The organism is Paenibacillus xylanexedens (genome assembly GCF_017874615.1).
Taxonomy (GTDB): Bacteria; Bacillota; Bacilli; order Paenibacillales; family Paenibacillaceae; genus Paenibacillus; species Paenibacillus xylanexedens.
Window position 1 is genome coordinate 112846 of sequence record NZ_JAGIKV010000014.1, and the last position, 57671, is coordinate 170516.

At 48.8% G+C, this 57671-nt stretch carries 16 protein-coding genes and 1 pseudogene (2 of these 17 only partly in view); 3 read left to right on the forward strand and 14 right to left on the reverse strand.

The window, feature by feature from the left end; translation table 11 throughout:
• The 10 genes and pseudogenes from J2Z28_RS18860 to J2Z28_RS18960 all read right to left on the reverse strand — a co-directional run.
• Positions 1 to 1113 (reverse strand): annotated as a pseudogene (locus J2Z28_RS18860) (SDR family NAD(P)-dependent oxidoreductase) (its annotated part extends 3915 nt beyond the left edge of the window); the annotation flags it as partial.
• Complete coding sequence (locus J2Z28_RS18865) at positions 1034 to 12064, reverse strand: SDR family NAD(P)-dependent oxidoreductase (protein ID WP_211083666.1); 11031 nt, start codon at positions 12062 to 12064, stop codon at positions 1034 to 1036. The pseudogene J2Z28_RS18860 and the gene J2Z28_RS18865, both read right to left, overlap by 80 nt.
• 111 nt (positions 12065 to 12175) lie before the next feature.
• Positions 12176 to 29857 (reverse strand): SDR family NAD(P)-dependent oxidoreductase, encoded by a 17682-nt coding sequence (locus J2Z28_RS31295; RefSeq protein ID WP_244988395.1) that lies wholly within the window; start codon positions 29855 to 29857, stop codon positions 12176 to 12178.
• Between the two features lie 41 nt (positions 29858 to 29898).
• Positions 29899 to 35802, reverse strand: a complete 5904-nt coding sequence (locus J2Z28_RS18930) for a type I polyketide synthase (protein WP_211083668.1) — start codon at positions 35800 to 35802, stop codon at positions 29899 to 29901.
• A 35-nt stretch (positions 35803 to 35837) separates the two neighbouring features.
• Positions 35838 to 41105 (reverse strand): SDR family NAD(P)-dependent oxidoreductase, encoded by a 5268-nt coding sequence (locus J2Z28_RS18935; RefSeq protein WP_211083670.1) that lies wholly within the window; start codon positions 41103 to 41105, stop codon positions 35838 to 35840.
• 47 nt (positions 41106 to 41152) lie between these two features.
• The gene (locus tag J2Z28_RS18940; RefSeq protein WP_211083672.1) at positions 41153 to 42394 is read right to left on the reverse strand and encodes an FAD-dependent oxidoreductase; all 1242 of its coding nucleotides are present in this window, start codon (positions 42392 to 42394) and stop codon (positions 41153 to 41155) included.
• Between the two features lie 54 nt (positions 42395 to 42448).
• The gene (gene fabD / locus J2Z28_RS18945) at positions 42449 to 45730 is read right to left on the reverse strand and encodes an ACP S-malonyltransferase (protein ID WP_211083721.1); all 3282 of its coding nucleotides are present in this window, start codon (positions 45728 to 45730) and stop codon (positions 42449 to 42451) included.
• Between the two features lie 613 nt (positions 45731 to 46343).
• Positions 46344 to 47231: an RCC1 domain-containing protein gene (locus tag J2Z28_RS18950; protein WP_211083674.1), complete on the reverse strand. Its 888-nt coding sequence runs from the start codon at positions 47229 to 47231 to the stop codon at positions 46344 to 46346.
• 192 nt (positions 47232 to 47423) lie between these two features.
• A complete protein-coding gene (locus J2Z28_RS18955; RefSeq protein WP_211083676.1) occupies positions 47424 to 49355 on the reverse strand; it encodes a fructose-1,6-bisphosphatase in 1932 nt (643 codons plus the stop codon).
• Between the two features lie 241 nt (positions 49356 to 49596).
• On the reverse strand, positions 49597 to 50508 hold the full coding sequence (locus tag J2Z28_RS18960; RefSeq protein ID WP_211083678.1) for a LysR family transcriptional regulator: 912 nt from the start codon (positions 50506 to 50508) through the stop codon (positions 49597 to 49599).
• A 144-nt stretch (positions 50509 to 50652) separates the two neighbouring features.
• Here J2Z28_RS18960 and J2Z28_RS18965 point away from each other — a divergent pair, with 144 nt between their 5' ends.
• The gene (locus tag J2Z28_RS18965; protein WP_211083680.1) at positions 50653 to 51672 is read left to right on the forward strand and encodes an alpha/beta fold hydrolase; all 1020 of its coding nucleotides are present in this window, start codon (positions 50653 to 50655) and stop codon (positions 51670 to 51672) included.
• Between the two features lie 321 nt (positions 51673 to 51993).
• Here the strand turns inward: J2Z28_RS18965 and J2Z28_RS18970 are convergent, their stop codons facing one another.
• The 4 genes from J2Z28_RS18970 to J2Z28_RS18985 form a co-directional block, all read right to left on the reverse strand.
• On the reverse strand, positions 51994 to 53034 hold the full coding sequence (locus J2Z28_RS18970; protein ID WP_211083682.1) for an NADH:flavin oxidoreductase: 1041 nt from the start codon (positions 53032 to 53034) through the stop codon (positions 51994 to 51996).
• Between the two features lie 204 nt (positions 53035 to 53238).
• A complete protein-coding gene (locus J2Z28_RS18975; protein WP_211083684.1) occupies positions 53239 to 53814 on the reverse strand; it encodes a TetR/AcrR family transcriptional regulator in 576 nt (191 codons plus the stop codon).
• Between the two features lie 96 nt (positions 53815 to 53910).
• Entirely contained in the window at positions 53911 to 54474 is a 564-nt protein-coding gene (locus J2Z28_RS18980; RefSeq protein ID WP_211083686.1) for a GNAT family N-acetyltransferase, read from the reverse strand.
• A gap of 167 nt (positions 54475 to 54641) precedes the next feature.
• Positions 54642 to 55307 carry a GntR family transcriptional regulator gene (locus J2Z28_RS18985; RefSeq protein ID WP_211083689.1) on the reverse strand — a complete coding sequence of 222 codons (666 nt, stop codon included), beginning with the start codon at positions 55305 to 55307 and terminating at the stop codon, positions 54642 to 54644.
• Positions 55308 to 55486: 179 nt separating this feature from the next.
• On the opposite strand from J2Z28_RS18985, the gene J2Z28_RS18990 reads away from it, so the two are divergent.
• Both J2Z28_RS18990 and J2Z28_RS18995 read left to right on the forward strand, forming a co-directional pair.
• A complete protein-coding gene (locus J2Z28_RS18990; RefSeq protein WP_211083691.1) occupies positions 55487 to 56020 on the forward strand; it encodes a YbhB/YbcL family Raf kinase inhibitor-like protein in 534 nt (177 codons plus the stop codon).
• Positions 56021 to 56459: 439 nt separating this feature from the next.
• Positions 56460 to 57671, forward strand: partial view of an MFS transporter gene (locus tag J2Z28_RS18995; protein WP_211083693.1) — the 5' portion only. Its footprint extends 192 nt past the window's final position; 1212 of the gene's 1404 nt are visible here — the first part of the coding sequence; it begins with the start codon at positions 56460 to 56462; its stop codon lies off the right edge, out of view.

Here is a 57671-nt window from a genome sequence, read left to right on the forward strand (position 1 = left end):
CGAAATCGTGGATCGGATCTGGTCTTGGGAGCCCGCAGACATCATAGTTGTCTTTGACCATTCAGAGATACCGGATATTACCAATTCAGAAGTTGGTTTGTCGTTGCGTCCAGTTGTCATCGGGTTTGTCAGTCCGGTAATGGATGCGGCATGGCGAACTCTTTTTGCCTTCAAATGTACAAATTCCGCGAGCAATCTGCCCTCCCGATCCGTAACAACAATGCTGCGGGAGATGATATCCCCACCGGAAAGATCGCTTGGTGTTTGTTCAGTAAACGTGCGAATCTCAGCTGGAAAACGGTCGTATATAACAAATCGTTCAATCATGAACGGAATGTATGGCGGAACTTCTGCATCCAGACTGCCGACACTCCCCAGGCGGAAGGACGACCCGGCAAAGGTCGCCCCGTCCAACAGGGCCACATGAGCGTGGAACTTGTCCAGATACTGCTCGGCCAGGTTGCTCAGCCGGATATCCATCCACTCCATTTGGTCTTGTCTGTAGACATCTCCGTGGTTTTTCATAAAGGAAAAATGCTGTATATCCGCCTGTCGGGCGAGCTGATAGATCTGATCCATATCCCACGTCTGAAGCCCGTCTGTGTCTTTGGAAGGTAACAGGTGTGTAGGCTTTAAAGCTTGTACAGGTTGTACAGCTCCCTTCCCGTTGAGCAAATACAGCTTGCATTCCATATTCAGCACATCAGATGAAGGCGGCTCACCGTCTTTAGGTACTTTGCGGCTATGGATGGTGACCTGACCCTCATCCATCTTCATGGACAACGTCAGCATGATATCCACATCAAAATCGGTCGAAGTGACAATCGGCTGTATAAACACGATATCCCGAAGTTCAATGGAGGTTGTACGCAGATGGCTGCCGCTCAGTCGGTACACCATATCCAGCAGCACCACACCTGGAAGGGTGCAGACGCCGTGAACACGATGATCTCTCACGAAATAGTCGCTGTGGCGCAATCGCTGTAAAAATGATTCGGTTGCAGGCAATGTCATGATCCGCGTCACTCCCTTCTCATAGCTTGATGAAATCAAAAAAGCTCGATTGCTCCGAATGTTCCGGTAGCTGTTGCATCGACGATCCAGCTGAAACATTGGACGATGCCTCCACCGATTCCGTTGTTTTGACGGGTGGCCAGCAATACTTGCGTTGAAAAGGTGAATCAGGGAAACGAAGCGGCAGGCTCACCATGCGTTCGGCAGGAATACCTTCATTACTGACAATAACGTGTGCGTTGTTGCCTCCAAGTCCGAATGCACTAATGCCTGCCCGCAGTATGTCGCTTGGACCACTTCCCCACGGCTGGTGCTGCTGTAAGATATAAAAAGGAGATTCCCCGAACTGGAATCGCGGATTGGGCTGGTCGCAGTGAATCGTCGGCGGAAGCTCGCGGTGAGCAAGCGAGAGCAACACCTTGATCAGGCTGGCAATGCCCGATGCGCTCAGCAGATGCCCGATATTACTTTTGACACTGCCTACGCCGCAAAACTGGCGCTGATTTGTATATTTTGCAAAAACACCTGTCAAAGCCTTAAGTTCGATGGGATCACCGATTAGTGTCCCTGTTCCATGTGTCTCGATATAGCTGATGGTGGAAGGATGAATGCCTGCATTTAAGATCGCTTTTTCCAGCAATTCCTGCTGGGCTTCCGGGTTAGGTGTGGTAATGCCCATCGTTTGACCATCGTTATTGATGGAGGTGCCATCGATGACCCCATAGATGGCGTCCTGATCAGCGATAGCTGATGACAGCGGTTTAAGTAATACAACGCCGCAGCCTTCACCAAGCCCGATGCCGTTTGCGTCCGCACTGAACGTTTTGCAACGAGAATCAGGAGATAATACGCTGGCAGCTCCAAGCATCTCGTAGGGCGCATCATCAAGCAGAATGTCCACACCGCCCGCAAAAGCGAGATCGCATTCCCCATCCAGCAGACTTCGTACAGCAAGATGAACTGCGGTAAGTGAACTGGAACAAGCGGTATCCACCACCATGTTGGGGCCTTTCAGATTATAAAAATGGGACAGATGTGCAGCGATAAAGTTTTGGCCGATGCCAACGATTGTATCTTTGGTGCTGCCGCCCAGCTTGGACGAAAAGTTGCTCGCTCTAGAGCCAACAAATACGCCGGTCTGCGAATTCCATAAACGTTCCCGGCTGTATCCTGCGTCTGCGGCGGCCTCCACGCTCACTTCCAGCAGTTGGCGCTGGAGCGGATCGAGCTGTTCTGCCAGCGTATCTGTCATTCGGAAAAATGCAGGATCAAACTGCTCAATGTCCCGAATGAACGCCCCAATGCGCTTGCTTGAAGCGGAAGTCCCATTGGTGCTACTGCCTGTCAACCTCAAGCGTTCCGCCGAGATCTCGGTCATGCTATCTTTACCCTTTTGCAGATTGGACCAGAATTGCACCGGATTCTCGGCATCAGGAAAATGACAGGCGACGCCAACAATTGCAATTTTATCCCGCTTCTTGGTTTGTTCCAGCTCCGCTGGTTTTTCATATGCTTCATCCACAGGATCATTCAGTTCATTCAGTCCGGTGCGACCCTCCATATCTGGTTCAGCATGTTGCACAGAATTGGAAGTCATTGAACGAACATCGGAAGGTTTTCCAGTCAAATTTTCCGCCAACTTAGAGTTGGGTTCCATCAACAGGTCAGTCAAAGATTCAGGATAGATTTGAACCAGATGTTTTGCTAATTGGCGCAGTGTTGGGTGTTCAAGCAGCAGCGAAGGGTCTGTTGCAACATGCTGAAGCTCTCGGTCCATGACCGTCAGAACCTGGACAAGCAGGATCGAATCCATTCCGTAGTGCTGAAAAGGGGTATCTTCATCCAGCCGGGATTCATCCAATCTCAGTTCTTTTGCCATCAAAGCCTTAAGCCACCTCAGTGTCCTGTTCTGCAGCTCTTCCATGAAGCTTGGGGTCATCCGCTCCACCGGGCGTGGAATTAACGGAATGGATACCTGCTGTGCTTCACTTAACGATGCCTCTGCCCGATGCTCCGCTTGTTGCTCTCCCTTGTGTACAGTCTGCGATGCAACTACAGCCGGCAGAATAACAGGTCCCCTGTTTTGCCGAATAATCCGATCCAGCCATAACATTCCTTCCGCATCGGTGATGCTGAGAAGACGGCTTTGGCGATATGCTTCGCTAGTGACCGCACCAAAACCGGATTCCTGCCAGCTTGGCCACTGGATGCTGATGACCGGGAATGGAGAAATGGCACTTTCCCGGGATGCGGCTTCGGCAAAATAGTCCATATACGCGTTAGCCATCACATAATCGCTCTGCCCTGCTCCCAGTGAAGGCATCGCTGAGGACACGGAGGAAAACAGCACAAAGAAGCGCAGTGGCTCATGCCTGAACGCATGAAACAACGTATGCACCCCGCTTGTTTTTGGATCAAGCACCCGCTGCATGGCATCCGCCTGCTTGCGAATAAAAGCCGGATTGGCAGTATCCACGGTGCCAGCACAATGAATAACCCCTCCAATAGGACCCATTGAGCGCTTAACTCTGGCCAGTTCTGCCTGAATGGCGTTCTCGTTTGTAAGAGGGATATCTGTAACAAGCACCTCGGCCCCCAGTTGTTCGAGTTCCAACAAGGATCTGATTTTGGCGCCCGTCGCAGTGTCATGGCTTACATAGACCTCCCAGTCCTCCCGCTGTGGAATGGGTTCCCGTCCAGTCAACAACAGCCGCTTCACGTTGTGATGCTTCACAAAATGGCGGGCACATGCCATTCCAAGGCCGCGGGTACCCCCGGTAATCCACAACACTTGATTTGCTTCCAGGAAAGGTCGTTCAAGATCGATTGAAGATTGCGTAACATCTATGTTCATACCCGCCCCATAAGGAAGTTCACGCATATAGGAACGCCAGCGTTTACCATCACGGTAGCATATCTCCGGTTCCCGATCTGTTTGCCGGAACTCTGTTGTAATGCATTGAATCTTTGCCTCTTCCGATGCCGATGGATCAACATCCAGATGTCTGGATTGGATGTTTCGGTATTCGGATTGCAGCATGCGGAACAGACCCGCACGAGAGGCGTGGGCCAGATTCACTTTCGAATTGCGGAACGACTCCAAGCCACAAGTCACCAATAACAGTAGCATCCCCTCATGACCATGGACTTCAATGACGTCCTGCACAAGCTGCAACCATCCCGGCCGGATCTGTTCTTCGGAGGTATCATCAACAGTGGTCTGCCTCATGCATGCTGTCAGATCAATCAAACCTGTCAGTCCATGCTTCAATCGTTCCTCATCTTCGAGCCAATGGCGTCCCGGATCATCCAACTGTTCTTCATTCAAAACCACCGTATGTTTAAAATGTTCTGTCAATCTCGCAGCAAGGGCTGCTGAATCCCGATTGGCAAGAATCAGAACCATTCCAACAGGATCGCTTTCATCGGAGATGGGTGCAATGTCCGCAAGTTGCCAGTCTTTGTGATAAGCAGTCATTTGGCGCTCCGGTGCTGCTTTCTGAATTCCAGCAGATACAGCAGAATTGAGACCATCCACATGTTCACGGATAGCCGCTTCCTCAGGCAATTCAAACCAGCAGCGCTCGCGCTCAAACGGATAGACAGGCAGACTAATTCGACGAGGCTGTCCTGTGGAGTATAGAACGCTCCAGTCCGTTTTGATGCCTTTCACCCACAAATCCAGCACTTTGCCGTAAAGTCCTTCATTTAACCAACGGTTCACCACTTCGCCAAAATGCTCATCCATGGCAATTGCGGCCTGCACAGCCTGATAGGATTTGACATTTCCGAGGTACATCCCGTCTATTCCGTCTACTGTCTCGTTCGTGTTCTCATTTCCCAGGAAAAGTTGAAGACGTTCCTTCAACTCCTGAACGGATCGCACTACGAATCCGAGGCGCTCTTCCATCTCCTGTCTTCCGGTTTGAAGCGTAAATGCCAAGCGCTCCAGCAAACGTTCCGGTTCTTCCTCTGCTCCTCCGGTGAGATGTTTCTCATCCACAGCAGTGAGCAAACGTCTGGCTCGTTCCCTGAGAGCGGATGAGTTTCGTGCCGAGAGCACAATGATGACAGCTCCTTCTCTTGTTGCTTCGTTGAACGTTGCCCCCTCATGTGGATGGTAATGTGCTTCCTCAATAATTAGGTGGGCATTGGAACCACCCGCACCAAATGAAGACAAGCCCGCCCTGCGCGGAATTTGGACCTGCTTGCCGTTTTCCATCCGCTGCAACGGGTTCCACGCTTCAGCGTCCCGCTGTACACGAAATGGGGTCTGCGCAAAGTCGATATGTGGATTGGCCGGGTCTGAATGCAGAGAGGGCACCAGTTGCCCATGTTTCAGCTGAAGCAAAATTTTAGTCAGTCCGGCAATACCCGCCGCACTTTCGGCGTGGCCGATGTTGGACTTTACCGACCCGAGAGCGCAAAACTGCTGCTGGTCCGTGGATTCTGCAAACGCTTTGCTTAGGCCGGCAACCTCAATCGGATCTCCAAGCGATGTGCCTGTTCCGTGAGCCTCCACATAGGTAATGGTGTCGGCGGAGATGTCCGCCTCAGCAATGGCTCTCCCTATGACACATGACTGCGCTGCCGGATTGGGCACGGTATATCCATTCGTTTTTCCGCCGTGATTCAGTGCACTGCCTTTAATAACCCCGTAGATATGATCTCCGTCTTCGATTGCCTTGTTGAGCGGCTTGAGAATAACTGCTCCGACACCCTCGCCAGGAACATAGCCGTCCCCTTGTGCACCAAAGCTTTTGCATCGGCCTTCACTTGAAAGGAAGCCACCTTGGTTCAGTAAAATATACTTATTTGGATGAATCGATACGTTGACACCACCCGCCACCGCCACTTCGCATTCCTTCAATACAAGACTCTGACAGGCCAGATGAATCGCGGTCAAGGAAGAGGAACACATCGTATCAACAGCCATGCTTGGCCCATTGAAATTGCAATAATATGATATTCGGTTGGCGATGGACGCCGGATTGCCACTTAAAGCGATGGAGGAATCTCCCTTGGCCTGAGCCTGGGCGGCGTACAGCTGGTATTCCTCGTACATGACTCCAACGTACACGCCAACCCTGTTTCCCCAAGTATCTCCGGTTGCAGAAGCCAAACCCTCCGGTGTATACCCTGCATCCTCAATCGCTTCATACGCCGTTTCCAGGAACAGCCGCTCCTGCGGATCCATCATCTGTGCTTCTCTGGGCGAGATATGGAAAAACAAGGGATCAAAACGATCCACGCCCTGGAGGAAGCCTCCCCATTTGCTGCCAGGCTTCGGTGAATTAGGGTCCACATGGTGCATATGTAGCCTGTAATCCCAGCGATCCAACGGAATTTCAGTGACACTATCCCTGCCCTGCATCAAGTTTTCCCAAAATTGTTCGAGATCGTCCGCCTCGGGATAACGGCCAGACAGGCCAATAATGGCGATATCCTTGGCGAGTGAGCGCACATGAACATCTGCTGGCACCGAGGGGCGCTGAGCTGGACGCTGGAATACACGAAATGGAGGGTGTTGCAGGCCAGATCGGTCAGTCTTAGTCTTCTCCGAACGTTCCTTACGATCTTCATGTGGTAGCGCAGGAACCGAAATCAGGCGATTAGCGGTATCGCGGTGGGCTTTGATCAGATATCCTCTCAACTCTTTTAGGGTCTGATATTCAAAAAGCAGTGTTTTGGACAACGGCCCGAAAGTACCCTCGAGCTGATCCGTCAATTGGGTAATGCTGATCGAGTCTATACCATACTCTTCCAGTCGGGCGTGGCTTACAATTTGATCTGCGGGCACTTTGAGTACCGATGACAAGGCCTTTTTCAGAAAAGTATCCAATGCTTCCGCCAGTATATTATCTGCTGCTGTGGTCTGCGCGTGCTTCGTCAAACGATCCGTTGGCAGGCTGGTTTGACTTGTACGCGGTAATGATTCACTCTCGGGAGCTAACGGCGCTGACGGGAAAGCGTTCGGGTATCGCTGGTTCAGAAATGCCGAAGCCGATTGCAGCGTTGGATATTCCACAAATAAAACATGACTCAGATCCAGCCCACATTGCTCGTTCAACCTTTGGGCCAAGAGCGTTAATTGAGGCTGGTCCAGCCCGCATTCAAGCCAATCCGCTTCGCGGCTAATCTCATCTGGTCCCACACCAAGCAGTTCCGCAGCCAATTTTTGCAGCACAGACATGGCATCTGCTTCTGATACGAATGGGGTATCCCGCGTTGCACGGTTCATATTCCAACGTGCCTCCAGGCTGGAAATCAGCTTCGGAATATCTCCTTGTACCCCAATGATTTCACATTCAGTTGACTGAAAACCTCTGTACAGCAGCGTAATACCTGCTTCAAGATCCAGTGGACGCATTCCCGTACTTTCCCATAACCCCTTCTCTTCAGCAGGGCTTAAATGCAGGCCGCCATCTTTCCATAACGGCCAGTGGATGGCCAGGGTCCTTCCTTGCCGTTTACCGGCATGCATTAACTGATGACGATACTGTGCATAGCTGCCCATATATCCGTTGGCCGCAGCGTAATCGCATTGGCCCGGATTTCCATATACACCCGACATGGAAGAGAACAGGATAAAAAAGTCCAGCTTCATCGCCCGGGTTGCTTCATCCAAATGAAAGGTGCCAGCAACTTTCGGAGCCAGCACCTTCTCCATTTCGGCTTTTGTTTTGTTCAAAATGTACTGATCTTCCGTTAAACCTGCGCTATGGATGATTCCATCCAGACGGCCGAAGCTATGCTGAATATAAGCAACAAGCTCCGATGTATCTTTTTCCCGGGATATATCCCCTTGGCGATAGATGATCGTGGTACCATTTGTTTTCAGGGGTTCCCACGCTTGCTCCTGATTCGCTGATATGTCCGATCTGCCTGTCAAAATCAGCGTTGCGTTGACAACCTTAGAGGCAATCTCACGGGCAAAAATATGGCCCAGGCCACCTGCCCCTCCTGTAATAAGGTACACCCCGCCATTCTTCCAAGGCATGGCATCCGTCTCAGCAGGCAGATGGAGGGCTTTCCAGTGAAGCACTTGTCGTTGTGGGCCTTGGTAGCCGATACATACATCCTCAGACTCCCGGTTGGCCTTTATGAGTTCGGCAGCACGCTTGGCGTTACGCGGTTCTCGAGGCCGGCTCTTCGATTCTGAATATCTCTCTTCCATATCTTCAATGAACTGAACATGAATCCGGGGATTTTCCAGTGCCGCGGTTCGCAGCAATCCTGTTAATCCGCTATACAGCTGAAAATGATCTTCACGTCTGTATAACAGCTGAATAAGCACATTCTCAGCAGTGGATGAACTGCTCACCAGTTGTTGAAGTACGTGGAGTACTTGGGTAGAAGCAGACGCAAAACGTTTGGGGCTTGCACCAACATTGTTAATGTCAGCAACCTTTTCAGATCCAAGCGCTACGATCTCGGTTGGTATTTGCTCTCGCTTCAGTCTTTCATTTATTTCCTCCGCCAGTTCGGCCCAAGGTTCAGCCAGCATTACGATATGCCTGTCATAAGGGTGGTTCCACTCATTCTGGACAGCGGCAGTTTCTTCCCAACGAGGTACCAACATGGCCGTTGCCCGCGCATGCGGCTCATCCCCCGGGACTATACCGTTGTTCAAGGCTCTGCAACTAAGTCCCTGAATAAGAACACATGGAACCCCTGTACTGGAGAACAAATCAATATCCAGCTTAGGCATGGCATCCGAGGCGGATGAAGGAGAATCAGAGCTGTAACGCACATGAGCCCACATTTCTTCAGTGCAGGGGCCCAGAACCTGAATTTCATCCATGGCATAGGGAATGGGCAGCGTAGAATTTGCGTTTTCCAGCTCTTTGCCTTCTTTTCCCTCCTGGTCCTCCATCCATAGCCCGATCGCGGATTGCAAAGCCCCGTCCAGGATGGCCGGATGCAGTACATAGGATTGCATTTCATGTTTGAGAATAGAGGGCAGGCGAAGCTGTCCTAACACCTCGTTTTCTCCCACGTTTAACTCAACCAACAACCGATGGGCGAGCCCATAGTTGAGCCCACCTTGTTCGTAAATTCGGTAGCATTGATCCGCAGTTAATCGTTTGGTGTTACAGCGTGCCTTTATCTCGCCCGGATCAATCGCCATTTCTGCTACAAGCTCGGGTTCCAGTGAAACGATGCTGGCATAACCGCTGCTGTGCACCCTATTTTCGCCCGGTCCATCCGCAGACATCCCGCTGTACATTTCATATTGAATAGGCTGCTCCTCTAATGAAGCATGTAATCGAATATGCAGAGACACCGGAGTCTCCCTGACAACAAGAGGACGCATCCAAACATGGTTTTTCAAGAAAACTGCAACATTCTCTCCTTGCTGCTCGCCTAGAGCATCGCTGACTGCAGCATGCGCCATTTCAAGGTAGGCCGCACCGGGTAGAATCCGCTCTTGTCCGATCCGATGATCATTCAGGTAAAATTCTTGGCCGGTCAGAACCGTCACGTATTTTTGCTCTGACAAGTTGGACTTATTCTCATGAAGCAGTGGATGAATAAAAGGAATTTGACCGTAGTATCCGTTATGGGAAGACTTCCCCTTCATCTGGAACTCCACAGAAGGTTCACTAGGTATCCAATACCGTTCTTTGGCAAATGGATACGTAGGCAGACTGATCTTGCAGTGCCTGAATCCGTTATGGAGCAAGTTCCAGTCCACATTCAGGCCTTTCACCCAAAACTCCAGCAATTTTCCGAACTTGCGTTTGGTAATCCAGTTCATCAGGGTATGGCTCATGTCTGCATCGGTTGACAGTATGGATAGCGGCTGTTGTGCATCACCTGCATATCCCACATACATGTCGTCCATATCCTGATCTCCCGAACAGTAGCATTCCAGTTTCGAGCTCAGTTCCTGTAGCGAATCTGTCACGATGCCAAGGCGCATGTTCATCATCTCACGTCCGGTTTGCAGCGTATAAGCGATGTTCGCCAATTGTTCCTCTTGATATCGATTCGATCGCAGAGCCGTCAGCATACGTTCACACAATTCACGAAGCTGCTCTTCATTCCGGGCTGACAAAACGATAAGCACCTGCTGTTTAGCTGGTTTATCCTGCTCAGCCAGCAACATATCTGACTGCTCGGGACAATACTCCTGCACAATGATATGGGCATTGGAACCCCCGGCACCAAATGAGGAAATTCCCGCAATCCGTGGGACTTCCCGTATAGAGTCTCCTGAATCAATCGTTTTTCTGTCCCAGTCACTTAATTGCCTCTGCACTGCAAAAGGCGTCTTGTCGAACTGAATGTGTGGACTAGGCGGGTCCGCATGAATGGAAGGAACCAGCTGCCGATGCTGCATCTGCAAAAGGACCTTGGTCAGGCCTGCAATGCCTGCTGCACTTTCGCAATGACCAATATTCGATTTGGCTGAGCCAATGGCACATTTGTTGTCCGCTGCTTTACCTTTCCTAAATGCCTGGGTTAACCCTGTAATTTCGATGGGATCTCCCAGCGAGGTGCCTGTCCCGTGAGCTTCAATATAGCTGATGTCCGCAATGTCGATTCCTGCCTCCGCGACAGCTGTTTCAATAACCTCCGCTTGTCTGGCAGGATTGGGAACCGTATAACCGTTTGTTTTGCCGCCGTGGTTAACGGCAGTTCCTTTAATGACGCCATAGATATGATCACCGTCGGCTATGGCACGGTTTAAAGGTTTAAGCATTACAGCCCCTACACCTTCTCCGGGGACATAACCATCACCGCCTTCACCGAAGCTTTCGCAGCGACCTTTCGAAGAGAGGAATTGCCCCTGTGTTAACATCACATATTTATTGGGGTGAACAGATACATTGACACCTCCGGCGATTGCGGTTAGGCATTCTTTTTTACTCAGACTCTGGCAGGCCAGATGAATAGCCGTGAGTGACGAGGAACACATGGTATCTATCACCATGCTGGGCCCATGAAAATTACAAAAGTACGAGACACGATTGGCAATGGAAGCCGGATTACCGTTTAATGCAAATGGCTCTTTACCCGCAATCCTGGCTTCAGCGCCATACAGCTGATACTCCTGATACATGACTCCTGCGAACACACCGACATTCCCCATCTGATCCGGGGGTGCATCTGGACCTGCGGCCTGTTCGCGGGTATATCCCGCATCCTGAAGCGTCTCGTAAACACATTCAAGAAACAGTCGCTCCTGTGGGTCAATTCGTTCAGCTTCCTTCGGAGAAATCTGAAAAAAGAGTGGATCAAAACGATCCACTCCATCCAAAAATCCACCCCATTTTCCAGAATGTTTTCCTTTGCTGCCATTCATCTCGGTATGAATCCGGTAATCCCAGCGATCTTCCGGTATTTCGGTGATGCAGTCCTTCCCGTGTTTCAGGTTCTCCCAGAACTGCTCCAGATTACTAGACTTCGGATATCGTCCAGACATGCCAATGATGGCAATGTCCAGCGATTTGCTATGGTCATGCTCTTTGCTGATCGATTCTCCGCCTGCGCTGGTCGCATCTGGAATTTTCCTCCGCGAGCCAGCAGACGGCTGCCGCTTATTGAATGAATTCGGGCTTTCAGACTTCCGTATTGTGCTGGACTCAAGCTCTGAAGTACGGAATTGTACGTCTGAATTGCTTTTCGCCCGCAACCCTGTGAGCTGTTCCAGTCGTTCCCGGTGATGGCTCATGAAATACCCGGCAAGCTCCGCTATATTTTGGTATTCATAGAACAATGTCTTGGACAGCGGACCAAATTGCTGTTCCAATTGATCCGTCAATTTCATCACCATCACGGAATCAATGCCATAGTTCTCCAGAGGCGCATGTGCATCGATCTGTCGTTCCGGCAGCATAAGGCTGGAGGACAATATTTTTTTGACATAACGAATGGCTTTTTCGCTGGTGTCGTCCTCTTTCTCTTCATGAGGCGTCTCACTCAAGCTTGACTCCTGTTTGCCAGATTCGGACAACAGCCTTTGCAGCTGCTCCGCTGCCTGCTGATCGCTGAGCTTTCCTTGCTGAATCTTTCGATACAATGTGGACAGTTGGTCTTCCAAAGCGATCACCTCCTTAAAAGAAAAACGTCAATCGATAGAATTGTTGAAAAAATCAAGCGCATTTCGCGTAAGTCTTAAAAACCGGCTTAGAAGCAAGCAAAGCAAGTACAACTACTTGAGATGCATTAATTGATCAAGGGTACATTCACCGCTGCGAATTTTCTCTACAAGGTGGAGGTAATTCTCGTCATCGGAACGGCTGTATGCTTCATCCGTATTCATAATCGGTGCAGTCCCGGAAATACCCATGAAGCTTCGCATTTGATCAGCCTCCCCTTGAATGACGACTACAGGTGACCTTCTCTCTTGCAGTGTCTGCTGGAGAGATCGCATCGCATTTGCACGCTCCAGTGGAACCGTTCCTGATATTCGCTCCATGTTCTGTCTCGCATGATCATTCATATGCATACCGCCCTCTTCCCACAAGGGCCAATTAATGGCGAGTGTAAACCCGTGACGTTCTCCCTGCTGAACACGTTCATTGCGGTATTCGGAATATTTGTCCATAAACGCATTCGCTGCCGCATAATCGGCTTGACCCACATTGCCATGTACCCCGGCAAGCGAGGAAAATAATACAAAAAAGTCCAGCTTGAAATACTGGCTTGCTTCATCTAAATGAACCGTTCCAGCGACTTTTGGAGCCAGAACCTCCTGAATGTCATCAAGCTCCTTTCGGATCATATAGCTGTCGCGAATTAAGCCTGCATTATGAATAATTCCATGCAATCCGCCTTGATTTCGGCTGATTTCCAGCATCAGTTCATCTACAGCTTCCTTCTTCGAGACATCCGAACGCCGATAGATGACCTCTGCCCCCATCTGTTCCAGCAACGCCATCCGCTGGCGATCTGATTCATCCGGTTCCGAGCGCCCTGTAAGGATAAGCACGGGATGTTCCGCTTGCTCGGCGATATGCTCTGCTATGATAGATCCGATTGCTCCCAGACCACCCGTAATCAGATACACGCCTCGATCTTTCCATGGTAGCTCGACCAAGGATGAATGTGAAGAACCGACCTCTTTCCACAATGATGTATATCTTTTATCGTTCTGATAGCGGATATGTGTGTCGCCAGCGCTTTGACTGCTTTCCGTTAGGATCTGCACAACTCGTTCGGTACTCTGAAGATCATCTGCTTCAATGATTTGAATGATGATTTTCGGATTTTCCAATTCAGCCGTTTTCAGCAAGGCGGATAATCCTCCGAATAATTTGTACTGTGCCCGCTTGGAAACCAGCAGTTGTATGAGTACAGCACCTTCCGGTCTAGCTTTGAGCAACTGTTGCACATAACGATAGGCCTTCTTAACAGCAAACAAGTATTGCTCACCCATCAAGTCGGAATAACCAACCCGATCCGCTGGGTCTGGACCAAGGGACACATACTGTACATTCGGAAGTTTGGCAGCCATGATGTGTTCCTGCTCTGTCCAAGGGCCAGATAACATGACAATATGACGACTGTATACCACCTCAGGCACAACTACCGCTTCCTGCTCCTTCCACTCTTTTGCAAACATCAGTGTTTGTGATTCGGTTGGAGATGATGTTTTCCCCATATGAATCTCTCCCTTCAATGGTTTGCTGGTGAAGCCCTCGAATTGCACACATACATTTCCATCTTCATCACACAAGTCGATGTCCAGCTTTTGCAGCGAATAAGATGGTTTATGCCCCTTACTGTAACGAATATAAGTCCACATGTGGGCTGTGCAAGGACGGTGGAAAACGACTCGCTCCAGTGCAAAAGGAAGCAACGGACTTGCACTTGTTTGCAGTCTGTAATCATCAGGCATCGAATGTGCAAGCAGCAATCCAATGGCGGACTGCAAAGCAGCATCTGCCATGGACGGATGCAGGACAAAGTCACGAACGGAGTCCTTCACCCGGGCAGGCAGAGCAAGCTTAGCCAGCACCGCGTTTTCTCCCGTGTAAACTGTCTCGATCCCTCGCATGGCTGTGCCATAGTGCAGTCCCATCTGTTCAAATGCCTGATAGCATTCATCCGCTGTCCACGGCTTGATGCATCTATTTCGTATTTCTTCCAGATTCAGCCTTAATTCTTGAGATTCATTTTTCAGCAAAGCCAAACCCTGACTGTGCAGCAACTCTGCTGACGCATCTTGGGTGTATACTTCATAATGAATGTCTCCCTGCTCTTCCGTATACAAACGCACATGAACGTCTGTAGCCTGAGCTGCAATTACCACGGGTCTGCCCCAGATGATATTTTCCAGCACAATCACTTCAGGCACGGAATCAGCATGTTCTACAGAGCGTTTCACAGCCTCGCGAGCCATTTCCAAATAGGCCACTCCCGGAAGTACCCGGTAGGTTCCGACCTGATGGTCTGACAGGAAAAATTCATCCCCGCTAAACCGTGAGGTGAAGCGCTGCTCCGATAACAGGGACGTATTATGGTGAAGCATCGGATGAAGCACAATGGTATTGCGGGAATCTGCCTCGGTGGTATTAGCGACAGACAGCGGCATTCCTTCGGCTTCAGGAAGCCAATATTTTTCCCGCTCAAACGGATAGGTGGGCAGACTCATTTTGCCTGGTGTCATCGCACCATACATTTGCTTCCAGTCCAGTTTCGCGCCATTCACCCATAATTCGAGCAATCGATTCACGTTAACTTGTATCATGGCCAGTCTGACATCCTCAGAAGCAGGTTTGTTCGCTTCTTGCTCGGTGTCTAAAGGAGTATACGAGGTTCGATTAACCCGTCCTCTGTATATCCCGGGAATGACTTGTTTTAACTTTCCGGTTTGAATGGTAACCAGTCTAGCGATTAGTTCACGTATCGTGCTTGCTGTAAAAGCCAAACGTTCCTCCATTGCCTCTCTGCCGGTTTGAAGTGTATAGGCCAGCTTGTCTAACACCTGATCATCCAATGTTCGGCGGCTAATATATAGTAGAAGTTTCTCCGCCAAAGCAACCAGCCTTTCTTCATTTCGGGCAGATAAAACGATCATTACCGGTTGCTCCGACTTACGTTCTGTCATGCCAGAAGAGCTTTCTGTCACCGGAAAAGAAGGGTGAGCAGGAGCAGGAATGTATTCTTCAACGATAACATGAGCATTTGCGCCCCCAGCGCCAAATGAGGATACACCAGCAATGCGCGGTATTTCCCGCATCTGTCCGTCCACCTCAACCATCGGTCTTGACCAATCACTCGCCTTCTGCTGTACGATAAACGGCGTGTTTTTGAAGTCAATTTCCCTGTTCAACTCTTCGGCATGCAGGCTGGGTGCAATCTGACCATGTTTCAACTGAAGAATAATCTTGGTAAGTCCGCCAATTCCGGCAGCCGATTCCATATGTCCAACGTTGCTTTTCAGTGAACCAATGGAACAGTATTCTTTATCCTTTGTATCCTGGTGGAACGCTCGGGCAAGTCCGGCCATTTCAATCGGATCTCCCAGGCTTGTCCCGGTTCCATGAGCCTCGATATAGCTGATCCAGCGGGCGTCAATGCCTGCCTTGTTGATCGTCTCCCGAATCAGGTCTCCCTGGGCTGCTGGATTGGGAACCATATACCCATTTGTCTTGCCGCCGTGGTTAATGTGGGTTCCGCGGATGACCGCATGGATCTGATCGCCATCTTCAACCGCTTTGGACAGTTGTTTCAGGATAACCACTCCGACGCCTTCCCCGGGTACAAAACCGTCCGCTTCCTGAGCAAAGCTTTTGCATTTACCGTCAGATGCAAGCATCTGCTGGGCACACAAGGCAACATAGCTTGAAGGATGCAGATACAGGTTTACCCCGCCTGCAATCGCTGCCTCACATTCGCCGCGGCGAATGCTTTCACATGCTTCATGGATAGCCGTGAGTGAAGAGGAGCACATTGTATCCACCGGCATGCTGGGACCATGGAGGTTCAGCAAATAGGAAACCCGGTTTGCAACCGAACTGAACGAGGTCTGCGGGAACCATTCACTGCCTTCATTCCATAGTGGCGGGCCGTAGAGGTTGAAGCCACTTTTGGTAATGCCCGCAAATACCCCCACTTTGCCATTGTACTGTCGATCCATCTGTTCCCTTGTATAGCCGGAGTCTTCAAGCGCTTCCCATACAGTTTGCAAAAAGAGCCTTTCCTGCGGGTCCATGTTTATGACCTCTCTGGGAGAGAGCTGGAAGAACAGCGGATCAAAATCGGCGTATCCTTCAATGAAGCCGCCCCATTTGCTGTAGCTTTTGCCTTTGCGCGCGGCTTCCTTGCGATCCGGTTCATAGAATCCTTCAAGTGACCAGCGTTCTTCCGGAATTTCCGTGATGCAGTCTTTGCCTGCAATCAGGTTGTCCCAGAATTGCTCCAGATTATCTGCCTGCGGATATTTGCCACTGATGCCAATAATGGCAATCGGTTCATTGGCAGCCAAGTTGAGAGATGCCGTGATAGGTACAGGCTTTACCGGATCTAAAACAGGCTCCTGCATCGTCATTTCCACTGCCGAAACAGTTGACTGAATAAGGGATTCGTGCGTTTGTTCTGGCACTTTTTCAGGCAGATTCGGTAAAACCGCCACCAATAGCTCCTGTCTGTGCTGTTTCATAAAATAATGAATTAATGATGCAAGTGTTTTGTGCTCAAAAAACAGCGTGGTGTTCACGCCGTCAAAATGCTTGCGCAACTGGTTCGTCAGTTGAACAATCAGGATTGAATCGATGCCGTAAGCCTCCATCAGTTCGGACTCATCGATATGTTCAGGTGACATCCGAATAACCTCACCGACCAGACGTTTGAAAAATGTCAGGCTGGCCTGCCACATCTGATCGGAATCCAGTTCTGACTCTGACAGTTGTTCTGTCTGCATTTTGTCCATGTTCATGACCGATGAGTTTTCAGAAGAAATAGGCTCATGATTGGATCTGGCCTCCGCAGGAGGTATGGCCATGGATATATATCCGTCGCTGAAGGCGGTGATGATCTGCTGCCCCAGACTCTCACCTGGTTCGGCTGGCAGCATTGCCTGTCCAAACCCAGTCTTTTGTAGCGTCTTCTGCCACTGCTGCTTGCCAAGAACAGGGGAGCCCCCGATACGGATATCATCATCTTCATACAGCCACCAGCCTTCCAGCAAACCAAATGTCAGGTGGCTAAACAGTGAACTGTGAGTCAATTCGTTCAGCAGAAGCAGGCCGTTTTGTTTTAACAGATAGTGTACGTGACCCATGGTGCGTCTGATGTTCCGGGTAGCATGAAGAACGTTGGCTGCGATGACCAGATCATAACTGCCCAGATCATAGGATTGTTCGGCAGGAGGTTTTTCGATATCCAGCATGGTGCAGTTCAGATAAGGGTGATTCTCCCCATAAGTCTTTTCTCCATGCAGCAGGAATGCTCTCGAGATGTCCGTGTATGCATACTCCGCAATAGAGGCGGCAAAGGGTTTTATCCGCTCAAGCACCTTTTCGGTCGTTCCTCCTGTCCCGGCACCGATTTCAAGAATACGCAAGCTGGCCTGTGGATTGGATTCAAGTCGCTCGGCGAGGTACGCTGCGGCGGTATCGGCCAGTATTTCGTTGAAATAGTCTGCTGCTGAATTATGCTTGTAAATGTTCTGCACCATATCCATCGCTCCGTCGGGGAACATGATATGGGTGGCAGCCAGCTCTCCTCTGACAATCTCCGGCAGGTTGCGTATCATCTGGTCGACTAACTTAACTTGAGGCGCAAAATCCGGGTCCAGCAGCCAGTGATTCATATGCTGCTCCCATGCCGACCACATCGAGTCAGTAGTAAGAGACTGTTGCGACAAGGTATACTGCTCTATCCGCTTTCTGCTTTCCTTCATCCAGCGATCATAGATGGCAACAGGACGGTTTGTCGAATCAGCTGAGATTATCTGCTGCAACTGAATCGACAGCAGTCCGGCCAGCATGGACTCGAATTCATCGTTAAAGGCGGCCCACTTTTGTTGAAGCGGCTTCACGTTGAGCTGTTGCCCAGAAATTCGATTCATGAGCTGATGGCGTCCCACTTGCTTTGCTTCAGGCGCAACCATAAACATACGATCAGACGCTGTGCCTTCCACTGCCCCTGGTTTGTCCGTCTGAATGAACGCCAGTTGATGCTTGCCTCCTGCCATCAGCAGTTCCAGCGCCCGCATGGCATCCTCAGGATGTATGGAGCCAATTCCCGACTGATTCAGTCTTTGCTTGAAAGCAGCAGGCACCTGACTGGCGATGCCGGTCTCAGCCCAGTAACCCCAATTCATCACTTTTACAGGGAATTTCCAGGCTTGTGCTGCAGCACTCATGCCATCGATAAAGGCACATCCGGCGGCATATCCGGCTTGTCCAGCTGGTGTGGTGAACGAGCTCATGGAGGAGAAAAACAGCATGAAATTCAGAGGTTCCTGTCCAAAAATGTTCATCATGTTCACACTGGCATCCAGCTTGGATGACAATACATTGCGGAAATAATCTGGAGTCATCTGAGACAGACTTTGATCCATCAGGCCTACTGCAGCATGGACAACCCCGTGAATGGCTGGCGCCAATGATCTGATCTGGCGGTATGCCTCCTGCAAGCTGTGTTTGTCGGATGCATCCGCAGAAATATACAACGGTTCGGTTCCCAATTCGCCAAGGCGTCTGCACAGCTCTCCGATCCGTGCATCGACCGCTCTTCGGCCAATCCAGATAAGCCGCGCCTGATAGCGCCGAATCATATATTCACTCCATACTTCCCCAATGCCGCCCGCACCGCCAATAACGACGTAGACGCCATTTTTTCTGAATGCTTCATGCGTGTCACCTGTAGAGCAGACGTTCACCAGTACACTTTCATACCCTTTTCCATTCCGCCAGGCGCGCGTATTCCCATCCCATATCCCTGGAAAATGGCGTTCGGGATGCGCTCCGATGTCATGGACATCATCCACATCCAGATGGCAGACCCTCCAATCCGGCATTTCTTTGGCGAGGGAACCTGCCAGTCCGCTAATTCCGGCGTGCGCAGGATAGATCGTTTCTCCAGCCAATACGTTGCAGGCCTTCTCCGTTATGATGGTCAGATCGAGTCTGCGTGCGTCGTAGCCCAGATTTATCAAGACTTTAATGAGGAGAAATGTCTGAAACAATCCCTGGTTCTGCTCATTGATCACTTCCACAGCATGCTCCGGCCCTTGAACGATGCTTGAGGGCGGCACAATCCAGATCAGACGGCTGATTACGCCATGGCGCTTTAACTCAAGTTCTAGTTTTGTTTCTGGTGCATCCCCTTCAACCGCAACAGGTCGCAGGTCGGGATGCCATTGCTGAATAACGTCCTGCTGCCTCGACGTCCCGCCTACGATAATCCCCGAACCGCCGAAAGACATGGCCCTAGGTTGGGTTATATCGGGACTGGTTGATACTTCTCTCCAACTTGGCGCATAAGTCATCGCTCCTGAGAGCGGAATTGGTGTCAGTGTCTGCTTCTCCGGGGTGGCATAAGCTATTTTTTCATCCGGCAGTGGCTTTGCAAATGTATTGGAGTCTTCTTGAATAACGCCGGATGGTTCCCCAGGGTACGGTCTGTGCAAAATCGTCAGCCCTATGAATTGCAGGACTATTTTTCCCTGGTCGTCGCACAGATCGATCTGCACTTTGCTAGCCGTTCCAGAAGCATCCTGTTCCGGCAAAAGACGCACCCATGCCCAGACGGAATCCGGGCAGGCTCGATAGATTACAGCCTGATCCAAGGAAAAAGGGGTAACTCCGCCTTCCTTGAATTGCGGCAATCCGATGCATGCCTGTATAGCTGAATCCACCAGAGCTGGATGAAGACCATACTCCTCAGCCGTGGATGCAAGAGATGGCGGCAGTTTCAATTGTGCGATGACTTGCCCCTCTCCGATATGAAGACGCTGAATCCCCTGATGACCCGGTCCATAATACAGGCCGGACTGCTCAAAGAAACGGTAACATTCAGCAGCCGTCATCGTTTGTTTTCCGCATTGCAACAGCAAGGATTCCAGATCGATCGTTGGATAGGAAGCTGCTTGACGAGTGGACGTCGAAATCGTTCCTATATGATGTACATTTCGTTTGGATGGTTCTGATCTCACGGATCTCGAATTGTTTTCCCCGCTGGTTATTTCATAACGGATCTCCCCCGTATCCAGCGGAGTTAATCTCAATTCCGCCTGAAGCCTGCCCGGTGTGACTGAATGCAGTTCAATCCCCAGCAGCACAGTCCAGTAGATGTCGCGAAAAACAATAACCCTGTCCTGTCGGGATGAATCTGTCGGAATAACCTGTTCCACAGCTGCCCTGGCCATTTCGAGGCAGGCGGCTCCTGGCATGATTTTACGATTGTGAATGACATGATCGTTTAAGAAAAATTCCTGTCCGCTCCACTCTGAACTGAAACAAATCCCTTGCAGATCCGATGTGTTTCGCTGGAGAAGCGGGTGAAGATAAGATGTTAGTACAGGTTGTCCCGATTTACGCTCTCTCTGTTCAGGCACCCAATAACGTTCTGTGGCAAACGGATAAGTGGGCAGGCTGATTCGCTGGGGCGTCCTTCCCGTGTAACCTTCAGACCACGGAACCTCAAGACCCTTCACCCAAAGATCCAGCAGCTGTCCATACTTGCCTTTGCGGACCCAGCTTTTTACCGTTTCCTGCATATCTGCATCCTCTGCCAGTGCACCGATCGAGGCTCTGTGGGACTTTATTTTGCCTCGATACATGTTTTCGGTTTTCTCCGGATCATGAATATAAGCGTCCAGCCGGTCTTCTATTTCAGCAATGGAAGTTGCCACCAAAGCCAGTCGCTCTTCCATCGCCGCACGCCCTGTCTGAAGTGTGTACGCGAGCTGAGACAGATGACGATCCTCATATCGTCCCGATTGCAACGCCGCCAGCAATTGCCGAGCCTGTTCCTGAAGTCTTTTTTCGGTTTTGGCTGACAGTACGATGCATACCGAAGTAGATTTATTCATTGAGTCCCCGTGAGCTGAATGAAGGGTCCTATCGGAATTGGCTACCGATTCAGCCGGAATATACTCTTCAAGCAACACATGTGCGTTTACACCTCCGAATCCGAAGGAACTCACTCCTGCACGTCTTGGCAGCGTTTTTCCGGCAGAGTCATGGAGCGCTTCCCATGCTTTATTTTCATCGACGATGTAAAAAGGACTTCCTTCCAATTGAATGTAAGGGTTAGGTCTCTCATAATGAACTGTCTTCACAAGCGTTTTGTATTTCATTTGCAACAGTACCTTAATGACCCCGGCAATGCCCGCGGCAAGCTCCAGATGCCCAATGTTGGTTTTGATGGAGCCAAGACCGCAAGATGCTGAGGTTGTTATATTGGGTTCCGCAGTTGCAAGAGTCTCCTGAAACGCGATCTTCAAGCCGTTAATTTCAATAGGATCACCAAGTGGCGTTCCCGTTCCGTGAGCCTCAATGTATCCTATGGTAGATGGGTGTACACCAGCCTTTGAATATACGGATTTAATCAAGTCGGCCTGTGCTCGCGGATTCGGTGCAGTGAGTGATGCGGCCCGTCCACCGTGATTTTCATCCGTAGCACGAATCAGGCCATATATGTGATCACCTGCTTGCTCTGCGGCCCGTAACCCTTTCAAGAAAATCATGCCAACGCCTTCTCCGCGTACATATCCGTTAACCTCATCGGAGAACGTTTTACAACGTCCATCTGGACTCAGCATACCTGCTTTATTGAAACTGATATGATAGTCCGGGTCCAGAATGGTATTAACTCCACCCACTATAGCAGTATCACAGTCTCCATTTCGTATCGCCTGAACAGCCCTGTGAAGTGCCACCAGCGAACTGGAGCATGCCGTCTCCACAGGTTCACTTGGACCGTGTACATTCAGGAAAAAGCTCATTCGGTTAGGACCTACGGAAGCCACATGGCCTGTTGAAGTATATCCTTCGATTACGGTATCCGCCTGTGTTAACAGACGATGATACCCGCTGCTCGCAGTGCCAACAAAGATACCCATTTTTGAACCGGACAAGCTCGGCGGTGCATAGCCCGCATCTTCAATTGCTTTCCAGGCATACATCATCAAAAGCCGCTGCTGCGGGTCCATCAATTCCGCTTCACGTGGGGAAATGCCAAAGAAACCAGGATCAAATTCGGCGACACCCTCCATAAATCCGCCCCATTTGATATTGGTTTTGTTGTGAGCCTGATCGGGGTCTCCGTAATAGGCTCTCCAGTCCCACCGATCCGGTGGAATTTCCGAGATGCAATCCCGTCCCTGAAGCAGGTTATTCCATAAGGCATCAATGTCCTTCGCCATCGGAAAACGGCCGCTCATGCCAATAATAGCGATGGGTTCCGGCGCCTTATGATTTTGATGATCGGATTCAGGCAGGCTGGATTCTCTATGGCTTTCAGAGGATGTTATTGAACCTCCTATTTGTCCTTTCTGCTCAGAGGAATCTTTCGTTTCCTTTGGAAATGTATATGGGTTACGGATCGAAAACGAACCAGCCTGTTCCACTTGTCCGAGCAGATTAGAGGAGACACCTTCTATTTCCTTCTCCTGTGAGGAGTCATCGGCATGCAGTCCTTTGATGTCCATGTGCTTCTCAGGTAAAAGTGTATCCCACTGTTTCGGATAGGCTCCGACAAGATGTCCTGTTAAAGACCTTAAGGTGGAATGCTCAAAGAAAACAGTAGGTGTAAGTTTAAGCTTATAGTACTCATTAAGAATACCGGCGAAATCGGTAAACGAAATGGAATCGAATCCATATTCGCCAAATTCCACATCTGGAAAGATGTCGGTCCGGTTTACCTGCAACAACTCAGACATATGATCCGTTAAAGCGTCTTGGACTCTCGAAACGAGCAGTCGTTTTCGCTCATCCCCTGTTGGCCATGTTCGTTTTTGCGACTCGGGGACATCGCTTGGGACGGCAACAGACGTCATGGATTGTGAAGGAGCTGTTGACACGTTCGATATCGATGGCTGATCCACCGAACCTGCGGAATCAGGCATTACACCTGACAGGAATACGTCCGGTTCACCGTAAAAAGCCAGCACTTGGGATGAACCGCTGTTCATGGCCATATGCAGTAGTTTGATTCCGATAGAGGTGTCCATTGGATGCATTCCCCATTGGCGGCGAATTTTCTGTTCCGCTGCTGCCCCTGGTTGCATGCGCCCTTCTCTCCAGAGCGGCCAGTTGATAGCGAGCGTTGTCCCGTTACGCTGTCCGTTCCGAACCAGCCCATTTCGGTATGTGGCGTAGGCATCCATAAAAGCATTCGCACAGGCGTAATCCGCTTGACCCGGATTGCCTGTCACAGCAGCCAATGAAGAGAACAGGACAAAAAAATCGAGCGCCATGTGGGCGGTCGATTCATCGATCCATATCGTGCCGTCCACTTTGGGAGCCAAGACGGAGCGCAGTTCTTTTGAATCTTTGAGCCGTAAGGCACGATCTTGCACGACACCTGCCGCATGAATAATGCCGTTCAGCTCACCATAATCAGACTGAATTTCCTGTACCAGTCTCTGAACTGCTTCACGGGAAGTGATGTCCGCTTTCCTGTAAAGCACGTGATTTCCGTTCAATTGAAGCTGTTGAAGCTGGGCCTGCTGCTCGGCGTTTGGAATCGAGCGGCCGTTTAACAGAATCGTGGCATTCCTAATCTGACTGACAAGTGTACGTGTCAAGGCTAATCCGAGTCCGCCGATGCCTCCGGTTATCAGATATACCCCACCGTCTTTCCAGGACAATGAATTGCCAGCGGAGTGAGCAGACAGCTCATGCCAGACTCTTGTCTGCCTGATGCCGGAAGCCGGATAGCGGGCAATTACGTTTTCTGAATGCTGGCTCTCTGAAGCCAATGTATCAATCAGTTCTCCTGTTTGTATGGAGGAGTGCAGCTGAATGAGCTGGCATGTCAACAGTCGATGCTCTCTTGAAGCCGTCAATAACATCCCGGCAAGACCGTTGAGCAGACCGCCCTGCCCCTCTTCCTCGAAAGGAATAACGAGCTGAATAAGTGTACTTCCGGTTTCGGTGTTCACCATTTGCCTGATTTCTTCGAGCAGGTGTGCAGCTGATTCAGTAAAAAAGCTTGCAAGCGGGTGCAGCAATGCATTGTCTTGCTCAAATCGCTCTGCGGAAGCAAAGGTATCCGTTGCCAGTCGTACGCAGCGGGCGTGAGGAAACGATTCACGCAATGAAGATAGTTGCCCTGTAAAGTGATCCGAAATCAAGATCAGATGACTGTTGTACTTAGCGGCTGATTGGTCGGAAGAGATCTCAAGCGGCTTCCATTCCGGCGCCATTAGAATCGGCCTCACGTTTTCTTCCTTCTGTGAATCGAAATCTTTCTCCAGAATACGCGGCGTAAATCCGGTCATGCGAATACGTACCACTCCGTCCATGTCGCACAGATCTACATCCAGCTTGTGAATTTTGCTGTCCCGGCTGTTTCCTGAACTGTACGTGGCAACCGCCCACATCTCTGTTGTGCAGGGACCCAGAATATCCAACTGCTCCAGCGCAAACGGCAGCGCAGGCCTGCCGGAGGCAGCCTGATCCGTCACAATGCCGAGCAAATATCCTATGGTGACCTGAAGTGCTGAGTCCATCAAGCTGGGATGAAGAATATATTCTTCACCCGATAAGGTCTGGGATTGCGGGAGTGACAAGTGTGCTATGACACGATCCTGCCCAACATGTACGGACTGTATCCCGCGTAAGCCCGACCCAAGGACAATGCCCGTTTGAGCGGAGGAAGCGTAGAATGCTTCGGCATGAACCGGGCTGGGTGTGCAAGCCGCAAGTTCGGTTTGAATATCCCGCTCCATTTGGACAGGAAGTTTGCCGAGCATAACTTGGCCTTGACTGTATACCTGTTTATGTTGATCGCTTTCCTTTCCCTGCTCCTGAACAATTTCAAAGTGCATCGTTTCGTCTCCCTCTGTCTGCTCGACAGGACGAAAACGGATGGCAAAGGACGCTGATGTTTCATTCAGAATTAACGGAGCAGACCAGATCACGTTCCTCAAGCGAATCATCCTCGAATCCGAGAAATCACCCCATGCCGTATCTGCTGCAAAGCATACCCACTCCAAATGAGCTACACCCGGAAGCACCTTCATTCCGTTCACCAAGTGATCCTTGAAAAAGAATTCCTGACCGCTGAAAGTGGACGAATATTGCAATTGCTTTACGCTGGATGTGTTTTTGTGAACCATTGGATGCAGCACTGTTCCAAAAGCATGTTCGGCACTCAACGGCTTTTTAACCCGCTGAGTATCTTCACGTGCCGGCACCCAGTAGTCGTCCCCTGCAAAGGGGTAAGTCGGGAGCGGGATACGCTGTGCAGAGATTGGAAACAGCTTGTCGAAAGAAAGATCGTAGCCCTGTACATACATTTCGCAGAGGGCTGACAAATGCTCCAGATAAACAGAGGAATCCTCCGTTTCCCGGCACTGCCTTATACATTCGGCGGCGTATCGTTTCAACGAGGCGTTGCCGCGTTGTTCGTTTCGATTAACGAACCCGCTGGTTACTGAATTGCTCTCCCCTTTTGCAAGCCACCCACTCAACTGATCAGCTAGCTGTTCCCCGTTGCGGGCAATGCAGATCATCCGATGGGCCAAATGAGGTCTGCCTGTAAGTAAGGTATAACTCATGTGCAGACTTTCCACCGCAGAGTTTTCTTTTGCATAGGACACAAGCTGCTCAGCTTGCTGACGTAGTTGGTCCGCAGTACGCGCTGACAGTGCAATCAGATATCCGGGCCGCAGGTCGGAGCTGGCAGCCGGACGCGGGGGTGCCTCTTCAATGACCATATGGGCATTGGTTCCGCTGAATCCAAATGAACTGATCGCGGCCCTTCTCCTCTGGCCTTTTTCCGTGTCCCATGGTTTGGTCTCCGTATTGACATAAAAAGGGCTGTCGCCGAACGCAATGTTGGGATTGGCCTTTTCCATATGCAGTGAAGCTGGAATGCGTTTGTGACGCAAGGAAAGCAAAACCTTGATCAATCCGGCAATGCCCGCCGCGGTTGCCAGATGCCCGATATTGGTTTTGATGGAGCCCAGCGCACAGTATTGCTTCTGATCCGTATATGACGAAAATGCGTTAGTAAGCGCTTGGAACTCGATCGGGTCCCCGAGCCGGGTTCCGGTTCCATGCGCCTCTACCAGCTGAATGCTGGCCGGATCAATACCGAAGCGATCATAGACCTGTTTCTCCAAAGCGGTCTGTGATTTGGCACTTGGTGCGGTAATTCCGTTGGTTGTACCATCCTGATTGATGCCTGTTCCGCGAATTACGCCATGTATGTGATCTTCATCACGTACGGCATCACTGAGTCGTTTCAGCAGAACCGCTCCAGCTCCTTCTCCTGGCACAAAACCGTCTGCCCGTTCATCAAACGTATAACATCGCCCAGTGGTTGAGAGCATGCCGGCACGGTTGGCATCCATATAGAACTGGGGAGTCGATTGAATAAACACTCCGCCCGCAAGTGCCATTTCCGTTTCCCTCGCCCACAGCGACTGACACGCCAGATGAATTGCCACCAACGAGCTGGAGCAGGCGGTATCTACCGCAATGGCAGGACCTTTCAAATCGAGATAATAGGCAATCCTGGCCGGAATGATGGACCCAGCTTTCCCCCAGAACGACTGAGCCGGAGGCTGTTCACCCATCAGCTGTCCATAATCCATTTCCGTACAGCCAACGTATACGCCGCATTTACGGCCCCGCATTGAGTCGCCGGCATAACCGGCATCCTCGAACGTTCTCCAGGCTTCCTCCAGAAAAATCCGTTGCTGAGGGTCCATGTAGGCCGCCTCTTGCCCGGAAATGTTAAAAAAGAGCGGATCAAAGGCATGAATATTATCCAAAAAGCTGCCCTGGTCGCAAAAGGAAACATCCGCTCCATAATGCTTAGCAAGATTCCAGCGCTGCTCGCGTTGGATCAGGTCATCTCCCTTTTCGAGATGCGCCCACAATTCCGCTACGTCGCGTGAACCCGCAAATCGGCCGCTCATGCCAATGATCGCCACCGGCTCATACGTTGCCAGTTCTTCGCTTTTGTTTCCCAATCCGTCACTTTCAGTTCGGACTTGGGTGGTGACACCGGCAGAATCAGCTTGAAGAGCAGCAGCGGCAGGCAGATAGTGCATATATTCCGGCACGGTAATTACAATTTTTCCGATATTTTTTCGTTGATCCATGCAGCGGTAGGCTTCCTGCAATCTGTCCATCGGGAATGTCTGACCGATCAGGGGGCGGATGACCCCTTCTTCTACCCAATGCATCATCTCTTGCCTGTATTCCGCAAGCATTTCAGGCTGTTCCATGCCCAGCTTGCGCAGATCCAGACTGTAGAAGCTCTGGTTGTGATTGAGTCCCGACAGGTTGACCGCATGGGCGCTTTTGAGAGCTGTCATTGCGATCTCGATGTATCTTCCGTTCCGCGCAAGACAGTTTAATCCTTTTTGTAGTGCCTCACCAGGCAGGGTATTTAGAATGACGTGTACCCCTTCTCCGTTCGTGAGCCGTTGTACTTCCTGTTCAAAATCCGTAGTGGCATAGTTGATTACATAGCTGGCGCCCATTTCGCGCAAATAATCAAGCTTGTGCTGCATGCTGGCCGTAGCGAAAATTTCTGCACCAAAATGGCGGGCAAGCTGAATGGCTACAAGTCCGACACCTCCGGTTGCCGTTTGGATTAAAACCCGTTCGCCGGGTTGAATATTGGCTTTGCGGAAGGCGGCAATGACAGTCATGGCTACGACGGGCAGCGAGCAAGCTTCCTCATGAGTAAGCCGATCAGGTTTGGCAAACACTTGCTCTGCTTTACACGTAATGGCGGTGGCATGCGCTCCGAGAGAGGCATCTGCATAGAACACTACTTCATCGCCGGTTTTTACCGTTGTAACGGAGGAACCTGTTTCGACTACAATACCAGCTGCCTCAAAGCCTGGTGTAAAAGGATACGGCGGCATGGTCGGATACAGGCCCCGAATACAGAGCAAATCCCCAAAATTCAGGGAAAACGCTCTGACCGAAATACGCACTTCGTCAGGCAGCAACTCCTGCACAAGGGTCTGATGAAGCTGAAGATCGTTGATCTCCGAGGGACTGCCAATATGTGTCCGATAAAAATAAGAACCCGAGGTCTTGTCATTGATTCGGGTATTAGGTGCTTTCGCGTTGCTACTGTCCACAAAGGGAGCCGATGTATAATTGACAGATTCGGAAGGCAGCGATGTGCCCGGGAAAATGGTTGTTGCTGTATCTGATGCCATTGCAGTTGCCGGTTCTGGCTCCCAAGACTGACTCTGTAAGAGCAGCGATTCGATCGTTTTTCCGTATTCCTGCAAAATGTGTTCTGCCAGACGATCCACATTGTTATAGTCGAACAGCACGGTCGTTTGTAAGGTCAGTTTGCACTTCTGATTAAGCACGTTGACCAGATGGACGGCAATAATGGAATCGACGCCATAGTCCGAGAAGCTGCGATTGTTCTGGATTCTGGACTGCTCCATCTTGAGGTCCTCCGCGATGCTTTCACGGATCGCCTTTTTCACAAACTGTTCAGTCATCTCCGTGGTGATGATCCCATGATCCGGAGCGGGGTGCTGCTGTTCATAGAACGACCCGCTCTGGTGTACGATATCGGCAGGACGACTGGGTTGAAAGACGTTTTTAACAACAGGTGCAGAACAGTTAGCACGAATGACGATACCGTCACTTTTGGCGGCAATGATGTGCTGTCCATAGCGGTCTGCCTGTGCTGACGGGTAATGAACGGAATGATAGCCTTCCCGCTGAAGCATTTTTTTCCAGTTTGCGGCCGACAAGGCCGGACACCCCGGGATGCGGACATTTTCATCCGTGTATTGCCACCAACCCTCCAGCAGTCCAAAGGTCAGGTGATTTATTACGGTTTTGCGCGTAATCTCGTTTAACAGCAATTGTCCATCCTTTTTGAGTGATGCCTTGATCATGCGAAGTGTGTCTCGGATATCCGGGGTGGTATGCAGTACATTGCTCGCAATAATGAGATCGTACCTACCCGGTTCAATGCCTTGCTCGGCAAAAGGAATTTTCAAATCGGCAATTCTGTATGTCAAATAGGGTACCGAGGGGCCATACTGCTGCTCAGCATGCATGAGAAAGGCACGGGATATATCGGAATAACAGTATTCCTGTATTTTGTGTGCGACGGGTTTTAACTTTTCAAAAACGACTTCGCTTGTGCCTCCCGTACCGGCACCGATTTCCAGAATGTTTACTTTCCTGTGTCCTGTGATCTCGGACGTCAATTCATTGATTACGCTCAGCGCCTGTTCCGCAAGAGTTCCGTTGAAATAATCGGCAATGGCATGATGTTTATAAATACCTTCAACCATATGCATCGACGAGTCGGGAAACATCACCTCGGTAGCAGCCCTATGTCCTTTGAGAATGTCCGGAAGAGCACGAATCATCGAATCGGCCAATCTCGCATAAGCGCGCACATCGGGATGTGAGATCCAGTCAGGAAGTCTGCTCTCCCATTCCTCCCAGGATAACCGGGCCCAGGCCGCAATCTCTTCTGATTGGAGGCTTTCAACCGGACCAGGCAACTCCTGGGCATATTCTGCAAGCATCAGGCGACTTTCGATCAGCCATTTCTGATAGAATGGACGGACCGTTTTTTCAAACACAAAATGTTCGTCCATACATCCCGTATCGTGCAGCTGCCCCCATAATAACCGAATAAGAAGCCGTTCGATGCTGCTCATCTGCTCCTGAACCGAATCCATATGTTCTGTAATGATCATCTACTACACTCCCTTTGCATATCGGTCAATGTGCACTTGGTCTAACGATATACCGTTAACATTTGATTCTCATTTAGTACAAGCATTTCGGGTTTGCGGGTCATCTTGAGTATGACGGCTTGTTGCAAGGAACCTGACATCAGCCATTCCAGAATGGGATGGGCTTCCTCAGCTTCGATAGAACCAATGCCTTTCTGCTGCATGCTTTGCCTTACCTGCTCAGATACGACCGAACCAACGCTGCCCCAATATCCCCAGTTGACCACTTTGATCCGTCCAGGCCATTTCCTGTTCATCTGCGAAGCCAGGGCATCGGCATAACAGCAGGCAGCCACATAGTTGCCCTGACCTGGCAATTTCATAAAGGAGTTCAGCGAAGAGAAAAACAAGACAAAATCGGGTTGCTTCCGAAGTCGACTCATTAATGCATTCACTTGTTCACTAATTTGAACTTTGGCAGACAGCACGTTGTTGAAAATCTCCTCATCCATACGCGCCAGACTTCTGTCTGACAACACTAGTGCAGAGTGGATTATTCCATTGACCTGTCCAAACCGCTTAATGACAGACTCATAAGCCTGTTCCAGACGACCGGGAAGCGAAGCGTCTGCCTGGATATAAAGAGGCTCCGGCCCTAACTGACCCAACTGTTCGATTTTATGGCGAATCTCGGGACTCATCAGGCTTCTTCCTAGCCAGATCACTTGGGCGTTGTAAGTCGCAATCATATAACGTGTCCAGACTTCGCCAATTCCTCCGGCTCCGCCAATAACCAAATAGACCCCTCCCTGCCGATAAGCGGCTAGTGGAACGGAATCGTATTCTACAGGCACTAATTCCTGGCGATACCATTCCTGATCCCTCCACACATATGCATTTCCGTGGGGGTCCGGGGTCAAGTCTGCAATAGCATCCATTGGGAGAATTTCGCCGCCATTCAGATCGATGACGCGAATGGCCCAATGGGCATATTCCTTAGCAAGTGAACCCGTCAACCCATGAATAGCTGCCTGGTCCGGGTCGACGGTATCGTCGAAGGAGAGCGCCTGCGCATTCGTTGTAACGACCGTCAGGTGAAGACTTCTGGAGCCGTATCCCAGGTGCAGAAGGCTTTTGACAAATCTGAAGAAACGAGTAAGTTCGGGTACGAAGCTTTCTTGCTCTTCCCTGTTTGTTTCTGTCATGCGATTCTCGGACATACCGGGGCGACAATACCAGATCATATGATCGCAGTCTCCCTCGGCAGCAAGCATATCCACCATCTGTGCCACAGAAGCCTGTCTCGGAAAGGTAATCTGGCGAAAAGCATCCCCTCTCGGGCATCGAATGTTCATGTCGGCATTTTGGCAGAGAATCAGAAGTTTTTCCGCCGAAAACACCTCAGTACTGGGAACGCCTTCATTTGCTGATTGCTGCTCTAATGGAGCCCACACCGTTGTAAGAACGGCCAGTTTAGCATTATTTTCAGCTGTTGCCGCTGCCGCCGACATCGTCAGATCTTGTGTCCAGGGCTCCAGTGCATGCAGATTATTTAGATGATCCCCGAGCTGCTTAGTCAAGCCAGCTTCCTCTGAGGACCAATCCTGCTGGGATTGGGGCGTGGCAGCCCACTTCCGTAACGCCAAACCTTCAAACTTCGCGCAAAGCAATCCATCATCACTATAGAGCGCGAGATCATAACGAGGCATGGAATGCCCAGGCCTACTGCCCGCGGTATAACGGACTTCTACCCACATCACAGAAGAACATGGTCTGTAAATCTCTGCTTGTTGCAGTGCATAAGGCAGCCAGGGCTCAGGCGAAAGAGCTTCTTCCTGGCTCAACTGGCTCAAATCCATAGCAAGTGCCAGACAGGCCTGAAAAGCCGAATCTAGCATGGATGGGTGGAGTCCGTATTCCTCCAGACTTTCTGTACCCGACAATGGCATGGCTAGTCGTGCCATAACGCTGTGCTGACCCGTATACAAATGTGAGATGCAGCGATGAGTGCTTCCATAAAGCAGACCTATTCGAGAAAAAATTTGATAACCTCTCTCAGGTGGAACGATCTTGTTGCCATGACGCTTATGCCAATCAGCAGGTTGGAATACAGGCGTGTCCCCTGTGGAGCGGATTAGGGAAACGAATCCTTGACTGCATAATACGGATGGAGCCTCGGCCTTCGTATTGCTTGTAATTTCAAACCGGTACCCCTGTTGGTGTCGCTCGGCCTGCAATTCAAGATGTACAGACAACGGCTGATCCTCTACAGATGCGGGATGCAACCATACCAGATCATGCAGACGAATATGATCGTTTCCGTTGTGCTCTCTGTTATGTTCTTCGGGCGGCAGGGAATGACGTAGAGCTGCTGCAGCCATCTCCAGATGAGCCGCTCCGGGTAATATGCTCACCCCTCTTACTTGATGATCACGCAGAAATGATTCGTTTCCGGTAAAACGTGAGCTAAACCGCTGACTGCCCAAATAACTGGTGTTTTTATGCAGCAGCGGATGCAGCCATTCTGTCTGGCTTCGCGCTACGACGTTTGTGTTTTCAAAGCCTTCATTCCCTGATGAGGAGGAGGATAAAGAAGGTATCATGTGATGCTCTTCCGCAAAAGGATATCCCGGCAGGCTAATTCGCTGTGGTTTAGCCGTTCCATACCATTGCTGCCAATCCAACTTCATTCCGCGAACCCATTGCTCCAGAAGCCGAACTGTTTTTCGTTTGCGCATCCAGCTTGCTGCCAGTTCCTGCATATCGTCATCGTCTACAAGTCGATTGTCATTCCGTTCAATATCGATCTCTCCGGTGAATATCTGTTCATGTGCCGTTTCCCCGGTGAGATACGCCTGCAATTTGCTTACCATCTCCTTGATGGTATAAGCCGTGAAAGCACATCTGCATTCCATCTCTTCTCTTCCGGTTTGCAGTGTGTAGGCGATCCGGGCGAGATGTAAGTCCGTATAAGCGTTATCCTGAACGGCTTGCGCAAGCTGTCTCACCTTTATGCTGAGGCGATCTTTGGTTTTTGCCGATAGAACGATCATTACCGGTGCATTGGAATCCCCCGCCATCATCGATTTCTGGTCCATCTTGTTATCCGTCCTGTATTCCTCAAGGATGACATGAGCATTGGCACCGCCTGCCCCGAATGAGGAGATACCCGCAATCCGTGGATATTCGCGCATGCCTTCAGGTGTATCCAGTACGGGACGAATCCATGGAGTCATGTGCTGCTGAACGTGAAATGGGGTTTGACTGAACCGGATATTCGGGTTGCTGCTCTCTGCATGCAGTGAAGGCACCAGGCAACCGTGACGCATTTGCAGCAATATTTTGCTGACCCCGGCGATGCCAGCCGCACTCTCGGCATGGCCGATGTTCGACTTCACCGAGCCGATTGCACAAAATTGTCTATCCGCTGTATGTTTCTCAAATGCCCTGCGCAAGCCTTCGATTTCAATCGGATCACCCAGTGATGTACCGGTGCCATGTGCCTCAATATAACTGATAGTCCGGGCATCTACGCCAGAGCGTGAGATGGCTTCGCTGATCACCTTTGCCTGCTGGCCGGGATTGGGCACGGTGTACCCTTTTGTTCTACCCGCTACATTAATCATGCTTCCTTTAACGATGCCGTAAATAACATCCCCGTCGGCCTCCGCCAGATGAAGCGGTTTGAGCAGTAGTGCACCAACACCCTCCCCGTCCACAAAACCGTTGGCTCCCTCTCCAAAAGGACTGCACTCGTTGTCTGGAGTCAGCATGGTTTTTTCGGATAACCTGACATAATGAACCGGGTCAACGATCAGATTCACACCGCCTGCGATGGCTAGGTCACAGGTGCCGTTGCGCAGACTTTCCATTGCCAGGTGAATGGCCGTCAAGGAGGAAGAACATGCCGTATCCACGGCCAGACTTGGCCCCGTGAAATTAAACGTGTAGGATACCCGATTGGCTATGGACCAAAAGGAAGCTCCCGTAGGATAGTTGCCATTCATTACACCTGCGTATACACCGACTGTACCCGCATCGGCAAGAGCCTGAGGCGTATAACCCGCATCTTCGATGGCAACATAGACCGTTTGCAGGAACTGCCGCTCCTGAGGATCCATTTGTTCAGCCTCTTTAGGAGAAATGTGGAAGAACAACGGGTCAAAGTGATAGATACCACGAATAAATCCTCCCCACCTGCTGTAAGACGTTCCTTTTTGTCCTTTCTCCGAATGATAGTGGGTTCTCCAATCCCAACGTTGTGAAGGTATTTCAGTAATGCAATTTTTGCCCTGCATCAAATTATTCCAAAATTCTGCCATATCATCAGCCTGAGCGTAACGCCCGGCAAGTCCGATGATGGCTACTTCATCTGTTGCCTCGGATGGTCGTTGCTGCTTGTAACTTTCAGTTAGGTGAGTTGCAGCTTCTGCCGAAAATGCACCAATTTCCAGTTCAGGCTCTGTTATCGATTCCTCTTGCATCTCCGTTAACCCAAGCATCGAGATCAGTTCAAACTTGCGCTTTTCCACAAAATGATTGACCAGTGCGTCAAGGGTTGTATATTCAAAAAAGAGCACGCTGCTCACATGCTCCCCCATTTCCTTATTTAGCTGTTCGGTTAACTGAATGATGAGAATGGAATCCAGCCCATACATTTCTAGAGCTTCTGCGGGATCGATCTGCTCTGGTTCTACATCCAGAATGGCACCGATCATCTTTTGTAAATACATCCTGCATGCTTGTTTTAATTCCCTGTCATCTACAGCAGGGGCTTTCAGGCTTAACGCGTTTAAGGCTGGTTCTAGTTCTTGAACTGTAATAGTCTCTTGTGGCTTTGGAGGCTCTTCCTTTCCAGCCGCGGGCAGCATCTGATTCGCTGATGAAAAGGTGTGTTTCTGCCGGACTATTCCGTCACTCGCTGCGCTTATAATTTGCTGGCCCAGTCCTTCGGCGTTGGATGCGGGAAATTCTATGTCAAAGTAACCCTCCAGTTCGAGTGCCGCTTTCCACTGATCCGGATGCAGTAGCGGAGTGCCGGGAATACGCACCTGTTCGTCTTCGAACAGCCACCATCCAGCCAGTAAGCCAAACGTGACATGGTTAAACAAGGAATCCTCAATAATTTCGTTGATTAGCAGTTTACCATTCAAGGTCAACAACGCTTTGGCATTGCGCAAAGTATGGCGGATCTGACGTGTGGCGTGCAGTACATTGGTAGCCACGACCAGGTCATATCGTCCCGCTTCAACTCCCTGAGAATGCAAAGGTTCTTCAATATTGAGCAGGCTGTACGTAAGGTAGGGATAATACGGCCCATATTGTTTCCTTGCATGCTGAAGAAAAGATTTGGAGACGTCCGTGTAACAGTATTCCTGAATAAGTTCACGGTAGGGCTCGAACTTTTGAAACAGCATGGAGCTTGTTCCTCCAGTTCCGGCGCCGATTTCAAGAATGCGGATCTTGCGATTGCCATGCTCGGAGAACGCCCGGATCACCTGTGCGGCCTCAGCTGCAAGCAGTGCATTGAAATAATCTGCAATTGAATTTTGCTTGTATATTCCCTCCACTCTTGACATGGAGCCACCCGGAAACATGATCTCTGTTGCGGACTGTTTGCCTGTAACAATGTCGGGCAGCGCCCGGATCATCACGTCAGCGAGTTCCACCCTTGCTCTCATTTCTGGCTGCGTAATCCAGCGCTCCTTGTGCTCTTCCCAATCAGACCAGATGTTGCTTCGTTCGAATTCAACGAGTTGCGGGTTACGCTGAAGAATGCGAAGCGTGTGGTCCATCCATCGTTGGTATGCAGGAAGCACACCAGGATAAGAATTGCAGTGCGAAGCTCCTGCCATCGTTCCAACATCTCCAAGCTGTTCCATCTGAACAATCAACACATGCATCAGCTTCTGGTTTAATGAATTCCACAGCTTGTGCTGTAAGGATAACCGCTCGTTATCTTGCATGATTTCGCCCTCCTGTTGGATTACACGTTTCATGCCTAATATACTGTCATGAATTCTTGCTCGCTGATCGCGTATGGCTTTGCCTCACCAATGATTTTGACCAATCCCAGTTGAGGAAGTGAACTGGCCAGAAGCAGTTCCAGCGCAGCCATCGCTTCGGGAGGCTCTATCGAGCCAATGCCCTGTTTGGTCATCCGCTCACGATAAGCTGAATAAGCCACCGTTCCGGTGCTTCCCCAATACCCCCAATTCATGGTTTTAACAGGGTAACGAAGATAACGATGAAGCCACTGGGCGAATGAGTCCTTGAATGTACACCCTGCCGTATAATTGCTTTGTCCGGCAGGTGTGGCAAACGCATTGATGGAGGAGAAAAACAGCATAAAATCAAGCGATTCCTTCTCAAATACCTCGATCATTCCCGCGCATACGTTGACTTTTGCATATAATCCTTCATTGAATTGTGGCAAGTCCATTTTCATTACACTGCTGTCCCTGAGTGCAATGGCAGCATGAATTACACCATGAATGGTTCCATGGCGTTGTTTGATTAACCTGTAAGCCTCATGCAAAGCCTCAGGACTGCCTGCATCTGCTGATATATATTCTGGAGCCGGGCCTGTCAGAGCAAGCCTCTCCTGCTCTTTTATAATCTCGGGGTTGAGCGGTGTTCGTCCGATCCAAATGATCTGAGCGTTGTAGCGACTAATCATATACTCGCTCCATACTTTCCCCAATCCGCCAGCACCGCCTATAACGACATATACGCCGCCGTGACGATAAGCCGATTGCTGGATGGAAGGCAGCTTAACAGGCAGCAATTCGCAGCGATGCCACTGTTTGGCCCGAAAGACCGTCAGATTGCTCCAAGAGTTCTCAGGCACAATGGGCATGTCGCTCAGCGCTGGCAGACTTCGATCTGCAAAATCAAGATCAACTACCCGGAACGTCCAGTTTTTGTATTCTTTGGCCAAAGAACCGAGAAAGCCATGTATGCTTGCATGGAGCGGATGTACTTCATCCTGGGCATGAATGGCTATGGCACTAAAAGTAACTACGGTCCATTGGAGAGGGATTCTGTCATACCCTAGCTGCAATAGACTTTTGACCAAACTGAATACAATAATCACGCCTTCCTCCTGGCTCTGAGTGATCGCGCTGGCATTCTTCCCTTCTGCGTTGCCCAACCCCGAAACCCACACCAGATGGTCAAACTGTCCGCAGTTTTCCAGTTCTTGGGCCATTTGCTCCACAGTTTCGCCAGGCTTCAGCAATATCAGCGAAGCTCCCGGATATTGCTGTGTGACCTCATCAAGGTATCCGCTCATCTCTACTGTCTCTGCAACAATGAGGGCCGTTCTGAGACTCTCCAAAGAAATCCTGCTGTCTTTCTCCGATGGAAGCACATTCCACACCGGAGCCAGCAACTCTGTACCAGGTGGGAAATCTTCGTGCAAATCTCTGGTAATCGTTGCCCGCTCCGTATCCTGCATCACGTGCTGCTGCCTCTTCTCTCCCGGCATGCTGCGGCACATGTAATTCCGAATCCGGACACAGACGGTTCCTTCGGCATCTATTAGATCCATGTCCAGCTTCGCCACGTTCCCTCCGATTGGACAACCATCACTGAAACGCACATGCACCCACATCTCCGGTGTACACGGTAATAAACAATCCATTTCTTCCATATAAAAAGGAAGCTTCGTTCCCTTCTCTTGATCCTGAGGGGCCGCGTTATCGTCAAGCAATAACATCGCTGTCTGCAAGGCCCCATCCATCATGCTAGGATGTAACGCATAATCGCCCAATGTATGCTCTATATGGGAAGGGATGTTCAGATGTGCCAGAGCCTGACCCGAACTGATGTACATTCGCTTAATCGGCTGATGACCTGGTCCATACTCCAGCCCTTGTTCTCGCAAGCGGTCATAGATGGTCTCATGATCCAACAAACTCTCCTCTCGCATTGTCGCAATCAGAGACGAAATATCAAGACGATCAACAGGGGCCAACGAATTCAGGGCGACGCGGCCTGTGCCGCAGCTCAGACGATCTGGGGCTTCGCTGCCTACTTCACTGATTTCATATCGCAGGATTCCCCGTTCCGCGTCTTCGTAATGTAGTTGAACAGATACCTCAATCGGATGTTCATCTACGAAAATCGGACTTGTCCAGGCTGCATTCTTAATCTGGAACGCTGCAAAGGAGGAAGAGGGCGATTCGTTTACACTGTGCAAAGCCATGCGGGCCATCTCCAGATAAGCCACACCTGGAAGTACCCGTTGCCCCCGAACTCGATGATCGTTGAGAAAAAATTCATGCCCTGTAAAGTCTGAACGGAATCTTGTGTCCTGATTAGCCGAAAGATTGCGGTGAAGCATTGGATGAAGCCGATCATATTCTTTTTTGCTTTTCGTTTCTTGGAAGGAATCCTTCGCTTTTCTACCCAAGTTGGCAGACCAACGGAATGTTTTTCTTTGAAATGCATAACATGGCAATCGTATTTTCTGATAAGGCTCCTCTTCCGCAAACTGACGCATATCGAGCTCCATGCCCGACAGCCATAATCGCAGTACATTTTCGTGAAATGGTAATTCCAAGCTCACTTCTTCTGCTTCTTGTTCCGCCTGCTTCATCCAATCAAAGCCGTTTTCTGAATGAGGTAGAGGAATGTTGCGATCTTTTTCATTTTCACTTCCGGGTTGAAGGAAGTCATGTAGAAATTGGACTGCGTTGTGCATTCCACCTGTCCCCTGTTGATGCTGACGAATGAGTGTGTATGCGCGTTTTCGCAGCATGAGTCCGGAATTCTGGTTTAACTGCGCTGTGATCCGTGAAAGTTCATGATGTTCCCCTGTCTCGTTTAACAACATCTTGATAATGTCTCTCCGGGTAATAACCTGATCCGCCAGAAGATCAAGCAGTTCCTGTACAGCCGGAATGTCTGACTCTTCAGATACCTGAAGCTGCCACTTTCGTTTCACCCTGCGCAGTGCATCCATGACTGCAATGCATAACACAGCCGACGTGGAACGGAAAGATTCGCTTGTACTGCTGCTTTCAGACGTTGGTTGCAACTGCCATGGCATGGTTGTTCCCGTGCTCTCCTGCCATTCGTCATTCCATTCATTTATGTAGTTCCTGAACGTATATTGATGGGTGTATAAACGAAACGCACGATCCATCAATTCGTCTCGGAACCCGTCGTAAGCCTGTTCCTCCACGATCCGTACAGATTGAATCAAATCATGTACATAGGAATCATCAAAAGCAAAGGGCATGATTGGGGATGAGCTTCCCTCTTGCATGACAGGCCATATGGGGCTGCACAGTCTCACGTCTTCGGCACGCTTCTGCTTGAGCAGAACGGAGATCATATCTTCAACAGAAATGTGACCTCCAATGACCCATGCAATCAGCATGCCAATCCCTGTTCCCTGAATCCACCGAGGGGCAAATCCCAGTTGAATCAAGGAAGCAGCATGAACATATCCGGCTATAAAACAATACAGCTCTCGCCGATCTTCATGCCACGTATCCTGATAGTACCCTGTCATCAAGTCTTCCCATTCTTCCCTCATGCCGTTTGCTTTTAATGCTGCCTCGATTTGCCTTTCTGCCTTACGCAGTAATAACTGAGACGTATGTCCAGAGCATTTCAATTGGGCGTATCCCTCCCATGTGGGACTCTGAATGTTCAGATACCTTGCGGATACTCCAATTTGCGGGCTGCCGTAACAGTCGGAATTCAGCAATGTCCTGAGCTCTTCCTGGGTATGAGCCCATCCGCCAAACCGATATTTGAATTGCTCTCTGCCTTTAAGCAGCGACAGGCTGATAGCCCGTAGTGTATCTTCCGCATTAGAATGCCTGTCGAACCACTGTTGCCAATCTGCGACATGCTCCTGCAAGCTCGCTTCCGACTTGGCAGACAGCAGAAATAATCGGGAGGGCTCTTTGGAATCCTGCTGGAAGGATCGCTTGGAGGGTACAGAGGGTTTAGCAGCCGGTTCGTAGTGTTCGACCACAACATGGGCGTTTACACCTCCGAAACCGAATGAACTGATCCCTGCGCGCAAAGGCTGTCCCTGCTCCTGACTGTGCCAAGTCTCTTGTTTCCGTGCAACCTCCAGCGGGGTACGCGAAAAAGGAATCATCGGATTCAGTGTCTTCACATGAAGAGAGGCCGGAATTTTCCGATGTTTCATCATCATCATCACTTTAATAAGACCAGCTATGCCCGCTGCACTCTCCAGATGACCGATGTTCGTTTTAACCGATCCAATCTTACAGAATGACCGATCCGGGGTATAGTGCCGAAATGCCTGAGTTAATGCTTCGACCTCAATCGGGTCCCCCAGCGAGGTGCCAGTCCCGTGTGCTTCAATATAGGTAATAGTGCGAGGATCGATATCTGCAGCCTTCCACGCAGCCAAGATGACATCACGCTGTGCCTCCATGCGAGGTGCCGTAATGGACAAACTTTTCCCCGTGTGGTTGACAGCAGAGCCTTTAATGATGCCATAAACCGTATTCCCTTGCTCGACGGCTTCCTCCAATCGCTGCAGAAGCAATACAGCAACCCCGTCTCCCGGGACGTATCCGTCCGCGCTCTGGTCAAATGTTTTGCACTGCCCTGTGGGACTTAACATTCTTGATTGGGAAAAGGAAACATATTTGAGCGGGTCGAGATTCAAATTCACGGCAGAAGCCAAGGCATAATCACATTCTCCCAGAATCAGGGCACGTCTCGCCTCGTGAATAGCCACGAGTGAGGAAGCGCAGGCCGCATTAATCGGCAGGCTCATGCCAGTTAAATTAAACGCGTAGGATATCCGGTTCGCAAGCAAGCTCTCATAATTGCCAAGACAGGCATAACTGTCCGCCTGTGAGGCTTCCATTTGCTGCAGATAACCCGCTGTCATCACGCCGGTATAAACAGCTGTCACCTTCTGCTGAAGCTCCGACAGAGAAACGCCTGAATCCTCGATGCAATGCCATGTATCTTCGAGAAGCAAACGCTGCTGTGGGTCCATGCTCGCAGCCTCGCGCGGGGAAATGTTAAAAAAGCTGTGGTCAAAATCATATGCTCCTTCCACCAACCCGCACCATTTGCTTGAGGTTTTGCCTGTGTCATTCGAGTTTGACGAATAAAACTGCTCCAAGTCCCAGCGTTCCGGGGGAATCTGAGAGATGGAATTGCGGCCTTGAATCAGGTTTTCCCAAAATGAATCATATCCGCTGGCTCCCGGGAAACGGCAGGCCATACCCACAACGGCAATTTCTATCCTTTTGCTTCCCATCTGAATGTCTCCCTCCTTTGGTATCGGCATACTGACCTTTCATCTCATCAGGGCTTCATAATTCCCGCAAAGCGCAGCATGTGTGAGAATGACGGTGGTTTGTCACTGTATCCCGACGTAGTCAGCATTTGTTCCTTCAGCAGATTGGGACACTTGCCGATTCGACGAAAAGCAGCATTGCGAAGTGTTACAAAGGCGCGGTTCTTCACAAACCAGCAATAGGTATGAGCTGTGCTGTTGCGCTGGATGAGACGCACATATTTCCTTCTTTTTTTCTCATACAGGCGAAGCTGACGTTCTGAGTAGTCATCGGTAATGAGCGCTTCTTCCAACGTATTCGACAGTTCGACAGCACCCTGAATCGCCAGATTCATACCCTGTCCCAGTGCCGGACTTAGAGCATGACATGCATCTCCTAGCAGAACAGCGCCGTTAATCGCCCATTTTTCGGTATGCAGATAATAGGCCGGAATGGACTGAACCTGTTTGAAATCCACGATCTGCGTTATTTCTTGTTGCAAGTGCGGACAGAGAGACAGCAGCATGCCGCGCAGCGATTCGATACCGTCCTCCCGGATGCGCTGCCATATATCCTTTCGCAAAGCTAGGTAGATCCTTAGCCTTTGGCCGGGCAAAGGAAATACTCCGCAGCTTACACCTTCGCCAAAGAAAAAGCTGGCCTCTTCCCTGGTATGTGTGACATCGTGAAAAGTAAAAGCGAACATTTTTGCCATCTTTTCCTCATAAGGATAAAGGTGATATTTAAGCCCCAGCTGATCACGAATTTTGGACTTGATGCCGTCTGACCCGACAAGGATTTTGCTGCCGATGCGTACCGTTTTGCCCGCGGAATCTGCTTCGATTCCGCTCACATAATGATCGGTGAACAACAGTTTTCCTGCGTTCATGCCGGGGTAGAAGCGTACGTTGGGCATTTCCTCAATGGCATTAAACAGGCTTTGATGAATGTGGTGATGGTCCCCGTTCAATGCATAACGCACAGGTATGTCCATTTCTTCATAGCTACCCGTAAAACAGTTGATACCCCCAAGCGTGCCGTAGTTTACCCGTGCTACATGAGCGCAGTGTTTGGTTACTTCAGGAAGAACGCCAAGCTTGTCCAGCAGATCGATCGTTACCGGTTGGAGAAAATCACCTTTGGGAATGTTGGGAAATTGTTTTGAGCGTTCAATCAACACCACCTGTCGACCTTTTCTGCCCATGGCCAGTGCCAGCGCCACGCCTGCAATGCCTGCCCCCACAATAAGCACTTCACTTTCAATATCCATTCGATTCCTCCTTATTGGCTTGTCTCACTGCGCATCTAATTGTGCTGGGCCGTTTTATACCAGTTGAAGCAGGCTTTCGTTAAGCAGCTGGGCTGTTTCTTCCATTAACTTCTCTCCGATCAGATGCACATGGCGCTGTGTCCAGGATTCGAGCGTTGTTCCTTGTACCCACTGATTAAAAGCACCGAGTGCCGGACCACAATATACCTGAAAGTCCACCCTGTGCTGATGATTCTCATCCCCCTGAAGCGCCAGTTTGGCGGAGTGCTCCAGATACCACTTGAAAATAACGGCCATTCTGGCCTTGGGACTACGTTCGGCAAGTGCTCTCTCCTGGGTCGTAAGAGTGGATTCCATCTCCGCATAAATGCTGTCAAAGCTCCTTTTGAAATACTGCTCCTGAAGCCTTGTTTTTGTTTTCTCATCGATCTCGTCGATGCTGTCGTACTGGCGATACAGTTCATGCAGTTTGTTAGCACGCGCAGGAAAATAAACACCTTTCTTCAGCACCTGTACCTTGCCTCCCAGTTCAAACATGCCTGCTGCGGGCGCATATCCGGTATCCTGTACGTTAATTTGCTGAAGCAGTTCCTTTACGAGTTGGCTAGTATTGGCTTCGACCGTACATTGATTAATTGAGCCGGTCAGAATAAAATCCGCCCCCATGACAAATACTGCCGCAGCCGCCTGGGGTGTACCAATACCTCCAGCTGCACCGACCCGGATTGTTTTGGCGTAGCCATGTTTTTTCATCATCTGATTGCGCAGGGACAGCATGGCAGGGAGGAGGGTCATGGATACTGCACCATCGGTATATCCGGCACAATCGGCTTCTGCACAGATGTCATCCGCCATCGGCAATTGCCGCGCCAATTGGGCCTGTTCAGCGGAAATACGTCCTTCCACCAGCAATTGGTCCAACATATGTTGCGGAGCTGGACTCATAAACAGCTCTGCCACCTCTGGACGAGAGCATTTGGCGAGAAGAAGATGAGATGAAGCCACAGTACCATCGGATCTGCGATAGATTCCTTTGACCCGATAGTGGACAAGTGCAGGAGACATGCCCAGAAATCCTTTTGCTTCCATCTTGTTCAGGCCCAATCTAAGCATTAACTTGATCATCTCTTCCTCGCGCTGAGGGTGGAGAGGATCATGAAGCACATTTAATCCCCAGCAATGTTGGACAGGCAATTCTTGACGGATGGACATCACCGCCTCTTCCACTTCTTTAGCGCGCAGTCCACCTGTTCCAAGAAAGCCGACCATACCCGCTTTTGCAAGTGTTGTGATCATCGCCACAGATGAAATGCCGCCGAACATGCCTCCCGCAACGTACGCCAGCCTGGCACCATAATCCTGCCTGAATTCAGCGCTGCCCATCCGTTCAGATTGGAAACGCTGCGAGCTGCTGAACGGATGGGCAGCGGTCTCAGACACTCCCATTGATACATCCTTAGGTACGTCCTTTATCACTGCGGTTGAAGCCGGAGGCGGTTCAACCGATAATTTCTCCACAAAAAGTGGCTGAGCCTGAGCCTGGATAGCCTTTACGAGTTTGCTTAGAGCGGTCCCGGGTCCAATCTGTACAATGTCGTTAACCCCTTTTCCCATCAGATATCGAATGGTATCAGTCCATTGCACGGAGGACGTCAACTGCTCCACCATGTTGTGTTGCAGATGATCGATTGTATAGGGTCTTGCCCCAACATTGGAAATAACGGATAGCGTCGGGGCAGCAAACTGAAATTGCTTGAGATAAGCAGCAAATTGCTGCTTGGCTGCTTCCATATATCTGGAGTGAAATGCGCCGCTCACATTCAAGATGACGTAATTGGATGCACCTTCCTGCTCAAACACAGACTTCGCCTGGACTAGCAAGTCCTGCGGACCCGAAATAACGATCTGACTGGGACTGTTCATATTGGCGATATCCAAGTGGTCAAGGCCATGCTGCGCAAGAATCTTACCGACAACATCCGAATGCAGCCCGATCACAGCTGCCATCCCACCGCCCTCTGCTCTTCCCATTAATTCACCGCGGAACTGGACGATACGTAGTCCGGTTGCAAAATCAAACACGCCTGCAGCCAGCAACGCATTAAATTCACCCAAACTGTGTCCCGCTACATAGTCCGGCTTCCCCTGTTGCTCAAGCTCCCTGTAGTACATCAGGGCATTCACGGTGTACAGGGCCGGCTGGGTGTATTCCGTACGTTTGAGTCGGTCTCCGGGGTCCTCAAGACACAGCTCGCGTATGGAATATCCCAATATTTCATCTGCGGTGCGGACCAGGTCCGGATAAAGATTCCAAACGTCGTGCCCCATGCCCTTGAACTGCGAGCCTTGCCCTGGAAATACATAAGCCCTCATGGTCTGCTCTCCCCTCTGAATGTTCATGGACGGCTGTTGATATTGCCTGGCCACGCTCTCCAATTGTTCCTTATCCCTGTAAAAGGGAGATAACAACACGACCGCCGCTGATGAAGCTTGTTTGTCTGCAAGCCGCTTCACAAAACCTGCAAGCGTACCGCCCGGACTGATATCGATATAGTGATGCGGTCCGGCAGATTCAAGCTTTTGTATTGCTTCGCGAAAGAGAATTGGTTTTCGTGCAACCTGCCAGAAGTGATTTTGTGCAATTCGGGCAGCCTCCCCTCCAGTCATACAGGAGATTAACGGTATGTGAGGGGCGGCAAATGTAAATGCCTGCAAATCCGCCGTGTATGCTGCTTCTGCGCTATCAATCCATTGAGAATGATAGGCAAATGAAACCGGGAGCATCTGACTTAGCACAGCATGCGATGTGAGCCACTCCTGTGCTTTTGTCAGTGCATGCACCGGTCCGGAAATAACAAAATGCCCGTCATAATTGACGGACACCAAGGTACAATATTCAATTTCCGGAAGTTCCGGATATAGAGATGCATCTCCCAATATCGCTAACATCGCGCCAGAAGGGCAATGTTGCTCGAATCGTATTGCCTGCTTCATAACACAGCGCAAGCCATCTTTTGCACTGAATACGCCCGCAATGGCAGCGGCGGCAAATTCCCCGAGGCTGCTGCCAAGGACGTAATCAGGGATCACGCCACGCGTCAATAACGATTGGGCAAGTGCATATTCCACCATATAGATGGCGGGATGCGACAGAATGGTACGTTCGAAGCGGTCCTCATCGGTTGACGAATCGCCGTACATATACTGGACGATTGACTCGCCCCCGCATTCCAACACCGTTTGATCCAGCGCAAGCATCGTTTCCCTGAACAATGCATCCTGCTCAAACAGATCCTTCCCCATCTGCGGATACTGCGATCCTTGTCCAGAAAACATAAAAACAACGGAATCGCTCAGTCTGAGCACCTCCTTACAAGCACATCAATAGACATATCAAATAAACTCCGCTATCCCCGTTGATCAGGGACAGAAGGTTATAATTTAACGCATAACTATCATTATATGTGCATTTTCCTATCTTCAACGTGCCGAAACAACGATTGAATTAGTTGAAAAGCTTGTTGAATATACTATAATCAATTTTGTAATTTTTGTAAATGATGGATTTTGTAAATGTAGTCATTGCATATCGTAAAATGATGAATAACATCGTATTTTAAATATAAAAATAGAAAAATGGTATGGATTCGTATTATTTATTTTCCATAAATCAGAATTTCGGAATGATTCAATAAATAAATAACGATCAAATAAATGACAATTGATGTTACTTTTGTGCTTTGTCTAACTGAAGAAAGCTATATTAAAGCTTCCGCCGTTTTCGCATATGTTAACGAACTTTTAAATTTATTCATCGAATATATAATTGTCAGCTTAACAACTGCTTTTATCTCGCCACATCGCATTTTATTTAGTAAAACAAAAAAGCCGCTAAAATAGCGACTTCAATGGGACCATGATCTTGTCCCTCGATATAAAATTCCTTTATTTATGGTTGAATGTTACTCCATCCGCTTACATCACATTGTCCATAATCATTATCACCCACAGCAACCATCGTACCATCCGATTTCAGTCCAATCGTATGGGCACACCCCGCCGAAACAGCTCTAATTCCGTACCAGGCACTTACATCGCATTGGTGATGTTTATTCGAACCCACAGCAACCATCGTACCATCGGACTTAAGACCAACGGTATGATAACTCCCTGCTGCAACTGCTACAATATCGCGCCAACCGCTTACGTCGCATTCGCCTTCATTATTTCTACCCACAGCCACTACCGTGCCATCTGATTTAAGCCCAATCGTATGAAGATACCCCGCCGAAACAGCCAATATGTCGCTCCAGTCGTTTATGCTACATTGGTTATACTTATTGTTACCAACTGCTGTTACCGTTCCGTCTAATTTTAGACCAACTGTATGCCAGTCACCCGTAGTGACCGATACAATATCGCGCCAGCTGCTCACGTTGCATTCCCCTTCATTATTTCGCCCCACCGCAACCACCGTGCCATCTGATTTAACCCCAACCGTACGGCACCAACCTGCCGAAACGGTTACAATATCGCGCCATTCGCTTACATTACATTGGTCATGCTTATTCCAACCTATAGCTGTTACCGTACCATCAGATTTAAGACCAACGGTATGGGCATTACCGGTATTCGTAGCCATATGAACATTACCCGCTGCAACTGCGACGACATCGCACCAATCGCTTACCTTACATTGACCATATTTATTATCACCCACAGCTGTTACTGTTCCGTCAGATTTAAGAGCAACGGTATGACGACGACCCGCCGCTATGGTACAGTTACGGAACCGTTTCGTCTCAAAAACCGCTTCATTCCGTGAATTGTAGTCCATATCTTTCTTCCCTCCACCAATTGAAAATCCGCCGTTAGTTCAATTGTATGTCATAAAGTTTGTTGTTAAATCGCACTGTTACAAAAGAAAGGCTCGCACAGGCAGGGTATTCTTACTTCCCTGCCCAATACGAGCGTCTACGTCAAATTGCACTCAAACGGTTGATCCAGGTGTGTATTTTTAGGAATCGTTTCATTTCATGTAGCGATAGTCTAATAGATCCTTCAAATTTGAAATTTTCTGCAACAGCTGTTCCCCGACATTGGTTTCCCTTACCAGTTTCCGCGCCAGTTCTTTGTCCACCAATCTTTTTAGAGATAACACGTCCGTTCCGTTACATAAGACATCTTCTTTTGAGTTGAATTTCTTATGGGCGACGAGCTGCATGCCAAAGGAATTGTACAACAAGGTATATCCGGCAATGCCCGTTGTGGATTGATAGGCTTTGGAAAAACCGCCGTCAATCACGATCATTTTGCCGTTTGCTTTAACAGGGCTCTCTCCACTAATTTCTTTGACTGGTGTGTGGCCGTTAATGACATGTCCATGATCTGGATTCATATCAAACTCCTGCATGATTTTTCGACAGATCTCTTCATTTTCACGTAAATGGTAGTACGGATTCTTTCTCTCCTTATGTGCTTCTTTATCTTGGATAAAGTACCGTTCAAAAGTGGTCATTTCTCTCTTTCCAAAGAGCGAGGAGCATTCCCCTGTCCAGATGTACCATACCATATCCGTCGCCAGATCTTCTGTCTCTTCCGGATGCGCAAAGGCGTAACGTAAATAATCTTCAAAAACATCAAGCAATTGACGGCCCGCATATGTCTTGTCTTCAATCTGCATTTCTTCCATATTTCCTTCTTCATCCAAAGGAATACAGCCGTGGATTAACAAATTCCCGTTGTATTTTAAATAAAGGCTACCCTTTTTCATGAGGAAATTCATATGTCTGGCCATCTTTTCGGAATGCTGAACGGAAAACAGCAGCTTTTCCATTACCTGGCGTTCTTCCTCCAGCAATTGTTCAGGCTTCTGCGGATTTACGGTTGCAAAACAGGTGTTTTCCAGCAGGTACGTTTTACCGCAGATGTTGATTTCATTGTTGTCGTAATCAATCTGCTCCAGCAAAAGTCTTTCAGACATATTAAAGTATGGGCGTCTCTTGATAATCGGGCTTTCAAGTTTAAACTGAATCATGGCAATGGCTTGGTGAATTTTGGTAATCTGCAGAATTTCCTGCTCCGATACATTATGGCCAGCCTGTAACTTAGGTCTGAAGGACGGATTGTCATCATAATATTTCTCCGCCAGGTTTAGCAATGGGCGCAGATTGATTCCGTATACATCTTCAATGATGTCCAGATTATCGTATCTGGCGCAGATCCGAATAATATTCGCAAGGCAGACCAGAGAACCTGCGTAGGCTCCGATCCAGAGGACATCATGGTTCCCCCACTGTATGTCTACAGAATGGTAGTTGATCAGCGTATCCATAATTTTATCGGGGTACGGCCCCCGGTCATAGATATCTCCAACCACATGAAGATGGTCAACCACCAGGCGCTGTGTCGTATAAGCAAGGCCGATAATGAGATTGTCCGCCTGGCCCAAGGATATAATTTGCCGATATATTTCCTCGTAATAAGGATCCTTATTGTTGGTCGAATCCGTCTTGTATAGAAGCTCTTCTACAATATATACATACTGCTCTGGCAGAGCTTTACGCAATTTCGAGCGTGTATACTTGGAAGAGGCATAAGAAATAAGCTTAAGCATGTGTTCAATTGTTAGTCTATACCACTGGTTCAAAGCCTGTTTATTGCTCAGTTCCCCTATAACCAGCTGTATTTTTTCTTCCGGGTAATAAACCAACGCCGCAAAATCATTGATTTCTTGATCCGTCCAAACCTCCCGGAATAATTCTTTGATTTTCTCTTTGACGGTACCCGAACCGTTTCTTAGTACATGCTGAAAAGCCTGAAACTCCCCATGCAAATCACTGACAAAATGCTCGGTTCCCTTCGGGAGATTGGAGATCGCTTCAAGGTTGATGATCTCTGTTATAATTTTTTCTTCCGTATCATATTTCTCGGCCAATAAATCTAGAAACTGCTCATCCAAAACAGATGTCCCCCTTCAAGGAAGTATGGTGTTGTATAGCCGGGTCCAAAAGCTTTAGACCGATATCAAATTACACTCTATACTTGGCATTGATTATATGTTAATTATCAGCATCGCCTTCCCCCATCATACTCCAGTTCATCATATATGAACAAATTTGTGAATGGATCTGAATAAACAATGTCTCCTCACTTTCAACAGCGTTTTACTGTACTTAACAGTTTGATGTCTCGTACATAAGCTATCCGGTTTTATTCTCACTCTGTGAACCAAACACTACCCTGGTTGCTTCTATAAAAGATAACATCATTGGTGAAAGCCATTTGTCTTTATGCCACAACATCTGTGTATACACCTGCAAGTCCGGAACTTGCCATGGGAGGACAACAAGTTCTCCGCGTTCAACTTCAGATTCCGCGACGATCTCAGGAAGAAAGGCAATACCGATTCCTGAAATTGCACATTGTTTAATGGCTTCAGCACTTTGAAACTCTAAATATGTAATGCTATCAATGCCCTCTTTTTCAAATGACCGATCAAACATCGTTCGATAGGGACAACCCTTCTCATTTGTCAGGAACACTTCTTCATGGAAATCTTCCAATTGCAGCACCGTTCGTTTGGCGAGTGGGTGATCTGGAGCTGCTAACAATCGGAAATGTTCTTCCAGCAAAGGTTCCACGGAAAGTCCACTCGAGCGAATAGGTTCATCCAACATATAAACAATATCCGTGGTTCCCTCAAAGAGCGTTTGCTTGAGCTCTTGATTCGGAACTGAGCGGAAAATTAGGCGAACTCCCGGATGCTGCGAACGAAACCGTTGGAAGACAGGTGGAAGCCGATAGGAGCAAATAACCTCATTCGCACTTATCGTTAAGGTACCACTTAGTAGTTTTTCATCATCATGGACAGCACTGCGAGCTTCGTCCATTTTTTCAAGAACGCCTTGGGCGTGTGTTAAAAAGCGTTTACCCGCAGTTGTGAGCGCGAGTTGCTTGCTCAACCGATCAAAGAGGCGAACACCTAGCTCATCTTCCAATGCTTTAATTTGCATCGTGACGTTGGAAGGAACGTAGCTCAGCACTTCTGCTGCCCGCGTGAAATTCAATGTTTTTGCAACCGTACAAAACGTATTCAGTTGACGCAATTCCATCCCATGCCCCCCCTTCATCTTTCAATTTTATTGAATACTGTCTTGAATTCTATTCACTTTTATTGAGGGTATCACAGCTCTATACTGAGTACAAGAGATCACAGGGAACATGTGGTTTTTCATTTTGAAGGGAGCGACTATACGATGGATTATGAAATTTTTAATTTGGGTGATGTACTCTTACAATCAGGAGTGACGTTACCAAACGCTTATCTCGCTTATAAAACTTACGGAAAAATAAATGAACAGAAAGATAATTTTGTTGTCTATCCAACGGCTTTTGGAGATCAGCATGTTCAGAATGAATGGCTCATTGGCAGCGGGATGGCACTGGATCCAGAGAAATATTTTATTATCGTTCCCAATTTGATGGGCAATGGGCTCTCTTCCTCTCCCAGTAACACGCCTCCTCCATTCGATCGGGCTAACTTTCCACAGGTAACCATCTATGACAACGTTCGATTCCAGCACCAACTGCTGACCGAAAAATTCGGTATTGAAAAGATTGCTCTCGTCGTCGGGTGGTCGATGGGTGGTATTCAGGCATTTCAATGGGGGGCAAGTTACCCGGAGATGGTTGAACGAATCGCACCTTTCGGAGGCATCGCCAAACCTTGGCCTCACACATTTGTGGTTCTGGAAGGTGTGAAAGCTTCATTGCTATCCGCAGTCGGCTTCGACTCAAGTAAATTAAACCAACTAAGCTCTACAGACATGCGTGCCGTTGGTCGGGTGTATGCAGGATGGGGACTATCACATGCGTTTTATAGAGAAGAGCTATACCGTGAGATGGGGTTTGACACATTGGAGGATTTTGTAGCTGGTGTCTGGGAAAACAGCTTTATGAATATGGATCCGCATAATGTTCTAGCCATGTTATGGACAGGCCAACATGCTGATATCAGTGCAAACCCCTCCTATAACGGAGACTTTGATAAAGCACTTCAGAGCATAAAAGCTTATGCCTGTATCATGCCGGGAAGCACGGATCTCTTCTGCACTGCGGCCGATAATGAATACGAAGCTAAGCGTATACCTAATGCTGTCTTGAAACCAATCCAATCGATCTGGGGCCATTTTGCCGGTCGTGGAATCAACAGTGCCGATAATCAATTTATTGATGAGAATCTAAAACACTTGTTGTCACTTAGCACTAATGAATAGATCGTCACTTGCATTGGGAATTCAGTGAACAGAAGCGTTGATCTTTCGGAGGGAGAGCTCCCCCCAAGCAGTGGTGTTGTTGAGTGATGATGTAGAAATTAAGGAACCAGCAATAATGAAGTTGAGGACCTTATTCCGATGTTTCTTTTGCATCCTCTGCCAATCTCATTTCTATGGCTTTCATCTTTAATTCCACCGGATAACTCACTCTGGTTGGCATTACAAACACACCTCCAAGATGATCTCCCTATCTTACGACAAGGTTTCATTCTCTTGAAGGTGTGTTTGATTAATACATATTCCTAATGATTATAACTACAATTAAGTAAGTACAGTCATCGCCTCTCTTGTGAATGGAACCAGATCATCAGTACGTCCTTCTTGAATTTTCTTAACCCATTCAGGGTCGACTAGAAGAGCACGGCCTACAGCAACCAGATCAAACTCATCATTCTGAAGTCGTTGTACCAATCCCTCGATACCGACGTTACCTGCGCCTTTACCTTCTGTGAACAGACTTGTAAAGTCACCATCAAGACCAATCGATCCAACAGTGATTGTCGGTTTACCAGTCAGTTTTTTGGTCCATCCAGCAAAATTCAGATCAGACCCTTCGAATTCCGGCTCCCAGAAACGGCGTGTGGAACAGTGGAAGATATCGACTCCAGCTTGAACCAACGGTGCGAGAAGCTGCTCCAGTAATTCCGGTGTTTCAGCCAATTTAGCCTGATAATCATCTGTCTTCCACTGAGATAAACGCAGTACAATCGGGAATTCCGGTCCCACTACTTCACGGCAAGCCTCTATCACTTCAACTGCAAAACGTGTGCGAGCCATCATGTCTCCACCATAACGATCGGTACTAGAGTTGGTTTTCTCATACAGGAATTGGTCGATCAGATAGCCGTGTGCTCCATGGATTTCAACACCATCGAACCCAACGCGTTTCGCTTCTGAGGCTGCTTTTGCGAATTCCTGAACGATTGTAGCAATCTCAGCTTCCGAATAATCATTAACATGACCTTTGGCTCCCATATGCCAGATCTGTGGAATAATTCGACCGCCAGCTTCATGTACTTCAGATACAACATGTGCCCAACCATTCATTGCAGCTTCGCCATAAAAGTGCGGCACATTGGCTTGATTGGATGCATCCGGATGATTAATTATTGTCCCTTCCGTCACAATAAGCCCCACTGCGTTCTCTGCTCTGCGGCGGTAATAGCCCGCAACATTCGAACCCGGGATACCGTCCGGAGAAAATTGACGCGTCATCGGCGCCATCACGATCCGATTGGATAACTTCAAGTGACCTAACTCTACAGGTTGGAACAATGCTTCTACGGATTGAGAATAATTCATAATAACCTCCACATATTTCGTTTTATATAAATTGACCTAGGAGATGTTAAACAGCAACCAGCCTGGTTAACAGCTAGACGTTATTTCCAAATGAATCAATACACGATTTTTATCGAAAAGCCCCACCTCCTTCAAGGTTTCGTGGTGTATTAATCCGCCTTCAATTATTTTTGACTTCGTAGTCAAGAATTTCACAAAAAAAGATCAAGACATGATCATGCCAAATGAAGTACGCAGAACCGTCTCGATCTGTTCACGGGATGAACCTGATTTCTCCATAACTCTCACACCAAGAATGGTGTTATTTAGATAAGATGCAAGCTCTATACTCGTGTACCGGTTGGAAATTAACTGTTGTTTCTGGCCACTACTTATGATCTTCTCTAATACCAGTTGAATCTCTTCTGCCATGAGCTCAGCTTCTCGTGTGACCTGCTCGTCATCTGTTCCGAATTCGAGTGATGCATTCACAATTAGACACCCTTGGCAGCTAGATTCATCGTCTAAAAGGGAATATCGTAAGGTATTCAGTTTATCAACGGGAGACGAATCCAGGGCTTCAATCTCTTTCAGTTTCGCTATAACCTGTTCACGGTAAAGTGCCAGCGCCTTCAGGAACAACGATCGCTTGTCTTTAAAAACACAGTACAAACTTTGCTTTTTGACTCCTGTAGTACGCGTAAGGTCCTCATAAGAAGTTGCTTTGAAGCCTTGATTCCAGAACACTTCCATAGACTGGTGTAATACACGATCGACATCAAATTCTCTTGGTCTGCTCATGGGATTAATGTATCAGTTATTGACCATGCAGTCAAGAACTGATCATTTTAAATCCTAATCTCTACGGTAATTTCCTGCAGGTCCATTGAATGCGGTCTAACTCTTCCGGTAAGCAACCTTGTGAAAAGCATTGATATAACGAAACAGTGCTTCACCATCATCAGGCACATGCGTATTTGTATCCAGTGGCAGCATCATTGCCTGATACGGCTCTGGCACCATTCTATATTGATGGACATAGGAGGTTAGGATGAACCCGTTGCGTTGCCAGAACTGAATGCGTTCCTGATGAGACTCCGTTGTCCCGAACTCCGCCTCGATAATCATACCTTTGATCCGGTGTTCCCTTAACGCCCAGGCTCTGAGCTGCTCTAGCATCCAGGTCCCTATGCCCCACCCACGCAACTTCTGTTCAACCGCGAGGTAATCGATGATCAGGATCCGCTCCGCAACCTTCCCCTCCAGTCCAGTAACAGCCATCGCAACCACTTCTCCATCATGCACGCCCGTGTGTAAATAACCAATCTTCCGGTCCAGCATACTGCGCAGAATCGCTTTTGTCTTAGCGCCGCTTTGAAAAGCCTCATGATAGATTCGCTCCATCCGCGCCCACAATGCTTCATCCCACTCCTCTATAGTCGTAAACTCTAATTCCAGCATCTCATTCGCCTCCAGCTTTAGCCGATTGTTTTCAATAGCCTCACCTCCATACAAAATAGTTAGATTAACCAAGAAATCGCTTATGCGAATATTAAGTATCCCGTCCCTATCCAATTCCCCAGGTAATCGATAAGTTTCGATGTAAACTTTTGAATCATATAAACAACTTATTGCTTGTCAAATAAGACCTCTGCGGTTAGTTGGATGTGTGCTCTAAAGATCTGTGTAGCATGTTCACCATCGCGGTTAAGAACGGCATCTGTTAATGCCTTATGTTCAGCGAGTCCATCGCGGACTTGCTGTTGTGGGGGGGAACAATGTCGATAAAATTCGCTCAAATCCCAAAGGTTGCTGCAGATATCTAAGAGAACTGGATTCGGACATGCTGCAATAAGCTCGTAGTGAAATTGACGATGAATCTCAGACCATTCTTCGCGGACAACAAGCTTTTCATTCACTTCTTTGTACTCAGCCGTTTGCGATAACTTGTGATGCACGGCAATTACATTGGATTCCCATGTGAGATCACCATAGGCGATCGATAGGCGTAAAGCTTCAGATTCATTGATTAGCCTGGCTTGTATGATGTTGTTCAGTTCTTCTTCCGACGCCGTCTTTACTGAAAATCCGTGGTTAGGATTTTGTTGTACCAGACCCTGAGTCGCTAATCGCGTCAACGCTTCGCGAACAACAGCAACTGAGACTTCGAAACCTTTAGCTAATTCCGAAACTTTTAATGGAGAGCCTGGTTCATATTGTCCAGTCAAAATATCGGATTGTAGTTTCTTCCTGACATTCTCGCTTAAGGTGGACGAACCATTCCTTTTCGCCATGAAGCAGCACCTTCCTTCATACACATTATAATTCTACGTAATTGTATGTAGATAGTTTACACCGTTATCAATAAAAAACAAACATTAAATTCGATAGTAAATTAAAGAAACGATTATTGTTTACAGAATCGATTATTTGATGTATTATCGAAAATGAAAATAAAAGGAGGTAATTTACAATGAACAACAATCCATTTTCCAAATTGCCAGAAGTAGCAGTCTTTCAGTTGGAGAGTAACGACATTATGGAGGGACATCCTCTACCGACCCAGCATTATTCGGAGATGTCAACACTAGAAGGAAGTAAAGATCTCTCGCCCCATTTGAAGTGGTCGGGTGCACCCGACGGGACAAAGAGTTTTGTCGTAACTGCATATGATCCGGACGCCCCAACTGGATCGGGGTTGTGGCACTGGGCCGTTATCAACATCCCTGCCAGCGTAACCGAGCTACCTACAGGCGCAGGTGACGAGTATTCCAGCGGTTTGCCGCAAGGCTCCCTGCAACTACAGAATGATTTGAGACTCGAACGCTTTATCGGTGCAGCGCCTCCAGCGGGACACGGTCCTCATCGATATTATTTTGTCGTTCATGCGCTGGACGTCGAAAATATTAGTGTCGCCCCTAATTCCACGCCAGCTCTCCTTGGATTCACCATGCTGAGTCATACGCTGGGGAGAGCAGTTCTCATGGCAACAGGGGAAATCAAGTAAACCAAGATGTTGAAGCATAGGAAAGAATGATATGAAAAATTCCGAGTATCTTATGCGTGTTTACGATTTTTTTTGCACACAACAAGTTTGAAAAGCAAAGTACTCTCTGCATATGCGGAGTCAAGTACGGAGGAAGTGGTGAAGCTGAATCATCATGTATGTCCCAATTGTCAGGAGCCAATTATAATTTTGAAGCATACCGTCATTTGCGGCTGTGGGAGCAAGATTAAAAACAAAGTGAAATTTAAAATATATCCAGAAAAACTGAAAAGTCCTCATCATTGAGGACTTTTCAGTAAATTAGCGTTGACCTTCTCTGCTAGTGAAGCATTTAAAACATTACATTGTCGGCTTAATCAGATGAAATTTTTATCATCAAAGGAATACAGGCTCGTTATTTCATCAATACAGTTTTATCCAATAGAAATGAGGCATTCCAATGCAAACCAATCATAGTGTTCAAAAAAATAAAGGAGAGTTATTACTTGGTTTACTTGTCTTTACACTCATCATATCCGTCATGAATGCAACCATGTTTAATATTGTACTCCCTGATATCGGTAAACAATTTCAAATTTCTTCATCGCAAGCGAGTTGGATCATCACAGGCTATATGATTGTGTACGCAATTGGCTCGGTAACTTATGGTAAATTGACAGACAGATACAGCTTGAAGAATTTGTTGACGTTTGGTCTACTACTTTTTGCCATTGGCTCTGTTATCGGCTTAGTGGCTAGTGAATATTGGATGGTCATTGTGGGGCGAATTGTACAGGCAGCTGGTGCATCAGTCATTCCGGCGATTTCTATGATTGTACCAGTTCGTTACTTTACACCTGAAAGGCGCGGTCGTGCATTAGGTACCGTTGCAATCGGATTTTCATTGGGTTTGGCCATTGGTCCCATCATTGCCGGCGTGGTAAGCAGTACATGGAACTGGCGGGTATTATTTGTAATCTCGCTTTTATCATTACTTACTTTGCCGATGTATCGAAAATATTTAGATGATGAAAAGGGAGTTTCCGGAAAAATGGATTATATTGGCGGAATACTTCTGGCCGGTACCGTAGCCATTTTGTTACTGGCTTTAACAAACGGAAGTGTTTGGCTTGCCTTAGGCGGGATTCTTATTTTTATTTTTTTCGTACTACGTATACGCTATACTCCAAACCCCTTTATAAACCCGGCCATATTTCGAAACAAACCGTTTTCATTCGGCCTAATTATTACTTTCGTCATGATCGGGATTGGCTTTGCCTTTCCATTCATTACACCTCAGCTACTTTCTTCTGTAAACCACTTGTCACCGGTTTTCATCGGAATAGTTATGCTGCCGTCGTCTTTAATGGCCGCGCTTTTGGGTCGACAAGGCGGTAAATTAGCAGATGATAAGGGAAATCGTTTCCTTGTGTTTACTGCAGCTGCACTTCTTATTATCGGTTTTCTCTCTATGTCTTCAGTCGTTGGTATGTCGCCAGTATTTATTGCGATCTTTCTTATTTTTGGTATTCTTGGTCAATCGTTCATGCAAATTGCAATGTCAAACACGGTTTCACGTACACTCTCAAAAGAGAATATCGGCGTAGGGATGGGATTATTCTCGATGGTCACTTTTATTGCTACGGCCACATCAACAGCTGTTATCGGCAAG

Excerpts from the sequence above, each read along its gene's own strand:
- J2Z28_RS31295 (WP_244988395.1), bottom strand. The coding sequence starts at position 29,857 with ATGATCATTACAGAACATATGGATTCGGTTCAGGAGCAGATGAGCAGC.
- J2Z28_RS18930 (WP_211083668.1), bottom strand. The coding sequence starts at position 35,802 with ATGCAAGATAACGAGCGGTTATCCTTACAGCACAAGCTGTGGAATTCA.
- J2Z28_RS18935 (WP_211083670.1), bottom strand. The coding sequence starts at position 41,105 with ATGGGAAGCAAAAGGATAGAAATTGCCGTTGTGGGTATGGCCTGCCGT.
- J2Z28_RS18940 (WP_211083672.1), bottom strand. The coding sequence starts at position 42,394 with ATGGATATTGAAAGTGAAGTGCTTATTGTGGGGGCAGGCATTGCAGGC.
- fabD (WP_211083721.1), bottom strand. The coding sequence starts at position 45,730 with ATGTTTTCTGGACAAGGATCGCAGTATCCGCAGATGGGGAAGGATCTG.
- J2Z28_RS18950 (WP_211083674.1), bottom strand. The coding sequence starts at position 47,231 with ATGGACTACAATTCACGGAATGAAGCGGTTTTTGAGACGAAACGGTTC.
- J2Z28_RS18960 (WP_211083678.1), bottom strand. The coding sequence starts at position 50,508 with ATGGAATTGCGTCAACTGAATACGTTTTGTACGGTTGCAAAAACATTG.
- J2Z28_RS18965 (WP_211083680.1), top strand. The coding sequence starts at position 50,653 with ATGGATTATGAAATTTTTAATTTGGGTGATGTACTCTTACAATCAGGA.
- J2Z28_RS18970 (WP_211083682.1), bottom strand. The coding sequence starts at position 53,034 with ATGAATTATTCTCAATCCGTAGAAGCATTGTTCCAACCTGTAGAGTTA.
- J2Z28_RS18975 (WP_211083684.1), bottom strand. The coding sequence starts at position 53,814 with ATGAGCAGACCAAGAGAATTTGATGTCGATCGTGTATTACACCAGTCT.
- J2Z28_RS18980 (WP_211083686.1), bottom strand. The coding sequence starts at position 54,474 with ATGCTGGAATTAGAGTTTACGACTATAGAGGAGTGGGATGAAGCATTG.
- J2Z28_RS18985 (WP_211083689.1), bottom strand. The coding sequence starts at position 55,307 with ATGGCGAAAAGGAATGGTTCGTCCACCTTAAGCGAGAATGTCAGGAAG.
- J2Z28_RS18990 (WP_211083691.1), top strand. The coding sequence starts at position 55,487 with ATGAACAACAATCCATTTTCCAAATTGCCAGAAGTAGCAGTCTTTCAG.